Source organism: Alkalicoccobacillus gibsonii (assembly GCF_016798245.1).
GTDB classification, from domain to species: Bacteria; Bacillota; Bacilli; order Bacillales; family Bacillaceae_D; genus Alkalicoccobacillus; species Alkalicoccobacillus gibsonii.
On the sequence record NZ_JAEUZA010000001.1, the window covers coordinates 619,528 to 677,198 of the forward strand.

The following is a 57,671-nucleotide window of genomic DNA, read 5'->3' on the forward strand; positions in this document are numbered from 1 at the left end:
TCAAAACTTGATGTGGACTTAACAGTTGAAACGATATCAAGTTGGGTTCAAATGGATATGAAACAATTAACGAGCTGGCAAAAAACATATGCAGAATATTTGAACGTTCTAAAGAAAAGCTTAGCTCAAACAAATTGGACATTAGGTGAAATGTTTTCCGTTAGTCACAATGAGTTAGCTGAGCTTGTAGCTGATGAGAGCTATGCTAGTTTACTACATTCCGTCACCGTTTTTCACGATTGTGAATTCACGAAAAAAGGACTTGTTCTAGTTGATACGCCTGGTGTAAATTCAATCCACGGTCGACACACCAATGTAGCGTTTAATCAATTAAGACAATCAGATGCTATTTTTTATGTGACGTATTATAATCATGCTTTTTCAAAATCGGACCAACTCTTTTTAGAACAAATGGGTAAGATTAATGAATCCTTTCAAACAGATAAATTGTATTTCATTGTGAATGCAGCTGATTTAGCAAGTAGTGAACGTGAGTTAAATGGTGTAAAGCAGCACGTATCTTCTCAATTACAAACACTTGGGATCCAAGAGCCGAGACTTTATGCCGCATCAAGTAAGCAAGGCTTAAAAGCAAAGCTCGAACAAGCAGATTTGGAGACTGACTTTTCTCGATTTGAAGCGTATTTTTACCAGCAAATTGTTCAAGAATTACAATCCTTAAGCTATCGCTTACTTGAAGAGGAAGTAGATCGTTATCTTAAGAAAGTAAAAGAGAGCATCCAATTTGCTCGTTCTGAAAAATCACAACAAATTCAAATGAAACAAAAGCTGGCTACTGATATTGCACTCTGGAAACAAGAGATTGATGACTCTTCAGTGCAATCGATCCAAAATAAAATAAAGCAGGAAGCCATGCAATTATTTTTATATTTACGAGATCGTGTAGGGTATAGGCTGAGAGATGAATTCTCAGAATATATAAATGTTGCAACTATTCGAGGACGAAATCGTAAAGAAAAAAGACAGGTTCTGAAACAAATGATCACAGAATGGAGCCAAGAAGCTTCTTATTTTCTAGAACAAGAAACAAATGCGACTCATATGCGTCTTACTGTGGCGATGACAAAAGCGGCTTCTAAATGGTTAAAGGAATGGGAAGTACAATTGCAGCAAAAGCGACCAAGTTTTTATGTAGGGGAGTCGCTTGAGGACTTTGATCCATCCTTTAAAAAGCCCGAGTTCACTTTGCAAGTGAACCCAGAACAATACGTATCGATCTATACAACAGATAAAGCTTTTTTCGAGGGTCAGCAAATTCGAAATCTCAAAGAACAGCTATTAAAAGAGGCTTCTGCGGCTGCCTCTACACTGTTACTTGCTGAAGAAGAGATAACAGCAAATCAACTTGGTTTAATCCTTACACAAGAGGAAAACAATATTAAGAAGCTATTAAAAGAAGCATTAGATCGAGAATTAAGCCAACTAGATGCTTTAACGAATGAAAAGGAAATTGTTTCGCTTGAAGCGGAGTATCAAGAGGTTCAATCAAAAGCAGTCGGATCTCTAGGGTTGTAGTTATTCGACCATAACAAAAAAACGGTGAATTTCCTTTAAGGAGATCCACCGTTTTTCATTTTATTATTGATTACTCATCTGTTTCATCATCAGATGGGGTATCTGGTTCAGGCTCAGACGGGGTTTCATCTTCACCGCCTCCGGTGTCATCATTTCCTCCACCGTCTTGGTTCCCATTCCCGTTTCCGGAATCGCCACCACCATTGTTGCCATTTCCGTTATCGTTACCGTTACCATTACCATTGTCGTTTCCGTTTCCATTGCCATTGCCATTGCCATTGCCATTCCCGTTTCCACCGGATCCATCTTCATTATCTCCAGGAGTATTTTCAGGTGCATCTTCTCCGTTATCACCGTTGTTCTCATCTGGATTACCTTCATTGTTTTCGTCCGGTGTATCCTCAGGCTGATCTTCTTCCTCAGGTGGTTCTTCTTCAACCGGCTCTTCTTCCTCTTCCTCATCTTCTTCCGTGCCAGCCACTGTTACACTTGTTGTTGCTGGGCTACTACGTAAGCTTGAGTCTTCAGTTGATACAGCTGTTACTGAAATTTGATACGTTGTACCAGGTTCAACAGCTGAGAAGATCGCTTGTTGATTAGAACCCACTTCAATCGATTGACCACTTCCTCCGTCGGCTGTTACTTGAACATCAAACGTTACATCAACATCCGAATCTGGGTAGTTCCAAGTAGCAATGATTTGATCAGCTGCTTCTTCGTAAGAGGCTTGAAGGCCAGTTGGGCTTGGAATCTCTTCAATTTCTTCTTCTTCCTCTTCTTCATATGTTTCTGATTCCTGAGTCGGCTCAGCACCACGAACGAATAGTTCAGTGACAATCTCACTTTGAGGTGTGCCAGAGCTAGGTAGCTTTTCCGTTCCTCGCTCTACGCGGCGCTCAATAACCGAATCAGGTTTAACGAAGTCAGGGTTTTCAATTCCTGTTGAAACGTCTTGCATGACTGCTTTAAAGATATTTTGCGCAATTTGGTTTTCGTTATTATCACGATTAATGTAATATCCCTTGCTATTATCTCGGAAACCTGTCCAAACAGCGGCAGTATAATTCGTGGAATATCCTGCAAACCAGGAGTCAGGTGAGCCGCTACTCGGGATATTATATTTATCTCTTTGATCTTTCGTAAAGTTTGTTGTTCCTGTTTTACCAGCAACCGGAACACCAGGGACGTTTGCAATTTGACCAGTTCCTGAAGAAACAACAGTTTTTAACATATCGGTAATCATGTAGGCTGTGTAATCTTCCATTGCTTTTACTGATTCAGGTTCAAGGTTAATCTCACGGTCATCAGCAAAAACAATTTTGCGAATGGTATGTGGTTCAGTAAATGTACCACCGTTACCAAATGCAGCGTATGCACCAGCCATGTCTTTTGTTGAGACTCCAGTATTAAATCCACCTAAAGCATAAGCTTCAGTAAAAGAGTCGTCATTGTCTAGAGTAAGTAATTGTTTTGCAAAAGGTTCAGCGCGATCAAGGCCAACTTCTTGTAGGGCTTTCACGGCTGGGACGTTCTGTGAACTTGAAAGTGCTTGTCGCATTGACATCGCGCCACGATAAGTTCCACCGTAATTTCCAAATTCTTTCCCATCTGAATACGTGTGAGGTTCATCCACTAATATATGAGCAGTTGACCATTGCAGATATTCAATTGCAGGACCATAATCCAAAATAGGCTTAATTGTTGAGCCAGGCTGACGAGTAATATCCGTCGCGTAGTTAAAATCATTCCGGTTATCAGATTGTTGTCGTCCACTACCAATGGCTTTAATTTGGCCAGTTTTTGTATCAATCAATGTAACCCCAGCCTGAAAGTCTGGGTTGTCCGGATAGTTCGTAATGTATTCATCGCTTTCAAGTACATTTTCAACATGCTTTTGAGCAGATTGGTCAAGGCTTGTGTATACTTTTAATCCTGAATTGTAAATATCATTTACAGTAAACTCATCATTCTCTTCAAGCTCTTTTAAAATTTCACTATAGTACGCGGCATATGGAGAAGTCGTTTCCGCTTCTTGATAGTTAATTTGATCTTCAATCGGTGTATTTCTTGCTTCTTCTGCTTCTTCAGCTGTAATCTTTCCTTGTTCTTCCATTAATCCGATAATTAAATTCCGTCTCGATTCTGCATTATCAGGATTTTGAATTGGATCGTAATAAGATGGGCGACGAGGAATTCCAGCAAGTAGGGCAGAGTCAGCAATCGTTAATTCTTCAAGAGGTTTATCAAAATAAGATTCTGCTGCAATCTTTACTCCGTAGCCAGCACGGCCTAGATAAACCTGATTTAAATACATCGTTAAAATTTGTTCTTTTGAATACTGTTGTTCAAGTTTAATAGCCAAATATTGTTCTTGTACTTTACGAGTTAATGCTTTTTCTTGGTTTAGAAATAAGTTCTTAACCAATTGTTGAGTGATCGTACTTGCACCCTCAGCACCAAAGCCTTCTGTAATATTCGCACGGACAGCACCAGCAAGGCGACGTAAATCAATCCCAAAGTGATCGTAGAAACGCATGTCCTCAACTGAAATGATCGCGTCCTTAAGGGAGTCAGGTAATTCATCATAAGATGCGTTGATTCGACGTTCCCCGGTATCAAGGAGTGAGACAAGCTCATCGTCCTGGTCATAAATTTGAATGGGTTGTGCAAGCATTAATTTTTCTTCATCTAGGTCAGGTGCGCCTGCGATGATGACGCCAGCCGTAACACCGCCAGCAATAATTGCAACAGCTAGTAAGACAACAAGTGTCATAAATATTTTCTTAAATAAGCCTCGTTTTGGTTTACCGCTAGACTTCTTTTTATTATTAGCAGACTCTTGCATTCGAGCCTGCCTGCGACCCTGTCTTGTATTTTGATCAGACATAAATGGTTCTTCCTTTCATTTGTTAAGTATTTAAAAGTAAACCTCTCGTACGATACGCAGATAATCAAGACGGGGAGCTATGCCGAGAGGGACCTTCGTGCCTAACGACTCAATCTCCTGCTTGGGAATCGATTTACGATTTATTTGATCTTCATATCGAGTAATTAAATGTATCGCATCCACTAAGTACACTTCATCAGTGTGTGAAAAACGTAATAAAACAAAACAAATACCTTTTTGTGCGAGAACTTGCTTCATATGAGTAATTTGATGCAGGTGAAAATTCTGAAGAGGGAAGGACGTTTTATTTTTCGTTTCCTTTGCTTCAAAATCAATGTAATGCCCGTTATATACGCCATTGTAATCGGTTGTAGACGCTTGTTTAAAGTAAGCCTCCTTAATGACTGCAGCACTTCGTTTAGGATAATGTACATCGACGATTTGAACAGGGGTAGGTTTCTTATGAATAACAGCGATACCAGATTCTACATAAAAGGCATTTGACTGATTAATATCATCTTCTAGTGTCATGCCGCGGTTACTGTATGTATTAATTCGATTAGCATTCTTAGGTTTCGTTAATTTCGTTTGACTAGTTACAAATTTCTTTCCATTTGGGTAACGGATTGCCATGCCGTAATCACCCTTCCCAAGCATCTATAGTATGTTTTCACCTAAAAGCGTAGAACCTATGCCAAAAAGGCTCAAACCGTATCATACCACATTCAAAAGCGAAGTGTGTGTAATGAAAACATAAGTTCGTGAAAAATTAAGAAATGGAGAGAATACACATTGAATGATCAACCACAGCGACAATCTTCAATTCTTGAAACGATTCATAAACAACTGAAGATCTTTAACATGGATAATCTTACACGGACAAGCTATTATGAACGCTACTATGATCAGAACCCTGAGATTAGATGGGCGCTCCTTGCGGGTATTGTTTCAAGGAACGCAGGCTGGAACATGACGGATTTAGCAAACGAATGGTTCCGTACTCTTTTAAATGAAGAAGATCGTCATAAGCTGTTTGCTATCTACGAGGCAAGCAATTGGACGATTTTTCAAGATGCTTGTCCACAGTTAATGATCTACGAACAATCAAAAAGGCAGGGCAGACCACTTTTTTATTTATTAAAGGAATTTGGAGTATCGAGCTTTATCATTAATGAATGGAAAACGTTTTGGGAAAAGCATAGCGAAGAGAGATTGTGTACAGCATTGATTATTAATGAACAATTTGTTCTTGAAGAAGCGGTGCTGCAAAAGCCTTTATTCAAGCAAGTCATTTCAAAAAAACCTTTCTTCCATTTGGAACAGCATACACATCTTAGTTATGTGTTATTACCAAGTATAGATGGGTGTCTATATACATTGTACGTTCGACCCTTTCAGAAGGTTTCAAATCGCATCAATCTAGGAAAACAATTAGCCTTTATATTGTTTCATCCAGATACGTATCCATCCATTCGTTCATTTATGATTCACCATCCGCATACAGGCTCAAGACACGATTATGATAAGCTAATGAGCTGGTCTCCTCGTGTAGAAAGTTTTCCATTGCGCCTTGTATATCCAGTGGTTACTCATCAATTAATGAAAAGAAAAGACTGGTCAGCTAAGCATACAAATGTTGCGAGTTACTTTAAACCTGTAAAGCCATGGAAGCCAGTTACTAGAGACCAATGGGTTCAGCATAAATGGATGATGATTTATCTAGCAAAGACGCTTAAAAAGTGGATGATCTAAAAAATGAAAAGAAACAAGCCACATTCGATAGATGAAGTGGCTTGTTTTACAACTACTCAGCCGGTTTATTTGGTCCGCCAAGCTTTTTGTCTGTTATAGAGGCGCGGTTTGCAGTGTTTTTCTCTTGCTTGTCCGTTGGTCTAGTCGTATTTTGTTTTGATTTCACGATTACATCTCTCCTTTCATTAACATATCGTTAGTATGGCAAGCGACATGTAAAACATGTAGAAAAAGTCGAATGAAACATGAGATCTACTATGTTTGCCGAATGAAAACTAGTTTTGTCAGTCAGGAAGGTTTAAGGAAGGGAGAGAGAGAATGAAGAGGACAAGTGCCGATGATCGGCTAGATCGTGAATTTAAAAGGAGGAAGGCAGATGGACGGATACATTAAAACGAAGGATATTTCAGAGAGATTAGGTGTGAACCCTACAACTGTGCAACGGTGGACAAAGTTTTTTAACATTCCGTGTGAACAGAATGAACTCGGCCACTATTTTTATACTGAGGAACAAGTCTCTGTACTAAGTGGGATTAATCAAGAATTAAAAGCAGGAAAAAAAATGAAAGACATTCAGATTGATGTTAGTCAGTTGAAATCTGATTCAGAATCTCATCGCCCGGTCAAACGTGCTGTCCCGTCTGCTGAATACGAAGAAAAATTGCAGGAAATGATGACGCATATTCAAGACATTGAGCAGAAGCTGACACAAAAAGCGGATGAGGTTGTTAGTTATCAACTATTAAAGCATCGCTCAGAAATTGATGAAATGTCAGCCATGCTCAAGCGACTTGAGAACCGCCTCATTCGTATGGAAGCGAAGCAATCGAATGAGGAAGACACACTACCTATGGCATCCGGGGGGACAAGCAGAAAAGGATGGAAAACGTTCCTTCATTTCTTTTCCTTTTAGAAAACGAGTTCCTTTGCTACACTTGTAGCTGGAGGGATCATATTGGACGATCATACATTAAAACATTTAACTGAACTTAACCAACGCTTACTTGAAATGAATCAATTTGCAGAGGCTCTTTATCTTAATGAAGTGAGAACGGAGTCCTATTCGGTTGACTTTTTTGGAATGGTTAAACCTTTTGCTGATGAAGTGACAGAAAAAACAGAGCAATGGTTACCCCTTGCAATAAAACGGGTGCAAGAAAAAGAACCAAAAGATCTTCATGAAAACCAGCTGACACAAACGGTTGATAACTTTGAAGTGGTTGCCATTAAATCGTTTTATCCGGAAACAAGCCGAAAAAAACAAATTGAAACGTTTAAAGCTGTAGAATACGTATTAAAACAAGTACAAGAACTACTATAAAAAAAGACGCGCACATTCCAAGTGATGGAGTGTACGCGTTTTTTATCATCATTATCCATTATCTCGAACACAGTAAAACATCATAAGTGCAAGTGTAGCAAAAGAGAGTATTGCGAGTACAGTTACAAATGTGCCCATTGTTTCAGCTTCAGCAGCTGCTTCTGATACAGCGTTAACCGCTTTCATTGGTATGAGTGTAAGTAGAAGTGCAACACATGCCATCCAGATCGTTTTCATCCGCACACCTTATCCCTCCATTTCTTTGTCTCTTCATAGTATATAAAAAGAATGATCTGTAAAGCAATGAGAATTCAAGCTAATTTAATAAGTTATACAAACTATCAGACTGTTACTTATCAAACCCTTATTAGTGTGTTAAAATAGTCATATTTAAATGAATCGCGTGAAAAATTAGACCAGTCACTGTCAGTAACTTTACGGGCAAGCGAAGAAAGGATTTATAACATGAGTTCCGTTCATCTAGAAGATATCATGATTGCGCATCAACGTATTAAAGATGTTGTGACGCATACACCCTTACAGTTAGATCAGGTTCTATCAGAACGGTATAACTGTAATGTGTACCTTAAGCGAGAAGATTTACAAGTTGTGCGATCTTTTAAAATTAGAGGCGCTTTCTATCAAATTTCCAGCTTGTCACATGACGAATTAAGCAAGGGAGTTGTTTGTGCAAGCGCAGGAAATCATGCACAGGGTGTCGCTTATTCCTGCCAGGCTCTAAAGATTAAAGGAACGATCTTTATGCCAACCACCACGCCAAGACAAAAGGTCGATCAAGTAAACTTTTTTGGCAAAGAATATGTTGATGTTGTTTTAGTAGGAGATACATTTGATGACTCTTACAATGAAGCGATGGTTTATTGCGAGGAACATGACATGTCTTTTATCCATCCATTTAACCAAGAGAAAATCATTGCTGGACAAGGGACAGTGGGGATGGAGATTTTAAATGATACTGAATGTCCAATTGACTACATCTTCTCATCCATTGGTGGTGGAGGATTAATCAGTGGGGTAAGTACATATATAAAAAGCGTTAGTCCAAGCACGAAGATGATTGGTTGTGAACCGCTTGGTGCAGCCTCAATGAAAGAATCCTTAAAACAAGGACAAGTAGTTGAGCTTGAGCACATTGATAAATTTGTCGACGGTGCCGCGGTAAAACGTGTGGGCGATTTGGCATTTGAAATTTGTAAAGAAACGCTAGATGACATTATTTTAGTGCCTGAAGGAAAAATCTGTACGACCATTCTTGAATTATACAACCAAAATGCAATTGTGGCAGAGCCTGCTGGTGCGATGCCTATTGCTGCTCTTGATTTTTACCGAGAACAGATTAAAGGGAAAACCGTTGTGTGTGTTGTTAGTGGTGGGAATAATGATATTGGAAGAATGGAAGAAATGCGAGAGCGATCATTGATATATGAAGGATTACAGCATTACTTCATGATTCAATTTCCACAAAGAGCAGGTGCCTTGCGAGAATTTATACAAGAGGTACTTGGGCCTGAGGATGATATTACACGCTTTGAATACACCAAAAAGAATAATCGTTCAAATGGACCGGTACTAATCGGTATAGAACTTGCTTATAACAAAGATTATGGTCGTTTAATTGATCGACTAAAAGAAAAGAATTTTGACTATCAAGAAATTAATAAGGATGAGAATTTGTTTCACCTTTTAATTTAAATAGGTTTATGAAAGAGGCTGAGACAACACTAAAAATCAACGAGAAAATGGTGAATGGTTCTACTATTGAATCATTCGCCATTTGTGTTTTCTGTTTTTTTTGTAAGACGAGCGGAAGGAGAACCCGACACTCCTGTGGGAAAGTACGCGGTGAAGACACTGAAGCGGTGATTTTCCGCGGAAGTGGCTGAGGCCGTACCCACGGAAAGGGAGGGATTCTCCTGCAGCGGTTATCATGCACGTTCATGTTTTGCTATCTACATTAAAGTTATGTCCCGGCCTCTTTATGGTAAGAGGCTTCATTTGGGGTTCAACTTGACACATGCTATACTGAGAGGAAACGGCAACAAAGGAGTTTGGTAGGATGCGTTTAGAAAACAAAAAGATCGTAGCAGTTGTAGATGAAGAGTTTGAAGACCTGGAATTATGGTACCCCATTTTACGTTTGCAAGAAGAGGGAGCTACTGTTGATTTAGTTGGAGAAAAAGCAGATCATACGTATACAGGAAAATATGGTGTCCCTGCTACAACTAAGTTCTCATATGATCAAGTGGAGGCAGCAAATTATGATGCGATCCTCGTGCCAGGTGGCTGGGCGCCAGATAAGTTAAGACGGTTTCCTAAATTACTTCAAATTGTCCGAGAAATGGATCAAGACCAAAAAGCCATTGGTCAAATCTGTCATGCAGGTTGGGTTCTAATTTCTGCCGGTATCTTGAAGGGTAGAAAGGTGACAAGCACACCTGGGATTAAGGATGATATGGAAAATGCAGGAGCCACATGGTTTGATGAGGCAGTTGTTATTGATGGCCATCTAATCTCAAGTCGTCGCCCGCCTGATTTACCGCCTTATGCGAAAGCATTTGCCGACTACGTAGCAAAAAATTAATAAATGAAAGTGGAGAATACGGATCATGGAGTTTCATTTTCTTGGTACCGGAGCGGGGGTTCCCTCGCTCCAACGAAATGTAAGTAGTTTAGCGATTCGTTTTTTGCAGGAAAAAGGCGTTCAATGGTTATTTGATTGTGGAGAAGCGACACAGCATCAAATGATGAAGTCAGCCATCTCACCTTCAAAAATTGATCGAGTCTTTATCACTCATTTGCATGGTGATCATATTTACGGACTGCCTGGTTTTCTTGGAACACGTTCCTTTCAAGGTGCTACAAGTCCTTTAACTGTATACGGTCCTGCTGGCCTTGAGTCATTTATTAAAACCGCTTTAACCGTATCAGGTACGTATCTCAGATATGATCTAGACATCATTGAAATATATGATGGCCAAACAATTGATGCGGGGTTTGCAACAGTTTCAGTTTGTGGATTGAAGCATACGATTGAAAGCTATGGTTTTCGAATTGAAGAGAAAGATAAAGCTGGTGAGTTGGACGTAGGTAAGCTGCAAGCGTTACAGGTTCCACCAGGTCCTATCTATCAAAAGATTAAACTTGGCCAAACGGTTATGCTTGAAGATGGTCGCTCGATTGATGGGACTGAATTTATTGGACCTACACGTAAAGGTCGGGTCGTTGTTATTGCAGGAGATACGCAACCAACGGATGCTATGGTGGAATTTGCAAACGATGCTGATGTGTTAGTACATGAAGCTACCTTTCGAAGTGGATTAGAGGAGAACGCACATGAATTTGGGCATTCCACGATTCAAGATGCGGCTAGTGTGGCAACTCGTTCGAATATACGTCAACTGATTTTAACGCATATTAGTTCCCGTTATTTAAACGAAGAAGAAGCATTTACTGAAGAAGCTATCACTAGTTTTAAACAAACATGGATTGCAACTGACTTATCCATATTCCATTTAGAACGAATCCACAGGTGATGAATGTAAGCTTGTAGGAGGAATAAGAATGATTGAACGTAGTATAGAAGAAATCACACGCTGCATTGAGAGCAAAGAAGATGTCATTGTATTCATTCAAACGCCTTTATGCGGAACATGTAAGTACGTGTCAAATATGCTTCAAATTCTTGAAGAATCATATGAACAGCTGACAATCAACCAACTTAATATTAATCAATATCCCGCTTTTGCACAAATGTGGCAGATTAAGAGCGTTCCTTGCTTGCTTGTATTTCAGAAGGGGCTTGGCGTAAAGAGGCAATATTCGTTCCCATCCATTGCGGATGTATACAACATGCTTAAGCCCTATATTTTAATACAAACAACTAATAATTAAAGGAGAGTGACAGCATGTCGATGCATTATGATGAATATATGAAACAAGTCGTTATACCAATGAGAAAAGAACTAACGGAAAATGGATTTAAAGAGCTTCTTACAGACGAAGATGTTGAATCGTATATGGAGAAAGCGGAAGGTACAACACTTGTTGTAATTAACTCAGTTTGTGGGTGTGCAGCAGGACTAGCGCGTCCATCTGCCGTCACATCCCTTTTACACGATCATACACCGGATCACTTGGTTACAGTATTTGCTGGACAAGATCGAGAGGCAACTGCAAAAATGCGCTCTTACCTAACAGATGTTCCACCTTCGTCGCCATCTATGGCTTTACTTAAAGGGAAAGAATTAGTTCACTTCATTCCTAGAGAACAGATTGAAGGACAGGAGCCTGAAACAATTATTCGTAATTTAGCCCTTGCTTATAATGAGCATTGTCAAGAGGCTTAATCATGAAGCAAGCTCCAACCTTTTCATTAAAACACGCGTTAACAAATGAGGAATACTCATTATCATCCTACTTGGGCAAGTCCGTCATGCTGACGTTTTGGACAAGCTGGTGTCCAGATTCAAGAGTGGATCTTGCTCTTAAGCAAAGACTTTATCAATCAATGGATCATTCTAAACTTGAGATGCTTATGATTAATGTAACAGGAAGAGAACGAATTGAACATGTAGGTGATTTTGTGAAGGAGCAGGGATACACATTTCCCGTTTTGCTTGATGATGGACGAATCGTTTATGATCAATTTGAATGTGCAGGTGTTCCAACAACAGTACTTATCGATGCAAGTGGCCAAATTATAGCTACTTTAGGAGAACAAGCGACATTTCAAGATGTAACAAATGGACTTGCTACCTTACTTAAATAAAAAACCATTAAAAAAGCGGCAAATGATTCAATTCATTGAATCATTTGCCGTTTGTGTTTTCTTAATCAATTGGATTAGCTCGAGCTCAAAGGCTTGTCCTTAAATAAGCGAGATTTATGGACGTACCCCATAAAAGATGACTGTACCAAGCTGCTTTAAGTTAGGGTAAGCACTTTGGCGATAAAGCTCAACAACATGCTCGCGGTTATAAGGAACGCGGTTTAAATGAAAGCGATGCCTACCTTCCTCTACATCTACAACAAGGTACGATGCAAGTGGATGACCGTCAAATGGAAGGCCAACACTACCTGTATTAACAACACTTTTTCCATGTAATGAACGAACATAAGGAATATGCGTATGTCCATAGATATAAATATCAGCTTCGTCTTTTTGCATGATCTCATTTTCAATAGCTTCAGTGTCATCGACATTTACCACATCGTATAAACTCGAAGGTGTAGCATGAAATGCATGAATGATCGAATCAAGTTCATCTAGAACTAGCTCTATAGGAAGGTTCTTTAAGTATGTGAGATCTTCTTCGGACAAACGCTGTAATGTCCAGTTTCGTTCTTCGTTTAATAGTTCTTTAACTTCCTCAGGGAAATCGCCATCGCGGAATCCATCTGTTAACCATTCATCGGCGTTTCCTTTGATCACTTCTGCATTGTTTAATCCTTGGATTAATTCAAGAACGCGTTTGGGCTCTGGTCCTCTAAAGCAGAGGTCACCCAGTATGTAGATCTTATCAATTTCTTGTTGATTCAATTCATTTAAAACGGCCTCAAGCGCGGTCGCGTTTCCATGAATATCTGATAAAAAAGCAAGTCTCATTGTATTACCTCCTTTTTTTTATAGTGTAACAGAGTTTCCAAAAAAAAGCGTGTACAAACCTGTAGCCTAAGGGGCTTCATTGTTCCATCTCAACAAAATATGTTAAAATCAGGCTGTATAGCGTGTAGAAGGAGGAAGCAATCATGAAAATTATTTCAATCGAACCAACACCTAGTCCAAATACGATGAAGTTAATTGTAAGTGAGCATTTGAAGGGTGGGTCAAAAAATACATACAACAAATCAAATTACGAGGATGCACCTGAGGTCATTAAAGAAATGTTTAAAATAGAAGGGGTAAAATCTGTCTATCATGTCGCTGATTTCCTTGCGATTGATCGTCACCCAAAAGTTGATTGGAAAACGATCTTACCTAAAGTGCGAGAAGTTTTCGGAGAAGAGGGAAAAGCTGATTCCGATCAACAAGCTTCACTTGATGGGTTTGGTGAAGTAACAGTCCAACTTCAATTGTTTAAAGGAATTCCGATGCAAATTAAATTAACGGATGGAGAACAAGAAGTAAGACAAGGACTACCTGATCGTTTTGCACAGGCAGTAGCTACTGCTCAAAAGCCTGAGGATAATGTAGTTATGGAGAGAAAATGGCAGGATCATGGTGTTCGCTACGGTGACTTACAAACCATTGCTACCGATGTTGCAGATGAAGTATCTGCTGCTTATTCAGATAAACGGTTAGATGCACTCGTTAAGCAAGCGACATCAACTGATGAAGCTGGGTCAACAGCCTTTTTAGACCGTTATAAAGTAACACTTGAGATGCTGGATGTAGAAGATTGGCGCGAACGCTATGCTGCGCTTGACCAAATGGATCCAAAGCCATCAGATCTACCAGTACTTGAAAAAGCTTTGCGAGATGAAAAAGCGTCGATTCGCAGATTAGCGGTTGTTTATATTGGAATGCTAGAAGAGGAAGAGATTTTGCCTTACTTAGTAGAAGCACTGAACGACCCATCGATTACAGTGAGACGGACAGCAGGAGACTGTGTATCTGATTTAGGTGACCCGGCTGCCACTCCGGCAATGATCGAGTCCCTTCAAGATAAAAGTAAGCTTGTTCGTTGGAGAGCAGCGATGTTTTTATACGAAGAAGGGGATGAAACAGCAATTGAGGCATTAAAAAAAGCTGAATCTGACCCTGAATTTGAAGTAGCTCTTCAAGCAAAAATGGCCTTGGAGCGAATCGAAGGCGGCGAAGAGGCAAAAGGCTCCGTATGGAAACAAATGACGGAAGCGCGTAATCAATAGGAGGAAGAAACATGTCTACAGAAGAGAAGCTATTAAAGGAATTTGAAGAGAAACAAATGACAGACCTGATCGAAATGATGGAAGATGCTAAATCTGGTCATTTAAAGGAAGTGGAGCTCGTTGAATCCATTGGACTGCTTTACGATCAGGAATTAAATCAACTGCTACTTACCTGGTTAAAAGAACAAGGAGTTGAATTGATTTACGTCACAGATGATGAAGAGGACGAAGAGTAATGCGTGAGGAACCCACACAGCGACTTTCAAAACAGTCCATTACGATTTGGCGAATTCAACGTAGCTTGGAAGGGATCATTCTCGTTCTTTTGCCAATTATTTATGGTGTGGTCTTGCAATATTTAGATTGGCCAGTTTGGATTTTGACGATACTTATTGCGGTTCTAGTTCTATATTGTATCGCCTTTATCTTTATCTGGCCTCCTATTCAATGGAGACGATTTCGTTATCAAGTCCTTGATCAAGAAATTGATATTGTACAAGGTGTGCTTATTGTCAGGCGTACGCTCATTCCGATGACTCGCATTCAGCATGTAGAAACGGAACAGGGCCCGATTTTGAGACGCTATAAGATGGCTTCTGTAGAAATTCAGACCGCAGCGACAACGCATCGTATTCCTGTACTGCCAATCGAAGAAGCTGATCAATTACGTGACCAAATTGCGCGGTTAGCGGCGGTGGCAATCGATGAATAACGTAAAGCGACTTCATCCTTCAGCGATGCTTATTTCTTTTCTCGCCGCAGCGAAAAGCTCGATCATACCGATCATTGGAACAGTTGTAATAGGATTTGCAAATTCAAACCCTTTTTTAAAGTATGTCTGGATCGCTATTATAGCCTTTTCATTACTGAGCTCTTTTTTAAGTTGGGTAACGTTCTATTATAAGTTAGAAAACGGAGAACTCTACATTCAAAAAGGAATTTTTGTAAAAAAGAAACGTTATATTCAACGGCAGCGCGTCCAAAGTATCGATGTGAAAGCAGGCGTTCTGCAACGAGTATTTGGAATGGTTGGCGTGGATATTGAAACAGCTGGAGGAACGTCTGAAGCAGAGGCTCACTTAAGCGCTATTACAAGAGAAGAAGCAGAAGTGATTCGAAAAGAATTGTTAGGTAAAGCGACAAGTCGCTTACATTCAAACGATGAGCTTGAAGGTTCTGAAGAAACGGAAGAGAAACAGACGGAAGTAGCAGGTCCCGAACTCACCTGGAAATTAGGGACGGAAAGGCTCATTGCGGCAGCTCTAACATCGAGTGGGGTCGGACTAATTTTCTCGGCAGTAGGTGCGTTATTCACTCAATTTTATCAATTCATTCCGAATGTATGGTTAGATGAATCGTTTGGATTTGTGACTAGTGCAGGGTTATCAACCATCTTAGCCATTACAGGTATTGTTTTTTTGGGTTTGCTTGTCTCTTGGGCCATATCCAGTGTAATTACGATTATAAAGTATGGTGGATTTCAGATTGAGCATTATGGTACAGAACTTGTTATTACAAGAGGACTACTTGAGAAGCGCCAATTGACGTTACAAGTCAATCGAATTACAAGTGTGCGACTTGTACGTAACCTCTTGCGCCAGCCACTTGGTTTTGTGTCTGTCTATGTTGAAAGTGCAGGCGGAGGATCTAAGGATGAACAAGCATCCACATTACTCATTCCATTACTCAAAGCCTCTGAGCTTCAAGAAATTCTGGCAGATATTTTACCAGACTATTCATTTGAACGTGTGTATCATCCGCTACCGATTCGAGCGCTATGGAAGATGATGATTCAAGCGTTCATTGTACCAGCAGTTGTCACTGGAATCGTTTCTTATTTTTTCTTTCCTTATGGATTATTTGGGCTGCTTTTGCTAGGAATCACCATACCATTTGCTTGGCTTACATATAAAGCAGGTGGATCAGGTGCAGGTGCTGATTATATGTGGCTAAGGTATCGCGAAATCAGTTTAATTGAAGTGATTGCACCAAGGTGGAAAGTGCAATCAGCTGAGAAACGAGTGTCCGTGATACAGAAACTTCAAGGCCTGTCTACATTTCAAGTTACTGTCCAATCAAGTTTGTCAGGAAAATCGTTTAATTTAGGTAACATGACCCATTCACAAGCAGATCAACTGCTTGATTGGTATTCTTATTCAACCAAAAAGGATGAGCACTAGGCTCATCCTTTTTGTGTAGACTTATTTTATTTTGAAAAAGCATTAGAATAGAACACAACAGAGCGTTTACCTGCATCTGTCGTAAATTCAAAGCGATCATAGATTTCATCTTCTTTATCTTTAAATAAAGTCCGTTCGAAATGATGTTGAACAAGCACATAGTGATCAGGAGCGGTAAATGTTAAAAAACTAACTCCTTTAAATGAAGTTGTGTCCTGACTACCAAGTAATTGGTGAAGAAGGGCATTGTGACAATGAACGAGGTCATCTTCGGACATATTAAAAGATGATAAGCTATGTTTAAATGCCTGCAAGGCAGCAGGTTCTAGTTCATGCTTCCAAATATAAAACGGATTAAACTGCTGCTCATCCATATAAAAAATGTCGCCTTCTTTAGCTGTGAAACGCTGACCTTCGTGACTGACAAAGATTCCATTCGATTCATATGTCCCTTTATACCAAGAGGAGTGATGATTCCATGTGAATTCGAATGTCGATCCGGATAATGGTAGGATCTCACCGTGGTCATTAATAAAATAAAAGGAAGACTCATTTGATTGTAGTGTGTATTTTGCCAAAGATTCTGAAGGAGCTTCGGTTGGCTTTTGACTTCGATCAGCCCGTTGCTTCATAGGTTTTAGTTTATTCATATACTGCTCAAGAGTAAGCAATAATTGTTCTTTTCCATTTGGATTTTTTTTGAGTTTTTGATACATTGTACGCAGCCCTGAAGCAATAGATTGAGAGAATGTCTCCTGTTCCATATCTGTTGGGGCTAGCTCAATTTTTTGACCAGGTACAACGGTCACTTGTGATTCTTTAAATTTCATTTTGTTCACATTAATTTGGCCTTCAGTAAACATACTTTCTGGTAAAGACAAAACTGAATCAATTCGAACTTCGCCCTTCCAAGGTCGTTTCGGTTCAGTAATGACATGAAGTAATTCGCCAATGTACGTTCCATCCAAACCTTCATCTACAATAACTGTTTTTCCTATTGCTTTGTGTGCCTGTATCCGATCCATGGCCACCCTCACCTTTTCAACACGTTAATACGTACGTTTTTTCCGTTTCTAAGTATAGTCTATTATGACAAGTGAAAGCCAAATTCGCAAGAGAGAACAAAAAAAACACGATAAAGCCTTAAAGGATAATCGTGTTTTTTTCTGTTAATTTTTATCTGCCCCATACCGCTTGGATTGCAGTCGAATTAGATGGTTCATGTGTTCAAGACGAACTTCCTCAAGAGACTGGGTATACGTAATTAAGGTTAACTCCATTTTAGAAAGCGAGACAAACACATTCTCTTTTTGTTCTAGCTGATGCTTTAATGAGAGACTTAGATACATATTGAGTAATTTTGGGATGTCCTCGCGGAGCATTCTTCTTACGGTGTGCCGTTCTTCGAAATCAAGAAAGTGAAAGTCATCTTGAAGCTTTTGCGTATGCTGAATGATTCGAATTAAGCGATTTTCAATCAGACCATCAATGGAAAATTGCTTGACAGTCTCTACGTACCGTTTCCCTTCTTCAACGAGTAAGCGGATGTCATCTGTGTAGGATGCACTTAATTGTTTTTCTTGATTAGACAGCAGTTCAAGAGATGTTTTCACTTGTTTGCCACCATGGACATAGGCATGATCCAGTCGGAATAATTGATAAAATATCCCTCTGAATTGCGGAGAGTCTTTTAAGCTACGAACATGAGATCTGCCATCCTTTAAGAAATAAATTTTGGCTTCTTTGATCGCTCCCACACCATTTTCTGCTTTAATATATTTCCGGTGAATCGTAATGGTTACTCGCTTATGAACAGGAGAGCTTGAGTATTTTGAGTCATTAATTTGCAGTTTAATAAACTTGTATTGAATTCGAAGTTTAATCGTCCATTCTTTTTGTTTACGACGTAAGTTTCTTTTTTGATTCCGTCCATCTGCTTTATCAACCAATTTTGAAAGAAAACGTTCCGTATCGGCAATGACTCGAGACGTCGTATCATCACTTAGCAGGTGGGCGTCTATTGTTTTTTTATGAGAAGGTGTAAAAAAACGCATAAACGCAGAGTCTTGTATCGATTTAAGCATAGTTACTCCTCCTTATGCCATGGCCAAGTGCGATAGGGTCATTACTTGCCAATCAGTTTTGTTTTCATTTCTGTATTAAGTTCTTCCATTTCCTCAATAAATTGTTTGCCAGTTGTCACAATTCGTTCATTTGATTGTTCTGTTAGCTCAATGGCATCAAAGACATCTTGATAGGCTTTACGAAAGGCTTCAAGAGCAATAGCAGGTTCCTCGAGTGTTTTAAGTGTTTGTTCAGTGTTCTGCTTTAACAAAGCGGCATTTGACAATAGCATGGACTCAGTTGCTTCATTTACATTACGAACAGCCTTGATTACTTTTTGCTGGTTATTTAGTGCCAATTGAATAGAGGCAGTAACAGTAATGATATTTTTTGTCATTGTGATCGCATTAAAGATCGCTTCTTCTAGTTTCTCGTTGTTTTCGATAATTAAATCAACAGATGCTAGTGACTGTTGAAGGACCATGACAGCTTGAGACATATTTTTTACGCGTGTCGTTATTTTAAGCTGACCTTTTTTCAATTCATTTGGATTGTCCTTCCACTCCTCAGAAGTCATTTCTTGATCTAATAATTCATGTAGCTCTTTACCATGCTGGATTTGAATATTAAGCTTCTCAATGCGTTCTCTGGCAATTCCTTTTAATTGCACGAGCATGACGTTATCTTCTTCAAGTTTATCTTTACCAGTTAACAGCCCCTCAATAATATGATCAACCTGAGACTCAACCGTTTGATATTTCTTTGCATATTGTTCAACTGGATTTCTTCTTAAGACTTTGTCGACCCATTTTTTAAATTGCCCATCTTTTAAGTAATCAGGCTCAAGCATAGATACCATCTCTCTGAGCTCGTGTAGCTGATTGGGAAGGGCGCTTGAGTCATCGCCCATCATTTCACGAACAGGACGCTTTAACGCTTCTAATGATTCACCCGCTTCGCGTTGTTCATCTTCTCCTAGTGACTGTAAGGATTGAAGTAAGCTATCAAGGTCTTCATCTTGTTTATATTTTTGTATGACTTCGCTTGGAACGGAGTTGGATTGGTTGTCATTCATTTATAAATCCCCCTAGTTTAAAGTAACTAATTAAATGGTTTATATGGTTTACGATTTGAAACGCAAAATGTTTCAAATACTGCCATCTCTTTGTTTTTATTATGAAGCAATAGTCCTTGCTTTACAATCATTCTGCAGACGGAGAATGCTTCCTTCATATTTAATTAAGGGATATCACTACACGTACGAGAATATATTTGATAAAATATTCTCTAACTTAATAGAGAAGAGTGGACGGATCGTTAAGAATAAAATTCTTGTAGAATATGAATGATTTTTATATAATATCGATAATTGTTCGTATTAACACATCTGTCCACTGCGTAAGAACAATTAATGCCGATGAATGAAAAACCGTTTTTGTATATAAATATGCAGTTTCATTATTGGTTTTTTGTTTATCAGAAAAGAAACAATTGAAAGAAACCTATAATAGTCGCATGAATGATAAGAGCTCCTATTAAAATGTGAGTTTGCCGAAATGTCAGAAAAATGATAGGATACTTGTATATTAACTCGAAGTTAAACGGGGAGAGTTGATGACATAACTTTTTGGAGAGAGGTGGGTGCCTATGCGGAATGCAGGATATCCGAAGAAACAAGGGCTTTATGATCCGCAATTTGAACACGACAATTGTGGCATTGGCTTTTTGGCGCACATGAAAGGGAAAAAGTCTCATCAGATCATTATGGATGCACTACATGTGCTCCGAAATCTTGAACATCGTGGTGGTCAGGGTGATGAGGTAAATACAGGAGATGGAGCAGGTATTTTACTTCAAATCCCCCATCGTTTTTTTGAAAGCATTAGTCAAACGATGGACATGCAACTTCCTGAAGCTGGCGATTACGGCGTGGGCATGTTATTTCTGCCTCAAGATAAAAAGAAAAGAGGCATTTGTGTATCACGTGTAAATGAGATCGCAAAAGAAGAATCTCTAGAGATCATCGGTTGGAGAAATGTACCCACTAATTATAAAATGCTTGGGAATGCGGCCAGATTATCGATGCCATCCATTCAACAAGTATTTATAAAGAAACCTAAACACATACAAACTGAGCTTGAATTTGAGCGGAAATTATATACGCTAAGAAAACGAGCTGAAAATGAACTGATCACACTCGTAACAAATGACGAATCGTTTTACTTTGCTAGTCTTTCTAGTAGAACAATTGTTTATAAAGGCATGTTGACAACTGAGCAAGTAGGGCAATTTTACCTAGATATTAATGATCCTTTGTTTGAGTCAGCGATCGCACTTGTGCATTCGCGCTTCAGTACAAATACATTTCCTAGCTGGGAACGAGCCCATCCAAACCGTTATATGATTCACAATGGAGAGATTAACACAGTTCGTGGAAATGTAAATTGGATGCATGCTCGTGAAGCGAAGTTCGCATCAAACTTATTCGGTGATTCGTTTGATAAATTAAAGCCGATTATTGATAAAAATGGTAGTGACTCATCTATGTTTGATAACGCACTTGAATTTTTGTCGTTATCTGGTCGAACGCTTGCTCATTCTGCCATGATGATGATTCCAGAACCTTGGCAAAATAATTCTGAGATGAGTGAGAAGAAAAAAGCATTCTATCAATATCACAGTACATTAATGGAGCCTTGGGATGGACCTACATCCATTGTATTTACGGATGGTCGCCAAATTGGGGCCTGTTTAGACCGTAATGGTCTTCGTCCATCTCGTTACTATGTAACCAAAGATGACATGATTATTCTTTCTTCCGAAGTGGGAGTTGTGGATGTTGCTCCTGAGAATGTTTTATATAAGGAACGTCTTCACCCTGGTCAAATGCTTCTCGTTGACACAGAGCTTGGAAAAATCATTCCAGATGAAGAAATTAAAGAGCAAATGATTAACGAACATCCATATGAAGAGTGGATTAGTGAGAACTATATTCAACTTGAAGATATGCTTGAGTCATCTGAGGTTCACCAAACTGACTTTGCAAAAGCTAGAGTTAGACAACAGGCTTTTGGTTATACGTATGAAGAACTTTCAAAGGTTATTCTGCCAATGGCAAGAGATGCAGTAGATCCAGTCAGTTCAATGGGATATGATTCACCACTGGCGGTTTTATCACAAAAGCCGCAATTGTTGTATAGTTACTTCAAACAATTGTTTGCCCAAGTAACAAATCCACCAATCGACGCGATTCGTGAAGAAATTGTCACTGCACTCGGAACGACAATAGGAGCAGAAGGTAATTTAATTGAACCGAACGCTCAAAGCGCTCGTCATATTCATTTGCCGATGCCGATTATTAACAACGAAGAATTAGCGAAGCTACGTGATAATAAGTTAGATGGCTTTAAGTCTAAAGTTCTACCTATCTTATTTGAAGCAAGTCTCTCGCCAGGCACATTAGAAAACGCAATGCAAGAATTGTTTGATCAAGCAGATCAGGCAATTCAAGAAGGTCACACGTTACTTATTTTAAGTGATCGAGGGCTAGATCGATCAAAAGCAGCGATTCCTGCATTATTAGCTGTTGCGGGTTTGCATCATGAATTAATTCGAAAAGGAACTCGTACAGAGGTAAGTATTTTACTTGAATCTGGTGAGCCAAGAGAAGTTCATCATCACGCTGTATTACTCGGGTATGGAGCAGAAGCAGTTAACCCTTACTTGGTGTTTGATTCAATTGACGAAATGATTCAAGATCAGTTAATGGATTCTGTCTCCTACGTAGAAGCGGTTAACCGTTATATTAAGACTGCCTCAAAAGCTGTAATGAAGGTTCTATCAAAAATGGGGATCTCTACGATTCAAAGTTATCGAGGGGCCCAAATCTTTGAAGCAGTAGGTATTTCTAATGAAGTAATCGATAAGTATTTCACTTGGACTACATCAAGAATTGGTGGGGTAACACTCGATTTAATTGCAGAGGAAGTATTAGTACGTCATAACTTGGCATTTACAACTTCTGAAGGAAAAGAAGATACGCTTGAGCCTGGTGATGATTTACAGTGGAGACGTAATGGAGAGCCACATCAATACAATCCGCATTCAATCCATATGCTTCAAAATGCATGTCGAAATGAGAAGTATGATTTATTTAAAAAATATTCTGCATCAATAAATGAGCAGACTGAGCAGCAAACAACGTTAAGAGGACTCTTTACATTTAAAAAGTCCGATCAGCCTATTCCAGTTCACGCAGTTGAACCGGTTGAAGATATTGTTAAACGATTTAGAACTGGCGCCATGTCATTTGGATCTATATCAGCTGAAGCTCATGAAACGCTTGCTATTGCGATGAACCGTTTAGGTGGTAAAAGTAATACGGGAGAAGGCGGAGAAGACCCGAATCGTTTTACACCTGACGAAAATGGAGATTTAAGAAGAAGTTCTATTAAACAAGTGGCATCAGGACGATTTGGTGTAACAAGTCATTATCTTGTGAATGCAGATGAAATTCAAATTAAAGTCGCACAAGGAGCAAAACCAGGCGAAGGTGGTCAATTACCTGGGAACAAAGTCTATCCATGGGTCGCTGAAGTTCGAGGGTCCACACCAGGTGTAGGATTAATTTCACCGCCGCCTCATCATGATATTTACTCGATTGAGGATCTAGCAGAGTTGATTCATGACTTAAAAAATGCAAATCCAAATGCAAAGGTAAGTGTTAAGCTTGTTGCAGGTACAGGAGTTGGTACAATTGCAGCTGGTGTTGCAAAAGGTCGAGCAGATGGGATTATCATTAGTGGATACGACGGAGGAACAGGGGCCGCAGCTAGAACAAGCTTAAAGCATACTGGATTACCTTGGGAAATGGGACTTGCGGAAACGCATCAAACACTTGTACTAAACAACTTACGAGATCGAGTGACGATTGAAACAGATGGTAAGTTGATGACGGGGAAAGATGTTGTTGTTGCCGCGCTACTCGGAGCAGAAGAATATGCATTTTCAACGGCTCCATTAGTTGTTCTTGGCTGTATTGTCATGCGTGTCTGTCACTTGGATACTTGTCCAGTCGGAATCGCTACACAAAACCCTGAATTACGTAAAAAATACATGGGTCATCCTGAGCATGTAGAAACGTTTATGCGTTACATTGCTGAAGAAATGCGCGAAATCATGGCTGAACTAGGGATTACTAAATTAGATGACTTAATTGGTCGTGCTGATTTACTAAAAGTGAGAGAGAATGTTCAAAACAAAAAGGTGAAGAATCTTGATCTTTCCACGCTTCTGTACCAGCCGGATCCAGCCAACCATAAGAAAAATTTCAAGACAAAAGAACAAGATCATCAGCTCGAGCTATCTCTTGATATGCGTGAGCTTCTTGAGCCAAGTTTGCCAGCCATAAATGAAGGGAAGTCTGTTCGATTATCTGCCGATGTGCGAAATGTAGATCGAGTTGTTGGAACTATACTTGGATCTAAGATTACGGAGAAGTATGGGAAAGCAGGACTCCCTACTGATACAATTCAAATTGATTTGAAGGGATCTGCCGGACAAAGCCTTGGGGCGTTTCTTCCTTCTGGCGTAACCATTTCACTCGAGGGCGATGCCAATGATTATACGGGTAAAGGTCTTTCTGGTGGTAAGCTAGCGATATTCCCACCAAAGGAAAGTACGTATATTGCTGAGAACAGTATCATTGTAGGAAATACCTCCTTTTATGGGGCTACTTCTGGAGAGGCTTATATAAGAGGAATAGCAGGCGAACGTTTTGCAGTTCGTAACTCTGGAGCTAAGGTAGTTATTGAAGGCGTAGGAGATCACGGACTTGAATACATGACTGGTGGAGTAGTAGTAAACATCGGATCATATGGACGAAACTTCGCAGCTGGTATGTCTGGTGGCGTCGCATATGTGTTAAATGAAAAAGGAACATTCCATTCTCGTTGTAATCAAGAAATGGTACTACTTGAAGACGTTGTTGAAGAAGCAGATCAACAAGAGCTAAAACAGTTGCTTGAAGAGCATGTACGCTTGACAGGCAGTTACCAAGCAAAACGAATCCTAGAAAATTGGGAAGAGTTTGTGGCGCTATTCGTTAAAGTCATTCCAAAGGATTATAAGCGTATGCTCGAAGCCATTGATCGTGTGAAACAAGACGGTGTTCCTGAAAATGAAGCCATCATGGTAGCATTTGAAGAAAACAAAAGCGATAAGTCTAGAGTAGGTGGAAAATAAGCAAAGGGGCGCGTATGCGTCCCATTTTGTTAAACATGTGATACTTAATGGGATTTGGAGTTGAGAGTGATGGGGAAGCCAACAGGTTTTATAGAATACAAGAGAGAGAATCCAACCAAAAAAGATCCGTTTCAACGCACTAAAAATTGGAAAGAGTTCACTATTTTAACGCCTGATCCCGTTCTTCAAGAACAGGCATCAAGATGTATGGACTGTGGAATTCCATTTTGCCAAGCGGGTACGTCAATGGTTGGCTCAGGTGAGATCGGTTGTCCGGTATACAACTTAATACCAGAGTGGAATGATCTTGTATATCGTGGGAAATGGAAAGAAGCTCTTACACGCTTGCATAAAACAAATAATTTTCCTGAATTTACAGGAAGAGTTTGTCCTGCTCCATGTGAGGGTTCCTGTACGGTTGCAATTAGCGATGAAGCTGTTACAATTAAAAATATCGAGTTTAGTATTGTTGAAAAAGGGTTCAACGAAGGATGGATTATTCCAGAACCTCCTGCTAAACGAACTGGTAAACGAGTTGCTGTTGTTGGGTCAGGTCCAGCTGGACTTGCGGCTGCAGCGCAATTAAATAAAGCAGGTCACTTAGTGACTGTTTTTGAGCGTGAGGATCGAATTGGAGGCTTATTAACATACGGTATTCCGGATGTGAAGCTAGCGAACCATATAGTAGAGCGTCGCGTAGATATTCTTCGTAAAGAAGGTATTGAATTTAAAACAAATATTGAAATTGGAAAAGATCTTACTACAAAGGAAATGGAACAGCAGTTTGATGCAACAATCCTTTGTACTGGTGCAACAAAACCAAGAAATGTTGGAATTGAAGGTCGCGATTTAAAAGGAATTGAATATGCAATGGACTTTTTAACAAGTAATACTAAAAGTCTATTAAACTCGAATCTTGAAGATGGCAATTATATTTCTGCTAAAGACAAGCATGTCATTGTAATTGGTGGTGGTGATACAGGGGCAGATTGTATCACAACGTCTGTACGACATGGTGCTAAATCAATCACACAATTCGACATCAATAAGATGAAGTCTGACGTACGAACAGACGATAATCAATGGCCGATGTTCCCAATTATTCATCAAAGCGAAGATGCCCATAAAGAAGCAAAAGCAGTATATGGTGAAGATCCGCGGGCTTACCAAGTGAACACAACAAAATTTGAAGGTGACGAAACAGGTCATGTTAAAGCGTTGCATACGATTTCTGTTACTACAACGATTGATGAAAACGGTGTGAAAACCCGTCATCCAATTGAAGGAACAGAAAAGGTATGGAAAGCGGATCTCATTTTGTTGGCAGTTGGTTTTACAGGGCCTGAAGAAGAAATTATTCAATCTATGAAACTTAAAACAACAAAAAAATCAAATATTGATGCAGAGTATGGTAAATATGAAACAAGTAAAAAAGGAGTCTTTGCTGCTGGAGACAATCGTCGTGGGCAAAGTCTTGTTGTATGGGCTATTCATGAAGGTAGAGAAGCAGCTAGAGAATGCGATCGATACTTAATGGGTTCGTCTACTCTTCCATAAACGTAATCACGTCATTGACATGAATGGGAAGGAGGAACGATTGTGCTGGGATGGATGAAGCATTTTTTTCTAGTAGCGTCTGCTCTAATGACTTTCGGACTGTCAGATTATGAACAAACGTCTCACACACTTCCTCTTTTTTCATCTGATAAAAGTGATACGGGTCCTCAAGCGGTAAAGTCATTTGTCTACAAAATTAACGAGCATGACTATAGCTTGTTTCACTCGGTTTTTCCAACAGATGTACATGACTATATCCACCGGGATGAGGAACATGCGAAGCAACTAGCTAAACAATTTACTGATCAGGCTAAACAGCAAAGTTATTTAAAGTTTGGTTCCACGATAGAGGATCGTATTAGTCCTATGTTTGAAGGAACTGTGTTACGGTCGTTTGAAGAAGCCTTGTCGCAACGTATGGCAACTTTATCAGTTGAGGAGCAAGAACAACTTCAAGTAACAAATCATCCTGCTTCAGGGCGGGGGGAGAAGATCGTTCATGTTTTCTCATTAAAAACGGGTGAAGACCTCATTCGCTTTCACGTGCGGAGAGATCAGCCACCAAAGCAGGGGCATTGGTTTAATTTTCACTATCATGTAGCGTCTGATAACTATGAGCATCATTATCCACTTGCTTCAATCTATTGGGGGAAAGATGTCCCTCCACTATGGAAAGCATAAAAGAAATAACCGTTTCTCAAAGGATCAAATTATGATCGTGGGGAACGGTTTATTCTGTTCATGGATTAGACAAAAAAAACAATGTTTTTTCCCTATCCATTTTGGTACGATAGAATAGAGACGTGTGATGGAGGGGTTTATGTGGAAGCGAAAGCAACAAAAGAAGAAAAGCATGCCAAACGTCCAAAGCCTATATGGTTAAAATGGTTCATTCGAATCGTATTAGGTTATGTACTGCTGCTTGCAACGATCTTATCAATTACAATCATTGTATTACTCGGAACATTTATTCTTGTTATTATAGATACGTTTTCGAGTACATCTAATTTAAGTGAATTTACGGAATCAAATTTAGTCCCTCTGACAAATGCTCTTTGGAATCTCTTTACTTGGCTTATTCCAGGACTTTAATGTCATAGATGAATGTAGAGGAGAGAGAGTATGTCACTCGAGCGTGCGGTTTACAAGACAGGGAAATATGTGTGTGAACGATTAGAAACGGACGAGTCTAATCGAAGAGCTTTAATAAAAGTGCGAGCCGTTTTAAAGCACCCTACACAAGGGGATTTGCACAATCCGAAACAAGTAGATGTTCCTTTGTTTCATGAACGTAAGGCACTAGCAGAGTTTGAGAAAATGTGGGTACCACTATCCACCTTACGTCCTTTTGATGAAGAATGCCCGTCCTATCTTGATTCATTAGAGCATGCTTGGAATACGCAATATGAACAGTTAGAAGAAGACGGTTCAGATTGGGCAAAGAAGAGTCAACAAAATTTAATCGAATTAAGAAACGAGTATCGCTTTTCATAAAAGCGACTCGTTTTTTTAAGTGGGGAAGTAGAATGAATGAAACGGCAAAGCAAGGACTATTTATACATTATGTTTTAGTTATGATTGCCACTTTATTATGGGGCGTAAATATTGTCTGTTTAAAAATTCTCGTGACATCATTTACGCCGGTTACGATGACAGCCTTGAGGATAGGAACAGCTGGGTTTGTCTTGTTATTGGGACTTCTTTTCTTAAAAAAGGCGAAGAAATTAAGCCGAATTGAATGGGTTTATGTTATAGCTGGTGGGGGATTAGGTGTTTTTGCACACCATTTGTTTTTAGCTTTTGGACTTCAAAGTATTCAAGCGTCAACTGCAGTTTTACTTTTAGGACTTGTGCCAGTTGCAACGGCTATATGCAGCATTCTTTTTCTGAAAGAGTCGTTTACGAAATGGACGTTTCTTGGGATTGGATTAGCCTTTTTAGGAGTATTATTTGTCCAAGGAGGAGTTGGTCAGTTTGGAACTGGGTCAGTGTATATTCTCATTGCTGTTCTCGTTCAAGCTATCAGTTTTCTCTTTATTCGAAAGGCTTCTAAAACCTTAAACGCTTTGCAGGTCACTACACTTACCTTATTAATTGGAGCCCTTATTCTTTTTATATGTAGCTTTGTCATTGAACCGAGCGGGTTTGAGCGCTTTACAATGGGTACACCAACCTTATACGCAATCTTTGGCTTCTCTGCCATTTGTTCTACTGCTGCAGGTCAATTGCTATTTAATACATCTATCAGTCGAATTGGTGCTAGTAAAAGCGCAATCTTTTTGAATTTTGTTCCGTTTTTCGGTGTAGTTTGTTCAGCAATCATATTAGATGAAACCATCTTATGGTACCAGTGGTGTGGATTTGTTTTGATCGTGGCAGGGGTGTTATTTGGTACAGGGTACATTGAGCAACGAAAGAAGACAAACGCACATAGACAAATGAAAAGTCGCTAACGTTTCATTTAAAGAAGGACGAAGGAACTGATTACAGTTCCTTCGTCCTTTTTTCATACAATTAACTTACGATTGTTGCACTCCAGATAGGCTCAAGTGTTTCACGCAACGATTGCTCTTGTTCTGCTGTAAGAGGCAGCAGAGGTAGCCGTACAGAGCCCGTTTTAATATGATACATTTCAAGCGCTGCTTTAACTGGTACCGGATTTGGAGCAGCAAATAAAGCTTTCATCCCAGGTAGAAGCTGACGGTGCATTCTTGCAGCAGCTTGAACTTTACCACCTTCAAACAATGTAGCCATTTGCTGCATTTCTTTACCGAAAATATGAGAAGCCACTGATACTACACCTGCACCACCTATTGCGAGTACTGGAAGCGTTAAACTATCATCCCCGCTATAAACAGTAAAGCCAGCTGGTGCCTGATCAATCAATAATGCCATAGCATCTAAATCTTCACTTGCTTCCTTCATTGATACAATGTTAGGAATTTGTGCGAGCCTTAAAGTTGTTTCAACATCAATCGTGATAGCTGAACGGCCAGGTACGTTATAAAGCATAACGGGAAGTTTAGTGGAGTCAGCGATGGTTTTAAAATGCTGGTACAGTCCTTCTTGACTTGGACGATTGTAATAAGGTGCTACAAGCATTACAGCGTCAACACCGATAGAAGCTGCCTCGTTGGTTAATTCAATCGATGCCTGTGTATTATTTGATCCCGTACCTGCAATAACTGGAACTCGTCCGTTCACTACTTGGACAGCTGTTTTAAAGACAAGTTTTTTTTCTTCTGTTGTTAGAGTTGGAGATTCTCCAGTGGTTCCACCAACAACGAGAGCATCTGAACCATTTTCAATTAGATGTTCGATTAATCGCTCAGTCGCTTCGACGTCAACTTGTCCAAACTCGTTGAACGGTGTTATCATTGCTGTTATTACTTTTCCAAAATTCATATTGATCACCCTCGATTCTGTGTTGTGTTGACTATACTAGTGGGCAGAATCTAAAATCACAAAAAAACAACAATGACAGGGACTCATTGCTGCATGGTGATACGTAAACCCATACCAATTTTACGATAGCCCCCCATATAGTCACAAGACTATATGACAGTTCTGTATCTATTAAATACAGACCCAGCGCAGGGTCATGAGTGACCTAACACTTCGGCAAATTCCCCTTTCATTTTGTTTCAACAGAGCCCATTCTCTTCCACAAAATTACTGATAGTCTTTGCACCTCTACCCTCACTTCAAGATTGAAGTAAAGATTTATTTTATTAAGTTCACCATACCAAATAGAAGACCTGAATGCAAACATTTTCATCGAATGGAGGTGGGGCCATTTGATGGAAGTCTATGTTGAATATCATTTAAAAGTAGATCTAACTCCTGACTACATCGTATCGTACGTTCTGACGTCATACCATACTTTTCAGCTAATAAAAACATTTGTCGACGTTTCCATTCAATTTCTTGATACTTCATATATTCACCTCAACTAACGTAAAGAATAATAGCAAAATTGAATAAAAATTACCTCAAAACAAGTATACCCAATTTTCCCAACAGTGGAAGGGATTCTACGAAGAATGTCAGAAGTCCCTAGAAAAAGTTAGAATTCGACACGTTTATCTGTCTGATATTTGAACTTACCTACCAAGAGCGATAAAATAGAAAAAGTGAGACAAGGAGGATGTTATGATACAATTGATTGCGACTGATATGGATGGAACGTTATTAAATGACCAAAAAAAGGTGTCACCAGAGAATATAAGGGCTATAAAGGCGGCACAAAACGAGGGAATCGAAGTAATCGTTGCTACTGGTAGAAGTAAGGAAGAAGCACAAGAGCCATTAGATGAGGCGGGTTTAACTTGCCCTATTATTAGTATAAATGGCGCTGAAACGTGGGATGCGGCGGGAAGTGTAGCTGATGTAAAACCACTACCTTATGAGGAAGCAATGAAAGCGATGAAGCTTCTCCGTGAACACGCAATCTATTTTGAATTATATTTACAGTCGGGCACATATAGTGAGAGTAAAGAACAAGCAATGGATGTCATCGTACAACTTATGGAAACAATTAAAGGAGCTGTAGGTACTCAAATTGAGATGCAGCGGATGGCTAACAAACGAATACAAAATGGATCGATATCCTTTGTTGATCAATTTGAAACCGTTCTGACAGATTCTTCTGATGCCATATTAAAATTATTAGCTTTTTCAACGAACCTTGTCATATTAGATCAAGTAGAAGAAGAATTAAAGGAAAACCCATATTTAGCGGTGACAGCCTCGGCAAGGGGGAACCTAGAAATAAATGCAATTGATGCTCAAAAAGGAATCGCCTTACAAGCTTATGCAAAGCATGCGGGTATTCCGATGGAGTCAGTCATGGCACTAGGCGATAATTTAAATGATCTTTCAATGATGAAAGTAGCAGGATACCCTGTAGCTATGGGTAATGCTGCATACGAAGTAAAGAAGTTATGTACGTATCAAACGGAGACAAATGATGAACATGGCGTGGCTAATGCCATTTATACGTACACAAATTTAAAAAAAGCATAGTCGGATTTAAAACAGGCATTTCCCAACAAGGAGTGCCTGTTTTTTTGTTGGAGTACGATACATGAACACGCGTAATGGTTTACAAGTGAAATGATACGGGTATCTATTGAATGTGCGCATGATAATACATAGATACATCTTGTATGTGGTGCATTCTTATGGTACAATAAAGAGTAACGGTTTGAAATCTTCCATAACATTAGGCGTCTTACATTCAGCTGGCGCGGTCTTCGGAGCCGCAAGGATGAAAGAGAGGCAGGGCTTTCATTGTTTGGAAGGGAAAACTGGATCTTAATAGTGACGGTGTTTCTAAACTCATGTAGAATTCACAGTCAAGTATAGCTTAAAAAGCATAACCCAACTTTTAAAGATGAAAAGGGATCAAGGGTGTGACTTGATCCAATATCGAAATATATGTATAGTAGATTCGGTTTTGATTGAAGAGAAACACGAACATTTTATTCTTCAACGCACTGATTAAATGAAGAATTCAAATCTGCCCGGCCATAGATAGCCGGGCCTCTTTATGTCTTCTAACATAATTTCACGTACCGTAATTAAAGTGATTTAGGTTTAAAAATAGCTAAAACGGTTACACATAGAGAAACATGTGTAAAGGAGAGAAAGATGATGACAGAACATGTACCTAGTATTGAAGAGTATCAAAAGAAAATAGCATTAATGAAGCGAGATCAACGCGAATATAAGGCGGAAGCATTCATTGAAATTTATGAAGAATATATTGAAAGACTCGAGAAAGAAATCGGCATTTACCAGACATGACTTAGCATTAAAAAATGAGAGCGCTTGTTTAAATAGCGAACACCTCCAAGCGAGGGATGTTCGCTATTTTTAATCTTAGGTGGGTCTTTTATTGCTATATTAATTACTTTCACGTAGGATAGTATTGAAAACGCTAACATATTTTATTAGAAATATAAAAAAGAGGTGAACTGAATGAAAAAAGCATGCATTTTTCAAGGAGGCTGGGAAGGTCATGAACCGGCCGAAGTTGCTAAAATTTTAAAAGGAATTTTGGAGGAAGAAGGATTCACGGTAACAGTTACTGATTCACTAACGATTTTAGAGGAAGAAGAGCTTAAACAATTTGATTTAATTGTTCCAAATTGGACCCAGGGTGAAATTAAACAAGAACAGCTTAAACCCCTAATGGAAGCAGTAGAAGCAGGGACAGGGCTTGCTGGTCTACATGGTGGAATGGGAGACTCCTTTAGAAAGGAAACAGATTATCAATTTATGGTTGGAGGTCAATGGGTGGCGCACCCGGGCAATGATGGGGTGAAATACACTGTTCATATCCATGACTCAAACCATGAACTAACGGAAGGATTAGACGATTTCGAAGTAGTAAGTGAACAATATTATATGCACGTCGATCCGGCTGTTAAAGTTCATGCCTCGACTCAGTTTCCTATAGCAGATGGGCCGTATGCAGTGAATGGTCCTGTTTCCATGCCTGTTGTTTGGTCGAAAAAATGGGGAAAAGGAAACGTTTATTATTGTTCATTAGGTCACGTCGCTGAGGTTGTAAGACAACCAGAGATTATAAGCTTAATGCGCAAAGGAATGACCTGGGCAGCAAGATCTTAAGTATCATCTATTAACTTATATACGAGAGGAGAACAATTGAATGGACATTAGAATCGGCATGATTGGGTATCAATTTATGGGGAAAGCGCATAGCCATGCATATCGTGATATTCCTTTTTTCTTCGAGTCGAAAGCTAAACCTGTACTTAAGGCTTTGTGTGGTCGTAATATTGAAGCAGTTAAAGAAGCTGCTGATCGAATGGGCTGGGAGTCAGTTGAATCCGATTGGCGTGAGTTAATTAAAAGGGATGATATCGATGTGATTGATATTGTGACACCGAATCACACCCATGCAGAGATTGCTATTGCGGCGGCAGAAGCAGGTAAACATATTATCACCGAAAAGCCACTTGCTTTGACGGTAGAGGAAGCAAAACAAATGAAGGATGCCGTTGAAAAACATAATGTCATTCATATGATTTGTCACAACTATCGTTTTGTACCCGCCATTCAATATACAAAAAAACTGATTGACGAAGGTAAGCTAGGTAAGATTTTTCATTTTCGTGCCAACTATTTACAAGACTTTATCATAGATCCTGGTTTCCCACTTATTTGGCGTTTGAAGAAAGAAGTATCAGGATCAGGTGCTTTAGGCGACATAGCGGCACACAGCATCGACCTAGGTAGATATTTAGTTGGTGAGATGGATGAAGTCGTTGCGATGTCGCAGACCTTCATAAAGGAACGCCCGTTAGGTGAGATGTCAGGGGGATTAAGTGCCTCGGCAAGTAGCGAAGAGATGGGGGAAGTGACTGTTGATGATGCGGTAGCTTTTATGGTTCGGTTTAACTCAGGGACATTTGGAACCTTTGAAGCGAGCCGGTTTGCCACTGGGAACCGTAATCGAAACACCATTGAGATAAACGGAGAAAAAGGTGCCATTCGATGGGATATGGAACAGATGAACAATTTAGAAATCTATTTAACAGATGATCAAGAAGGCATGCAAGGATTCAGAAACGTGAATTGTACAGAAGAAGTGCATCCGTATGCTGGTGCTTATTGGCCAGCAGGTCATATCATTGGTTATGAACATACATTTATTCATTTGCTCTATGAGTTTTGTGAAGCGATCGTAAATAACAGGCAGGCCAAACCAGATTTTCATGATGGGTATCAAAACCAACTTATTTTGCAAGCAATCGAGCAATCAGCGGAGACGAAAAAGTGGATAGACATTCCAAAAGCATAAAATGATAAAAGAGAGGTGACCTTTTTGACGGCGTCAATTAAAGAAACAACATATCTAGGCATCCCATCAATAAAATTGGAAACAAGTCAGATGGAACTTACGGTTGTGCCAGATTGGGGATCAAACGCGATCTCAATGAAATGGAAAAAGGAAACTGATTCGGTTGAATTGTTAAGAGGACCAAACTCAATCCATGAATATGAGCAAGCACCTGTTCAGTTTGGTGTACCTATTTTGTTCCCACCAAACCGAATTAGCGACGGAGAGTTTACATTCAATGGACAAACCTATTCACTTGATTTGTCGGAGCCAGATAAAAACAATCATATTCATGGATTTGTGTATCAAAAACCTTGGAAGGTCACACATACAGAAGTAGAAGGTGATCGCGCCAAGCTAGTTACGTCGATTGAATCAAAAGATCACCCGGATATACTAGCGCAGTTTCCACATTCATTTCGAATTGAGATGGTGTTTCTTTTAGAAGGCGCATCTCTAAAGAAACATGCGGTGATTGCAAACTTAAGTGATCAAGCGTTTCCTTGGGGAATTGGTTACCATACAACCTTTTTGTTTCCAGAAGAAACAAGTCATTTTTCATTAGCTGCAGAGAAACAATGGGAGCTTGATGAACGATTATTACCTACTGAAAAACTGATTCAAACAAGACACACAGCTATTAAAGAGGGGATGTCATTACAACAAGTTGAATTAGATGATGCTTTTTTAGCTGAAGAAAAAGAGCTAGAAACCAACCAGGCGGTTATGACACTTGAAGACGAACGGTTACAGATTCGCTACAAAGCGGATGAATCATTTAAACACTGGGTGGTATATAATGCAGATGGAGCAAGCGGATATATTTGTCCAGAGCCGTATACATGGATAACAAACGCTCCAAAACTATCTTTGGATAAAGAACTAACTGGAGTGCAAACGCTAGATTCAAACCAAACAATCGTGGTAAAAACAGAAATTGACGTTACGAGTCTGTGAATAAAAAAGACCCACTTAACACTTACGTTGAGTGGGAACTTTTATGTACAGTATCATCTTGAAAAAATCGATCAACAGAAAATGAGGTGGCTCCGAGTGCTGTTGCATCAGTGTGCAACGTGGAGAATTTAATTGGAGTGTGCTGTTGATCTGTTACTAGTCTACTCGAAATCGTTTTTTGCATTTCTTCATATAAAAAATCCGAAGCCATCGCTAGTCGGTTACCAATTATAATTTGATCAGGACTAAAAATGTGGATTAGAGAGACAATTCCTTTTCCGAGATATGTGGCTACGTTCCGAAAGGCATCAAGTGTTGCGACATCCCCGTTTTTTGCTAAAATAATTAATTCTTCAAGCGTTTGTTCTGATCCTGTATAAGAAAGTAAAGCTTGTTCTGATGCAAATAATTCCCAGCAACCATGATTTCCACAGCGGCAAATAGGACCATTTATATCCATTGTCATATGTCCAACTTCGCCGGCAAATCCATGGGTACCTTTATATAACTCTCCATTGAGTAATAAACCAGCACCTATACCTATTCCAGCACTGATATAAAGGGTGGTATCTATTTTTGTAGTCTGCTCGGTTAAACGCTGACCTAGCGCTCCATAATTCGCTTCGTTGTCAATCCATATTGGTACATTGCACTTGCTCAGTTCCTTCTTTAAATCAACATGTCTCCATTTTAAGTTTGGGGCATGAATAATCTCACCATGTATGGAAACAATTGCTGGAACTCCAACACCTATTCCAATGAGACCATAAGCTGATTCTGGAATATGACGAGTTAAGTAGTGAATCATGGATAAAACCTCGTTAACCACATATAAGAATGAGGTTTCTTTTAGTGGTTGCCTCTCTGTTGCGAGTTGATTACCACTTAGATCCGTTAACGTTCCAAGTATATGCTGTACCCCTATATCAATTCCGATAGAATAGCCAGCAAATTTGTTAATTTGAAGTAAAACAGGCTTTCTTCCTCCACTGGATTTACCTGTTCCGATTTCAGTTAAAAGTTCCTCTTCTATAAGTTCAGCAACTAGAGTTGATATGGTTCCTTTATTTAATCCCGTCATCTGAGAAATACGAGCTCTAGAAACAGGTTCATGTTTTCTTATGTAATGAAGAACAAGTTGTTTGTTCTCTTTTTTAATGGTTGTTTGGTTAAGTGGTGTGGCCATTTATGTCTCCTTTAAAATGAACGTTATTAACTTAGTTTATTCAATAGACAAAGTGAAAGCAAGCTGTTATACTCACCATATAATGAAAACGCTAACAAATAAAACAAAGATAAGGAAGTGTTGACCGATGGCAGTATTCAAAGATGTGCAGTCCATTCAATATGAGGGTCCAAGTTCAAGGAATCCACTTGCATTTAAATATTATAATCCAAGTGAACAGGTAAATGGTCAAACGATGGAAGAAATTCTTCGATTTTCTGTAGCTTATTGGCACACATTTACGGCTGGTGGAGAAGATCCTTTTGGTGCAGCAGTAATGGAAAGACCATGGCTTCACCTAAGAGGAATGGATCTTGCAAAAGCTCGAGTAGAAGCTGCTTTCGAGTTATTTGAGAAACTAAATGTTCCTTACTTTTGTTTTCATGATGTTGATATTGCACCACCAGGTTCATCGTTAAGAGAAACGAACCAAAATCTTGATGTGATCACAGCAATGATTAAAGATTATTCAAAAACGAGTAAAACGAAATTACTATGGAATACAGCAAACTTGTTTAACCATCCAAGATATGTACATGGAGCAGCAACGTCTAACCTTGCTGATTCCTATGCTTATGCTGCAGCTCAAGTAAAAAAAGGATTAGAAATGGGTAAAGAGCTTGGTTCAGAAAACTATGTGTTTTGGGGAGGACGAGAGGGCTACGAATCACTCCTAAATACGGACTTGAAGCTAGAACAAGACAATATGGCTCGATTCTTCCATATGGCACTTGATTATGCAAAAGAAATTGGGTATACAGGTCAGTTTTTAATTGAACCAAAACCAAAAGAGCCAACTAAGCATCAATACGATTTTGATGTTGCGACAAGTCTCGCATTCTTGCAAACGTATGGATTGAATGAGCATTTTAAATTTAATATCGAGGCAAATCATGCCACACTTGCTGGTCATACATTCGAACACGAGCTGCGTACAGCCAGAATTCACGGAATGCTCGGTTCTGTTGATGCAAACCAAGGAGATCCATTACTAGGATGGGATACGGATGAATTCCCGACAGACCTATACTCAAGCACACTTGCCATGTACGAAATTTTAAAAAATGGTGGGTTAGGTACTGGCGGATTAAACTTCGATGCAAAGGTTCGCCGAACTTCATTTGAGCCAATTGATTTATTTGAAGCTCATGTTGCAGGAATGGACAGTTTTGCTGTTGGGCTAAAAGTTGCGGCAAAACTTATTGAAGACAGAGTGCTAGACGAGTTTGTTGAAAACCGTTATTCGAGTTTTAAAGAAGGAATTGGTCTTGATATTGTTGAAGGTAGAAGTAGCTTGCGATCACTTGAGGAGCATGCGCTGAGCTTAACAGAAATCAGACCACGCTCTGGTAAGCAAGAAAAGCTTAAAGGCATTATTAATCAGTATTTACTTGAAACAATGCATTCAATTGCCCAAAAGTAATGACAGAGAAAACGGAGGTGGAAGTATAACATGTCACATGTGATAGGGATTGATTTAGGAACAAGTGCTGTTAAGCTTCTACTTGTTTCTAAAGCAGGGGATGTGGAGCTAGAAGTAAGTAAACCTTATCCACTTATCCAGGAGAAATCAGGCTATAGCGAGCAGGATCCGGCGCAATGGGTAGTCCAAACAATTGAGGGATTAACAGAAGTAATGGATCAATTTAAAGGCGAGCCTGATCAAATTGAAGGAATCAGTTTCTCAGGGCAAATGCACGGGTTGGTACTGCTTGGTGAATCGAATGAGATACTAAGACCTGCCATTCTATGGAACGACACGAGAACAACAAAAGAGTGCTTGGAAATTGAGCAGCTTGTTGGTGCAAAGAAGCTATTAGAAATTACGAGGAATCCAACGCTTGAAGGCTTTACTCTACCTAAACTTCTCTGGGTGAAAAACAATGAACCTGAGCTTTTTTCTAAAGCAAAGACGTTTTTATTGCCAAAAGATTATCTCAGGTTTGCTCTTACTGGGAAGCTTCATAGTGAATATTCGGATGCTGGCGGCACACTGTTACTTGATATTAAAAATCAATGTTGGAGTACAGAGATTTGTGAAAAAGTTGGGATTGACTCAAATATATGTCCTCCGCTGGTTGAATCCCATGCATTAGTTGGGCACCTTACTAAAGAAGTTGAGCGTCAAACAGGTTTGTCAATAAACACAAAAGTATTTGCTGGTGGAGCTGATAATGCTTGTGGTGCTTTAGGGGCTGGGATTGTATCAGAAGAAGATACATTAGTAAGTATCGGAACATCTGGTGTTGTTCTTGCGTATGAGAAAACAAAAGATGTTAATGTAGATGGTAAAGTACATTTTTTCCACCACGCGATGCCACATGCTTTTTATAAAATGGGGGTTACATTGTCAGCTGGTTATAGCTTAAGCTGGTTCAAGCAGACATTCGCTACCGATGTTCCTTTTGATCAGATTGTAAATGAGGCAGGCGCACGTAAGCCAGGTGCAAACGGGTTACTCTTTACACCTTATTTAACAGGGGAACGAACGCCACACGGTGACTCTTCCATTCGAGCAAGTTTTATCGGGGTAAGCTCTACTCATTCTCGAGCTGATTTTGTTCGAGCTGTTCTTGAAGGAATTACTTTCTCATTAAGAGACTCTCTTGATTTGTTTAGAGAACAAGGTACACCCGTTCACCGAATTGTATCAATTGGTGGAGGGGCTAAGAGTAAGGTTTGGTTACAAATGCAGGCAGATATCTTTAATGCACCCGTTGTAAAACAGGCGAACGACCAAGGTCCTGGAATGGGAGCAGCTATGCTTGCAGCTTATGGAGTAGGTTGGTTCAAAGGGTTAGATGAGTGTGCTGCTTTATTTATAAAAGAAGAAACGGTATATGAACCAGAGCAGACTCAAGTGCAACAATACGAGGAGTTGTATCAGCTTTATCGGCAAGTGTATGAACAGACGAAACAGCTAAATCAATCACTTGCCGCCTACAGATAACAATTATGAAAAAGAAGAAGCTGTCCATACTATTAGTAGGACAGCTTCTTCTTATTAAACAAAAATAAAAACCCCCTCAAAAGAGGGGGAGGTTAATTATGCTTTTTCAACGTTAGCTGCTTGCTCGCCACGGTTACCTTCTACGATATCAAAACGAACTGCTTGACCTTCTTCAAGAGTCTTGAAGCCTTCGCTTTGGATAGCTGAGAAATGTACGAATACATCGTCACCATCTTCGCGCTCGATGAAACCAAAACCTTTTTCTGCGTTAAACCATTTTACTGTACCTTCTAACATGTGTGTTTCCTCCTTGTAAATGAATTACTATTTACGTTAACCATCAAGCTTCAAGAGGAAACAACATAAGGTATTCCATCTATCCACGTTAATAAAACAATAAGTAGCATAGATAAAGAATAGCATAAGCTTCAGCAATATGCAAGTTATTATCTACAAACGTGATTTGAATTCAAGGCAATTTATTTACTCACTTGAAGAATCATCTTTTGTTTTTTCAGGCTTACGTTCTTCCTTTTCTTCATGAGAAATCTCTTCTAGAGGTAATTCATCAATAGGCATTGAAGACTGGTCGTGGTGACTTTGTTCATCCTTGTTATTCTTAAATTTGTCTTGATCAATCTTTTCTTTCTTAGATGTTCTGTCATTTTTATCAGTCATCTTAATCCCTCCTTATTCAATCAATAACCGAAAAATAATTATTAAAACATATCGTTGACTTTTATCAGTTTAGTGCTAAACTGATAGTAAGAAAGGGGGGACGTTCCAATGGAGCAACCAAATGGAGAGCGTCTTAGCTTACTTTTATGGTTTCGATTGGCTTGCTTCTATCATCAAAGCAACCGACTATCGAATGACAACGTTGGTCAGTTTGACCTGACAATTAGTCAGTTTGATCTGCTTGTTCAAACACAAGCCAATCAACCCATTTCACAAATGGATCTGGCTGAAAAGCTTCTTGTCACAAAAGGTAGTATTACACAAATGCTTGCTAAGCTTGAACAACGTAACTTGATTAAAAGAGAACAGGAGTGGCGAATTAAACGAATCTCACTAACTGATGCAGGAGAAGCTTTAATGAAAGAAGCACGTCCTGATCAATCAGCCTTTCAATCGTCGCTTTTTAATCCATTAACAGCAGATGAACAGAAACAACTAAATACATTATTGAAGAAACTTCAAAAAGGGATTGAATCCCAAACTAACTAGGAGGAATACACATGAATATTTTGCCATTAAAAGGAATCCATCACGTATCAGCCATTACTGCTAATGCTCAAGAGAATCTTCATTTTTACACAGAAATTTTAGGAATGAGATTAGTAAAGAAAACTGTAAATCAAGATGATACATCCGTTTATCACTTGTTTTATGCCGACGAACGCGGAAATCCAGGTACAGACCTAACGTTTTTTGAGATTCCACATGCTGGAACAACCTATGAAGGGACAAACAGTATTAGTATGACATCTTTACGTGTTGCGACAGATCAAGCACTTGACTATTGGGTAGAGCGTCTAGAACAGTTTGATGTGAAACACGAAGGAATTAGTGAAGAATCAGGACGAAAAACATTAGCTTTTCGTGACTTTGAAGGACAACGCCTGCAATTTGTTTCAGATGAGCATAATGAAGGGGTAGCTGGAGGAAAGCCATGGGATAAGAGTCCAGTACCAGCTGAAAAGGGAGTTGTTGGACTTGGGCCAGTCCGTTTAACAGTAAGTCGTCCGGATGTGACAGCAAGAATCTTAGTTGACGTTATGGGCTTCCGTGAAGTCCGTTCATACGAAGAAAAAGGAATTACACCTGCTATTCGCGTTTTTGAAACTGGAGAAGGCGGTACTGGAGCAGAGATACATTTGTTAGAACGAAATGACCTTCAACGTGAAAGACCTGGTAGAGGTAGTGTTCATCATGTAGCTTTCCGTGTGGAAAATCAAGATGAACTAAATAAATGGGTTGAGCACATTAGTGCGTCAGGTTTACCAAACTCAGGCTTTGTAGAAAGATACTATTTCCGTAGCTTATATTTCCGTGAAGCAAATGGTATTTTATTCGAGCTTGCAACAGATGGTCCAGGGTTTGAAGGAGACGAACCATTTGAAACATTAGGTGAGAACCTTGCTTTGCCTCCTTATCTTGAAAATCAGCGTGAGAAAATTGAAGCAACCATTAAACCACTTGATACAAAAAAAGCTTAATTAGAGAGGAGTTTAATCTAATGCATCATGAACATATTTATAAAGAGGGAAACGATCCTAGTTTACCAACACTGATTTTGCTACATGGTACGGGTGGAGATGAAAAGGATTTAGTACCTATTGCAAAAATGATTGCACCAGAAGCGTCTTTTTTAAGTATTCGTGGAAATGTCTCTGAAAATGGGATGAATCGATTCTTTAAACGACTTGCTGAAGGCGTATTTGATAAAGAAGATTTGGCTAAACGAACAAATGAACTTCATTCATTTATTATAGAAGCTGCTAAGACGTATGAATTTGATGCTAAGCGTACAGTTGCAATTGGATATTCAAACGGTGCGAATATTGCAGCAAATGCGATTTATACCATTCCAGACGCGCTAAGTGGAGCCATCCTGCTTCATGCCATGCAACCTCAAGAGGCTGTTCAAGTGAATTCGCCAATCCATGCATCTGTGTTTGTTAGCTCAGGAAAAAGAGATCAAATGATACCGTCAATTGAATCTGAGAAGCTAATTTCTACTTTAAGACAAGCAGGAGCGAATGTAACAGAGTTCTGGACTGAAGGTGGACATGAATTAAGACGTGAAGAGATAGATGAAGCAAAAAAATGGTTTGATTATTTTGCCGAGTCGGAAAACGCAAGATAAAGAGGATTATAACTAAAGTAATAGGAAGAAGAGCAAATGACTTCTGCATTGAGTCATTTGCTCTTCATATTTAATGAGACAATCTGTGTAAGAACGTGCGAAATTCCTGAAAATAGTTGACTTTCTTTAAAAGGATTTATAGTATTAAAGGGCTTCAAAGACTTATTTCCTGCTAGAAAAGAGGGTCTACTATGCGAGAAAACAACGAAAATGAAGAGCATTTGTCCAAGCGAAAAAATTGGATTTTGTTTAGTGTCATTGGAATTATAACGTTAGCTGTTATTTATTTAGCTATTTTTCAAGATGTATGGTACAGAGTGGTTGTTCTGACTGTATTAATGACTGGTGGTATTCTTATTTACCGACAGCTCGCAGCCATTCAAGCGTTACTGCAGCAAAAAGGGACAGGGGCCCAAACCTCAGTAACAGCTGAAGAAACGCCGCTGTCAGATCCAGAGTTGTTAGAAAAAGAAACAGAATTACAGCAGCTGGACCTGGACCGAACTCAAATGTTTGAAGAATTATTAAGCCGTTCTGCCATTGAAGAGCATGAAAAATCTGAGTACAGAGAAAAGATGGCCTATAAAACGTCTGAAACTTCACGTATAAGAGAAGAGCTTGGTCATGCTCCTAGTAAGCTACAATTAGTGTACGAAGGAACAAAAAAGTACTTCGTTAAAGATAACCCTATGAAAGAGATTGCGGCATCACTTGATTCAGAAATAATTGAAAATGGTACATTGTCTGAGTTGAATGATGAGATTCAGCGAATGATTCCGAGGCTTTCTAAAGAGAGCTTACAATCACTCGAGAAATCAAGTTATATGGACGAATCTTATAAGCTGACCCGTTCTGGCTACAAAGAGTTAGTACAGGCTGCTGAACAAATAAAATCATAAAGAAAGGCGAGCCATAATGGGGGCTCGCCTTTCTTCATTGATCGCATACAAAATAGAAAAGAGACCATTCAAGATGTGTTCTTATTCTCCTATCAACGCCTGACGAATACCTTGGAACACATCCGTATTATCAAGCTGACCATTAAAGAGAGAGGCCTTTGGTCCGTATGCATAGATTGGAACATCTATGGCCGTATGGTCGTTACTTGTCCAAGCCATTCCTGCCTTTTCACTGATGAGAGTGTTTATTGCAAGCTTTGGCTCCTTGTGATTCTTTATTTGATCTAACTCCTCTGTAGTGAAGCTCATTGAGGTTTGTTCTGTTAATACTTCCTCTAAATTTGAGTACTGCCGATCGACTAAAGAAAGCATATCTTCGCCAGTCATCTTTACATGTTGAAGATTCCCTGGGTTGAATTCATCATTTGGTTGGATGGATAAGCCACCAGTATCGTGGTCACCGGCCATAACGATTAACGTTTCTTGATCTTCCTCAGCAAATTCAAGAGCGACTTTTACAGCTTCTTCAAAGGCTTGTGAATCCTTCATCGCGTAAGCAGCATCATTATCATGACCCGCCCAGTCGATTTGACTTCCTTCAACCATTAAGAAGAACCCTTCTTCGGATTGAGACAAATGATCAATTGCGAATGATGTCATCTCGGCAAGCGATGGTTCTGTCGGAAGAGGACCAAAATCAGGCTCAAGGTCCTCATCAGCAAAAAGTCCGAGATACTTTTTAGAGGGGTCTGTCTCTGCAGAAAAGAGATTTCGTTTTGTTTCCATGTATGTATATCCATTTTGCTCAGCTTCTTGTATTAAATCAATGCCATCTTCCCTGATACCGCCTTGTTCAGGTGCCAAAAATTGATCTCGTCCTCCACCTAAAAGAACATCCAGATGCTCGTGTTGAACAAGCTGTTTCGCAATGCCTTCATAATCATTTCGACCATCAACACTTGTTGCAAAGGCAGCAGGAGTCGCATGAGTAATCGTTGATGTTGCAACCAATCCATTTTTCTTTCCAGCTTGTCCGGCTAAATCAACAATCGTTTGAAGTTTCTCGCCATCAGGTGATAAGCCAATAACACCATTGTTAGTTTTTACTCCTGTGGCAAAAGCTGTTCCAGCAGCAGCTGAATCGGTAATCATCGAATCAGCAGAGTGAGTGGAGATCATTCCAGAAAGCATTTGATACTCATCCCATACCGGTAACCCATCTTCTTTATACAGTCGATAGCTATCTGCATAAGCGGTGGAAAACCCATCAGGAATTAAAAAGATCGCATTTTTTACAACATCATGTTCACTCGTTCCGGTTTCACCCGAATCTGAACCGTACGCATGATAGAGGGGAAAGATTGAAGCCGTTACTAGCGTTGTAGCAACAAGTGTCATACTGATTTTCTTTTTCAATGAAAGAATCCTCCTTTTTGAATGGGGTACAAGGTCATTCTAACAGGAGGTTGTATCGTGCATATTTGGTTGGTGTTAACATGAAGTGAACGAATGTAAAGGTTGGCTACTCGTCTTTACAAAAAAAGTCGAAAGCTTAACCAGCTTTGTTTTAATGATGAAACGGTTCCGATCACTGCAAATCCGTAGCAAATACCCATTAAAATACCCAGTACAGTGCTTTGGCGATAGGTCATACATTTTGATAAATATAATCCAGCCGAAAGCCACCACGAAGGAAGGAACGGTAGCTTTACATAAGCGATTCGATTTAATAATTGTCCTAGTAAACAAAGAAGAGGGGCAAAGAACTCAATGTCAATAACGGCAGTTTGAACGAACGTAGTGATCACCCTGCTCGCTCCTTTTTTATGTTTTTTTGTAGTATGCTCAAAAAGAAATAACTTATCCGAAAAAAGAAAAAATCCTATGATATACTACAAAAAAAAAGAAAAAGGCTTGGAGGGTGCGCGATGTCTAGTGGTGTCATAAACTTGAATGATGTAAGCTTGCGGCGTCAATCAAAATTAATTCTTGAGCAAATCAATTGGCGCGTACATAAAGGGGAACATTGGGCGATCTTAGGAGCGAATGGATCAGGAAAGACTTCTTTATTAAAGTTAATAACAGGCTATGAATGGGCAACAACAGGATCAATTGAGGTGCTAGGCGAGAGGTTTGGTCATACTGCTGTGTATGAACTACGAAAGCGAATCGGTTGGCTGAGCGCATCGCTTGATGAGAAATATCGGAACTATGAAGGACTTTCGTGTGTTGATGTGATTATAAGTGGAAAGTACGCATCTGTGGGCATACATGAAACGGTTAGTGAAAAGGAGATTGAAGATGCGTTCACGTTAGCCCATGAAATGGGACTTAAAGAAGTCGCCCGCTCACAACTTCGAACGCTTTCTCAAGGGGAACGAAAAAAAACATTTTTTGCTCGGGCGTTGATGTCCTCCCCTGAAATTGTCATAGTTGATGAGCCAACAAGTGGGTTAGATTTGGCCGCAAGAGAGCATTTCCTCTCTAAACTAGAGACAATTCACACCAAATCAAATAGTCCATCTCTTTTATATGTGACTCATTACCCTGAGGAAATTATACCTGCAGTCACACATGTGCTGCTTTTAAAGGATGGAAAGATTGTAGCAGCGGACAAAAAAGAAAACGTGCTTACAGATGAACTATTGTCATATGCTTTTGGCATGCCGATTTATGTGAATTGGAGAGACGAACGCCCTTGGATTCAAATTGGAACCTATTCAAAACAGGAATTAAATCGATGAGGGGATCGCACGTAACCTTACGTCCTCTTACCCAAGGAGATGCAGAGGATTTACTCGCCATTCATATTCAGAATAAACATTTTTTTGAGCAATTTTCAATGGAACGACCGAACAACTACTATACGTTAGCATTCCAGGAACATGTGATTTCTCAATTTAATGAGCTTGCTTATCAAGGGATTGAATATCATTTTGCCATTTGCTCAAATCAATCAAACCAACTTGTAGGAGTAGTGGATCTTTTCCAATTGATTAGAGGGCCATTGCAACGAGCGATGATCGGTTATTTTATTAGCCAGAACGAAAATGGAAAAGGCTATGCAACAGATGCTTGCACGTTACTTACTGAATTTGCTTTTACAAACCTAAAGTTACATCGCCTTGAAGCTGCTGTTATGCCAGTAAATCAGGCATCCATCCGTGTACTCGAGAAGTCGGGTTATATTAAAGAAGGAACGGCTATAAAGAGTGTAAGGATCCATGGGAAGTGGGAGGATCATTACACGTTTGCTTGCATTAATCCGACTAATTAAGGAGTGTGAGAACATGTCAAATCCATCACAAACGGTTCTAATTTTTCTATTTAACGAGGTAGAGGTGTTAGATTTTGCTGGCCCCTTTGAAGTATTATCGTTAGCTCAAAAAAACAATCAACCTTTTTTTAATGTACGTACGATTTCGGAAACTGGAGAAGCCATTCGTGCTCGTAACGGTTTAACCGTTCTTCCGGATTATAGCTTTGACACATGGAAGGGAGATGCCGATCTTGTCATTATACCAGGGGGATACGGCGCAAGAGAGATAGAAATACATAATCAAAAAGTTTTAACATGGATTCAAGAGGTCTATGAACGTACGAACATTCTTGCATCTGTATGTACGGGAGCCTTTCTTCTTTCAGAGGCGGGTCTTTTGAACGGGAAGGCGGCCACAACACATTGGGCAAGTCTTGATCGTTTAGAAGTGGACTATCCTGAAGTACGATTTAAACGTGATGTGAAATTCGTAGATGAAGGAGGTATCGTAACCTCTGCTGGAATTTCTGCAGGTATTAACATGGCTTTTCATCTCGTGAAAAAGATAATTGGAGTAGAATCGGCAAGAGAAACAGCAAAACGAATGGAATATGACATTCTTCTTTAAATGAGAAAAGGCGAACCTCCAATGAATGGAGATCGCCTTTTCTTTATTCATTTATTCTGCGTAGCTTTCTTCAAGTTGAGTGATTAGGTCACCAACATAGTTTACAGCTGTTCGAATGGTATCTGGATTACTCATATCCACGCCTGCATCAGCAAATAGATCAAGAGCAGACTTCGTTCCACCAGCTTTTAACATGTCCAACCAACGGTCAATTGCAGGCTGTCCTTCTTCTTCAAACTGTTTGTAAGCAGCGGTAGAAGCAGTTAAACCGGCAGAATACGTATATGGATACAGTCCCATATAATAGTGAGGTTGTCTCATCCATGTGCGTCCAGCGCCTTCGTCTAATTGAACGGAATCTCCCCAGAAGCCTTCAAGTACTTGATTTTTTGTTAGACGAAGAGTGGTAGCAGTTAACGGTTCACCTGCTCCAGCTAATTCATAGACTCGTCTTTGGAACTCACCCTCAAGTAGATGTGTAACAAAATTATGATAATACGTTCCTAAGAATTGAAGGATAACCCAACGCTTCATCTGAGGATCGTTTGTTTCATTTAATAAGTGATTTCCAAGGATCAGTTCATTCATTGTAGATGGTCCCTCAATATTGTAAAGAGATGGACGAACTGAAGATAATGGCTGATGCTGATTTGCTAAATAGAAGTGACCAGCATGGCCTAATTCATGAGCAAGCATAAAGGCTCCACGCATGTTCCCAGTCCAGGTCATTAAAATATAAGGGTGTGCACCATATGGGCTTGAACAAAATGCACCCGTTCGTTTTCCAATATTACTAGAGCGATCAACCCAACGTTCGTTTAATGCCTTTTCTAACATCTGTGAATATTCGGGTCCCATGACCTTTAATGCTTCTTGTATGAGATCTGATACTTGTTGGAATGAAGTTTCCGGTTGGAAATCAGGATCGAGCGGTGCTTTTAAGTCACAGAATTTTAATTCATCCAAACCAAGGACGCGCTTTTTAAGTCGTGCAAATCGCTGCATATGAGGAGCCAGCTCTTTATAAATAATATCAAGCTGATTTGTATACATCTCTGTACTTACTTTTTGGTCGTGAAGTAACATCTCCGTTGCAGATTCATATGATCTAAGTTTGGCGAGCGTTACGTGTTTACCGACTTCTGTAGCATATGTTTGTGCGTACGTATTTTCATAGCTTGCTAATGTTTGGTCAAATGTAAGATATGCGTTTCTACGCTCATCAGTATCAGGTGATAATTCATATTGATCTTCAAACAAGGCAAAAGAAAGAGATTTCTCCTCCCCGTCTTTCCCTTTAAAAGAAGGAAAGGTCATATCGGCTGACTTACTAGCAGAATAAATGGCGTAAGGTGAGGAAAGCGTTGGCTGAAGTGCTTGTAACGCTTTTTCCGTTTCAGCATTCAAAGCATATGGTTTTTTAGAGAGAATCGTATCAAGTAGCACACGAAACTTCGATAATCCAGGTTGTTCCTCTCTAAAATGTGTAAGTGTAGGCTCTGGAATTGCCATGATTTCAGATTCAATAAATGATAAAGAAGCAGAGATGTCGGCTAAAATGTCTGTTGCCACTGCATAATCCGCTTGTGCTGATGCATTTGTGCCATCAACAGATAGTTTTAAATTTGCGTATGTAGAGATAAGAATAATTTGCTCCATTATGGATTCTCTAGCTTCTAAACAATTTAGAAGATTTTCAGAGCGCTCTGCCAGCTTACCAGCAAAGCTAGTTACACCTGCGACTGATGGTGCTAATGAATGAAGTGCTTTCTCCCATAATTCTCTTGTTTCAAAAAGATCAGTTAAGTCCCATGTTTCAGAATAATCAATCTGCGAACGATGTTTTAATGTACTCACCGCTTCATTCCTCCTTTTATTCGTATATCGAATTAAATGTAGTATACACTAATTTCCCGCATAAGTTTAGCGAAAAGTTCTAGTGATGACTATAGTAAAACAAACAAACATTCGCTACAATAGAGTGAGAAGATGATTAGGGGTGCATGTATGTTTAAGGAAAGTTTACAGCAAATTGTACGTGACCTTAAAGAAAATCCTTCTTTTAGGGAACAAATTGTGCACTGGCACGAACTAGAAGCAGTAGACGCTAAAACAAAAGCGTTTCCTCAGGATATGAACGAAAAGCTTGTTCAAGCTCTGCAACGTAGAGGAATTGGAGAGTTATATACTCACCAGGAGGCTGCATATACAGCTACAAGAAAAGGTGAAAACATTGTAGCTGTCACGCCTACGGCTTCGGGTAAGACCTTATGTTATAATTTACCTGTATTACAAAAGATCTCTGAAAAACATGAGAGCAGAGCTCTATATATTTTTCCAACAAAAGCATTAGCTCAAGATCAGATGAGTGAAATAAATGAACTAATTGAAGAGATGGATGTGCCTATTCGCTGTTTTACATATGATGGTGATACGGCCCCGTCTATTAGACAGGCAGTAAGAAAAGCAGGACATGTTGTTATAACAAATCCGGATATGCTTCATTCGGCTATTTTACCTCATCATACAAAGTGGGTTTCTTTTTTTGAGAACTTAGAATATGTGATTATTGATGAATTACACACGTACCGAGGTGTTTTTGGTAGTCATGTAGCGAATGTAATTAGACGACTAAAGCGAATAGCTGCGTATTACGGGGCAGATCCAACGTTCATCTGCACATCTGCAACGATTGCTAATCCAAAAGAGCTAGCTTCGGAGTTAACAGGAAAGCAAATGCGCTTAATTGATAATAATGGAGCGCCTAGAGGCAAGAAGCATTTTATCTTTTATAATCCTCCAATTGTAAATGAACCTCTAAATATTCGCCGGAGTGCAACGGTTGAGGTGAATGAGCTAGCCAAACGTTTTTTAACAAATGGTATTCAAACCATCGTATTTGCTCGCAGCAGGGTGCGAGTTGAAGTAATCTTGAGCCACTTACAAGAATTAATAAAAAAACGCTTTGGTCCAGATACGATTCGAGGATATCGTGGTGGTTATTTACCAAAGCAGCGTAGAGAGATTGAAAAAGGCTTACGTAATGGTGAGATTCTTGGAGTAGTAAGTACAAATGCATTAGAGCTTGGTGTAGATATTGGACAATTACAGGTTTGCTTAATGACAGGCTACCCTGGTTCTATTGCATCTGCTTGGCAGCAGGCAGGAAGAGCTGGAAGAAGACAAAACGAATCAGTCATTATCATGGTGGCAGGTTCCACACCAATTGATCAGTACATTATCGGTCATCCAGAAGCGTTCTTTGAGCGATCTCCTGAATCAGCCCGATTAAACCCGAATAATTTAATGATTTTAATTGATCATTTAAAATGTGCGGCTTATGAGCTTCCATTTAAACAAGGCGAAACGTTTGATGGCGTTGAAATAGAAGAAATTTTAGATTATCTTGCAGAACATCACGTCTTACATGAACGTGCCGATAAGTGGTATTGGATGAATGATGCGTTTCCGGCACACGGTATAAGTCTTCGTTCTGCCTCCCAAGAAAATGTAGTGATCATCGATCAAAGTGATGTCACGAACCATACAGTGATTGGTGAAATGGACCGGTTTAGTGCGATGACCTTGCTGCATGATGAAGCCATCTATCTTCATCAAGGTGTACAGTACCAGGTTGAATATCTTGATTGGGACGAGAGAAAAGCTTTTGTTAGAGAGGTTTCTGTTGAATACTACACAGATGCCAATCTTGCAGTGAAGTTAACGGTTTTAGAAGAGGACGATCAAAAGTCACGTGATACAACAAGTCTCTCGCTTGGAGATGTCATGGTTAACGCCAAAGCGACCATTTTCAAAAAAATTCGTATGAGTACATTTGAAAATATCGGCTCAGGACCCATTCACCTTTCTGAAGAAGAGCTTCATTCACAAGGGATGTGGATTAGCTTTGCGCCATCGTTAGTAAATCAATATGGCGAGGCTGCTCTTGAAGCTGCCCTTATGGGACTTGCTCATGTATTGGGAGCGGTGTGCCCTGTATTTGCTATGTGTGACCGAGCTGATATTCATGTGGTTCCGCAAATTAAAGCGGATCATTCTGAACAGCCCACTGTGTTTATCTACGATCGGTATCCAGGAGGCATTGGTCTCTCAAAAGAAATCTACCAAAAAATTGATTCTGTTCTACAGCATGTAGATGAGCTTATCTCATCTTGTATGTGCCAATCAGGCTGTCCTTCATGTGTAGGTGCAGAAAACCAAGTTCCCCCACTAAACACGAAACAATTAGTTAAGCAGTTACTTAAGGAATGGTTGACAGATCCTTATTAAATCCACTACTTACCATACAGGAGAGATTAATATGAATAACAATCTTCAAATCAATGTTTTTGAAACGAGTGATGTTCATGGTCACATTATGCCTCACAGGTACCGTACAGAGGACGATCTCCCACTTGGTTTAGCTAAAATTAATACGTTACTTAAAAAAGAGCGCGAGCAGAACTCACATCTATTTGTCATAGACAATGGGGATCTCATTCAGGGAACACCACTTACAACATATGTTTCTAAAAGGGATAACAGCAAACAGCATCCTCTTATTCGTGCGGCTAATATAGTAGGGTATGATGCAGCGATCATGGGTAACCATGAGTTTAATTTTGGAATCCAAACATTAAATCAAGCAGTAAAAGATTCTTCTTTTCCTTGGCTTGCTGCCAATATCTTAAATAGTGAAACAGGGGAGTGTTATTTCGGCACACCTTATCTAGTAAAAGAGTTTGAGGGAGCTAAGGTTGCTTTGCTTGGGCTGACGACTCAGTATATCCCGAATTGGGAGGACCCAAATCACATTGAAGGACTTATCTTTAAGGACTGTGTTGATACCGCTAAAAAATGGGTTCCATATATCCGAGAACACGAACAGCCTGATGTGTTAATAGTTTCTTATCACGGAGGATTCGAACGAAATCCAGTAAATGGAGAACCCGAGGAAAAAGAAACTGGAGAAAATCAAGGCTATGCTCTTTGTCATGAAGTTGATGGAATTGATTTATTATTAACAGGTCATCAGCACCGTTTACTGACAGGTACGTGCGGCGATGTAGCTATCTTGCAACCAGGAAGTTTTGGTTCAACGGTAGGAAAAGCAACGATTCAATTAGAAAAGCAAGAGAATTGCTGGACGATTAGCAGCGTACATACTGAGTTAGTAGAATTGTCAGATACAGAAGCTGACTCTGAAGTAGTTGAAGCCACAAAAGAAATTGAGCAAGAAGTTCAAGATTGGCTAGATGAACCCATTGGATTTGTAGAGGGTAGCTTGCAAATTGATGATGCCTTTCATGTTCGATTAAAAGAGCATCCTTTTATTGAATTTATCAATAAGGTTCAAATGGAAGCTTCTCAAACAGCGATTTCAAGTACAGCACTTTTTGATAATACATCTAAAGGATTTCCTGATACCATTACCATTCGAGATGTCATGTCTAATTATATCTACCCAAATACATTAAAGGTCCTTGAGGTTTCAGGATATGATCTAAAAGCGGCACTTGAACGTAGTGCAAGGTATTTTATGCTAACGGAAGGGGAGCCTGAGATTAACCCTGATTTCTTATATCCAAAACCACAGCATTATAACTACGATATGTGGGAAGGGATCAACTATACGATTGATCTTAGGAACCCCGAGGGTGAACGAGTGGTTCAATTAGAGGACGCGAGCGGCAAACCGATTAAAGGTGATCAAACGTATGAAGTGGTCATGAGCAACTATCGTGCAAGCGGTGGTGGAGAATACAGCATGTTCAAAGACAAGCCAGTTGTACGGGAAATGCAGGATGATATGACTGACTTAATTATACAATATGTCCAGAGGTACAAGACCATTTCATCAAATGTGAATCATAACTGGAAAGTTAATTGGAAGTAAATAAAAAAGCAGATCCGCTAGTTGGATCTGCTTTTTCTATTAAACGAGCTTTGCTCTGATTTTACCTGAGATAAAATCAACGAGGGTGATCATCACGATAATGCCTAGCAGGATAACCCCTACACGCTCCCAGTCACGTACTTGTAAGGCAAATATAAGAGGCGTACCAATTCCCCCGGCACCGATAATCCCAAGGATGGAGGCTGCTCGAATATTTACTTCAAATCGATACATAACGAAATTTAAATAACTTGGTAAAATCTGCGGTACAACCGCGAACCACAATGTTTTAATTGGGTTTGCACCAGTTGCAATTAATGCTTCTGTTGTACTTAAATTTACACTTTCTACATCATCAGAAAATAGCTTCCCGAGCATCCCAATTGAACCAATTCCAAGAGCTAATACCCCGGAGAAAGAACCTGGTCCTACTGCTTTAATGAAGATTAATGCGAAGATAATATCCGGGAACACACGAATGAAGCTAAGGACAAATTTACCAAACTGTGAAATTACACGAGATTTTACAATATTCCGAGCGGCTAAAAAGGCAAGTGGAATGCAAAAGACAGCCGCAATAAATGTTCCAAGAATCGCAATCGCTAATGTTTCAAGGAGTTTACGTAATAGATCCTCACCAGCAGGATCATATACATAGTCCCAATCAGGACTAAACAACCCTTCAAAAATCGCACGAACAAGTTGGCTCGACGTTTCTTTAACTTCAATCGTAGGTAAACCGGCAAATGCCCAAATGTAGATGAGCATGAGAATAATGATAACAACAAAACGTGTAAAGATCTTTTTCTTTTGTGGGTTCATGATAATTTCTCCCTTAGAGACGTACTGATAAAGTCAATAATCAGTACAACAATCAAGGTATATAGAATAATAGTGGACACTCTAGCGTAATCAAAGAATCCGAGTGCTTGGTCATAATACAAACCAATTCCACCTGCTCCTACTAGACCAAGTACAGCAGCTGCTCGTACATTTACCTCAAACGAATAGAGACTAAACGATAAAAATTGAGCGGTTACTTGAGGGATAACGCCGAACATCACTAATTTAATCTGATTCGCACCTACTGCACGCATGGCTTCAAGTGGCCCCTCGTCAATTCCTTCAATAGACTCATAGATCAGCTTACCGATAATCCCAAGTGAAAATCCAATTAACGCAAGGACACCGGAAAAAGCACCAATACCAAAAATCGCAACAAAGATTGCAGCTAGTAATAAATCGGGAATGGTACGAATCAAATTAAGTAACCAACGTGCAGGTACATTAATAAACGGTGTTTTTAAGACATTTCTTGCTGCAAGGAGAGCAAGTGGCATCGCAAGGATTGCACCAAATGTCGTTCCAAGAACGGCCATCCGAATGGTTTCAAGAATTGGTTCGGTTATACGAGTAAAGTAAGCCCAATCTGGAGGGATCATTTCCTTTACAAGGTCCCACATATTTGGAGCACCTTTTTGAAGATCAGAGAATGAAAACCCAACTACATGTCCGCTATACCATAGGATCGCTAGTATTAGTATGGCAGAGAAAGCTTGCTTGGTTTTTTTCTGCCGATAAGGTGAAGTAGATTTTGTTTTTGAAGAGGATGTACTCATGCATTTACACCTAGCATTTCTTTGTCGTCAATTGGACGACCGTAAATCTCGGCAAATGCTTCGTCTGTCGCTTCTTCTACTGGACCATCAAAAACAATTTCACCAGCTCTTAAACCGATAATACGTGTTGCATACGCTCTAGCTAAATCAATAAAGTGTAAATTAACAATTGTCGTAATTCCTAAGTCTTCATTAATACGTTTTAAGTCATCCATCACTTGCTTTGTTGTTAATGGATCAAGTGAAGCGACAGGCTCATCCGCTAAAATAATTTTTGCTTCTTGGGCCAACGCTCGCGCAATGGATACACGCTGCTGTTGACCTCCAGATAGTTCATCTGCTCTTGAGAAGGCTTTATCAGGTATATTCACACGCTCTAATGCTTTCATAGCAAGATCTTTGTCTTCTTTAGGAAAAAGACCAAAAATCATTTTTAATGTAGAGTGATAGCCAACACGCCCTGATAAAACATTACGAAAAACAGAAGATCTTCTTACTAGGTTAAAGTTTTGAAAGATCATGCCGATATCACGTCTAATTCGATATAAGCCCTTACCTTTAGCTTTAGTAATAGACTCTCCATCGATTAAGATTTCACCTTCAGAAATTTCATGTAATCGGTTAATAGAGCGGAGCATCGTCGATTTCCCTGCACCTGATAAACCAACAATCACAACGAACTCGCCCTTTTCAATAGTTACATTCATATTATTAAGGCCTTTTGTTCCATTTGGGTATACTTTTGAAACATTTTTAAATTCGATCATTGATAAATCCTACCTTCTATTAGGAATCGTAAAAGGCCGGTGATTCCGCATGGTACGGAACCACCAGCCACTAACATACAGTTACTTCTACTTGACGACTCAGTACAAACTACTCTGTTTTAACTTTTTCGTTATACTCGCGAACGGTTTCAAAGTTGCTATCATCCGACTCTACATAGCCTTCGTGTGTGTAAACGTCTTTGATGATTTCTCGACCTTCATCATCTTTACCAATTGCAATAAACGCTTGTTGGATTTTTTCTTTCCATTCTTCATCCATGCCAGGGAGAACAGCGATTGTGTCGTTTGGAATTGGTTCTGTAAATTCAAGGATTTCAGTGTCTTCAAAAACAGTAGGGTAGTCACCTTTAACAACGTTACGCGCATCTTGGAACGTTGCAGCTGCATCAACATCACCATTTAGTAGAGAAACGATCGCTAGGTCATGTCCTTTTAATGTAACAGGCTCAACGTCTGTAAGTGGGTCAAGTCCAGCATCAATCAATACAGCTGCTGGCCATACATAACCGGCAGAAGACGTTACACTTTGGTAACCCATCTTTTTACCTTTTAGATCTTCAATACTTTTAATACCAGAATCCTTTTTCACGATAATTTGAGACTTGTAGAAGTCTACTAATTCATCTGTAGGAGAACCATCTTCATCATTTACTCCATAACGTTGAGACTGAAGGATAACTTCTGCAGCTCCACGCTCTTCTGCTAACACATATGCAGTTGGAGGAAGAAACCCTACATCAACTTGCTCAGAAGCCATCGCTTCTACAATCGTGTTGTAGTCAGTTGAAACACTTACTGTAACTGGAATATTAAGCTCTGCCTCAAGAAGATCTTCAAGCGGTTTAGCTTTTGCTTCAAGAGAATCAGCATTTTGAGAAGGAACAAATTGAACTTTTAGTTCTTCAGGAACATAGCCTGTTGATTCTTCAGTACCTTCTTCATTACCACCAATTGCTGTTTCTTCGTTGTCAGAATCACCACTACCACAGCCTGCAAGAAGTGCAGCTGCTAGAGTAAATGTTAATCCAGTACCAAACAAATGTTTTTTCATTAAAATAGACCCCCTAATAATATGTATAAGATTAGCAAACAAACATCATTATAACAGAGCATTATTAAAAACATGTAAAAGTTTCGTAAATGATAGAGTGATGATTAGATTATAGACTCAGGATCCTACTTCCCTCCTATAGAACTATATCCTCCTGAAAAAAGTATAGATTCAAATAGTCATTTCTCTTATTAAAGGTCTAACAACTCGTACCAGTTTATTATACAATGTCTAAATTATAAGACAATAACTTTTGTAATAAAATTTATCAATCTCTATCATTATTGAAAAATGTGTGAAAGAGAAAATGTAGATAAGCAAACAAACATTCGCTATAATGGAGGGACATAAACGATTAGCGAGGTTTTACAATGAATATTCGTTCAAAGCTTAGTCGGTTAAAAGGTCATACAGGGATTGAAGAGAAAAGTGATTCATCTCTTAAAGAGAAAAGCAGGGGAGAAAAAGAGTCTTCCCCTTCGAGTGAGATAGACCATCAATGGCAGGCATTCGGTGCTAGGATAAAGAGGCTTGATGAACAATATGTAATCGCTAGAGAAATCGTTTATCCTTTAACGGATCTGCATGGTAAGTACACGTTTGATCAACTCTTTGAGGCTTGTTCACTATGGAAACAAGGAAACATTAATCATCCACTTTCAGCAGTGGATGTAGAACCAGATCAATTGATTTTTTTTGATACGGAAACAACAGGACTATACACCGGGGCAGGGCATCATATTTTTTTACTTGGCTATGCTCAAGTAAAGTCAGACGGGGTATACGTAAAACAATATTTATTACCTGGTCCAGAATCCGAAGCTGCCCTATATTATTATTTTTTAAGTGAGGTTGATAACTTAAGTCATCTTGTTACGTATAATGGAAAAGCCTTTGATTGGCCCCAGGTAAAAACTCGCCATACGTTTGTTCGAGACCAGGTGCCAAAGTTGCCTGCTTTTGGACATTTTGATTTGCTACATGCTGCTAGACGATTATGGAGTCAAGAATTGCCATCTTGCAAGCTACCGATAGTCGAAGAACATAAATTGAATTTTGCTCGTAAACATGACACACCAAGTTACCTTGTACCCATGCTATATTTTGACTTTGTAAAAGAACAAGATCCAACTTTGATGGAAGGTGTGTTAAAGCACCACGAGTGGGATCTTTTATCTTTAATTACTCTATATTGTAAGCTTTCTTTTAAACTAACTGATCATCCTGAC

General features: G+C 39.5%; 57 protein-coding genes and 1 riboswitch (2 of these 58 only partly in view). Of the genes, 37 read left to right on the plus strand and 20 right to left on the minus strand.

Going from position 1 to position 57,671, the window contains the following annotated elements; all coding sequences use genetic code 11:
• On the plus strand, positions 1–1,536 hold the 3' portion of the coding sequence (locus JNO66_RS03405) for a dynamin family protein (protein WP_203086792.1). Its footprint begins 2,037 nt before the window's first position; only the last 1,536 of its 3,573 coding nucleotides appear in the window; its start codon lies off the left edge, out of view; the stop codon is at positions 1,534–1,536.
• A gap of 70 nt (positions 1,537–1,606) precedes the next feature.
• Here the strand turns inward: JNO66_RS03405 and JNO66_RS03410 are convergent, their stop codons facing one another.
• Together JNO66_RS03410 and recU are read right to left on the minus strand one after the other, a co-directional pair.
• Complete coding sequence (locus JNO66_RS03410) at positions 1,607–4,423, minus strand: PBP1A family penicillin-binding protein (protein ID WP_203086793.1); 2,817 nt, start codon at positions 4,421–4,423, stop codon at positions 1,607–1,609.
• A 30-nt stretch (positions 4,424–4,453) separates the two neighbouring features.
• On the minus strand, positions 4,454–5,056 hold the full coding sequence (gene recU, locus JNO66_RS03415; protein ID WP_203086794.1) for a Holliday junction resolvase RecU: 603 nt from the start codon (positions 5,054–5,056) through the stop codon (positions 4,454–4,456).
• 159 nt (positions 5,057–5,215) lie between these two features.
• Here recU and JNO66_RS03420 point away from each other — a divergent pair, with 159 nt between their 5' ends.
• Entirely contained in the window at positions 5,216–6,175 is a 960-nt protein-coding gene (locus JNO66_RS03420) for a DUF2515 family protein (RefSeq protein WP_203086795.1), read from the plus strand.
• A 52-nt stretch (positions 6,176–6,227) separates the two neighbouring features.
• Here the strand turns inward: JNO66_RS03420 and JNO66_RS03425 are convergent, their stop codons facing one another.
• Complete coding sequence (locus JNO66_RS03425) at positions 6,228–6,341, minus strand: spore protein (RefSeq protein ID WP_210340756.1); 114 nt, start codon at positions 6,339–6,341, stop codon at positions 6,228–6,230.
• A 210-nt stretch (positions 6,342–6,551) separates the two neighbouring features.
• Between JNO66_RS03425 and racA the strand changes: the two genes are divergently transcribed.
• Both racA and JNO66_RS03435 read left to right on the plus strand, forming a co-directional pair.
• Positions 6,552–7,088 (plus strand): chromosome-anchoring protein RacA, encoded by a 537-nt coding sequence (gene racA, locus JNO66_RS03430; RefSeq protein ID WP_203086796.1) that lies wholly within the window; start codon positions 6,552–6,554, stop codon positions 7,086–7,088.
• 42 nt (positions 7,089–7,130) lie between these two features.
• Positions 7,131–7,496 (plus strand): YppE family protein, encoded by a 366-nt coding sequence (locus tag JNO66_RS03435; RefSeq protein WP_246483154.1) that lies wholly within the window; start codon positions 7,131–7,133, stop codon positions 7,494–7,496.
• A 51-nt stretch (positions 7,497–7,547) separates the two neighbouring features.
• Here JNO66_RS03435 and JNO66_RS03440 read toward each other — a convergent pair whose 3' ends face one another.
• The gene (locus JNO66_RS03440; RefSeq protein ID WP_373367149.1) at positions 7,548–7,739 is read right to left on the minus strand and encodes a hypothetical protein; all 192 of its coding nucleotides are present in this window, start codon (positions 7,737–7,739) and stop codon (positions 7,548–7,550) included.
• 222 nt (positions 7,740–7,961) lie between these two features.
• Here JNO66_RS03440 and ilvA point away from each other — a divergent pair, with 222 nt between their 5' ends.
• The 6 genes from ilvA to JNO66_RS03470 all read left to right on the plus strand — a co-directional run bounded on the left by ilvA (position 7,962) and on the right by JNO66_RS03470 (position 12,285).
• Positions 7,962–9,209 (plus strand): threonine ammonia-lyase IlvA, encoded by a 1,248-nt coding sequence (ilvA, locus tag JNO66_RS03445; protein WP_203086797.1) that lies wholly within the window; start codon positions 7,962–7,964, stop codon positions 9,207–9,209.
• 364 nt (positions 9,210–9,573) lie between these two features.
• Positions 9,574–10,098, plus strand: a complete 525-nt coding sequence (locus JNO66_RS03450; protein WP_203086798.1) for a type 1 glutamine amidotransferase domain-containing protein — start codon at positions 9,574–9,576, stop codon at positions 10,096–10,098.
• Positions 10,099–10,123: 25 nt separating this feature from the next.
• Complete coding sequence (gene rnz, locus JNO66_RS03455; protein WP_203086799.1) at positions 10,124–11,050, plus strand: ribonuclease Z; 927 nt, start codon at positions 10,124–10,126, stop codon at positions 11,048–11,050.
• 28 nt (positions 11,051–11,078) lie between these two features.
• Entirely contained in the window at positions 11,079–11,408 is a 330-nt protein-coding gene (locus JNO66_RS03460; protein WP_203086800.1) for a thioredoxin family protein, read from the plus strand.
• Positions 11,409–11,422: 14 nt separating this feature from the next.
• Positions 11,423–11,863 carry a BrxA/BrxB family bacilliredoxin gene (locus JNO66_RS03465; RefSeq protein ID WP_203086801.1) on the plus strand — a complete coding sequence of 147 codons (441 nt, stop codon included), beginning with the start codon at positions 11,423–11,425 and terminating at the stop codon, positions 11,861–11,863.
• Positions 11,864–11,865: 2 nt separating this feature from the next.
• Positions 11,866–12,285: a TlpA disulfide reductase family protein gene (locus JNO66_RS03470; RefSeq protein ID WP_203086802.1), complete on the plus strand. Its 420-nt coding sequence runs from the start codon at positions 11,866–11,868 to the stop codon at positions 12,283–12,285.
• Positions 12,286–12,399: 114 nt separating this feature from the next.
• Here the strand turns inward: JNO66_RS03470 and JNO66_RS03475 are convergent, their stop codons facing one another.
• Positions 12,400–13,122, minus strand: a complete 723-nt coding sequence (locus JNO66_RS03475) for a metallophosphoesterase family protein (RefSeq protein WP_203086803.1) — start codon at positions 13,120–13,122, stop codon at positions 12,400–12,402.
• A 143-nt stretch (positions 13,123–13,265) separates the two neighbouring features.
• On the opposite strand from JNO66_RS03475, the gene JNO66_RS03480 reads away from it, so the two are divergent.
• From JNO66_RS03480 to JNO66_RS03495, 4 genes are read left to right on the plus strand one after another with little or no spacing between them, the layout of a single operon-like run.
• Positions 13,266–14,387 (plus strand): conserved virulence factor C family protein, encoded by a 1,122-nt coding sequence (locus tag JNO66_RS03480; protein ID WP_203086804.1) that lies wholly within the window; start codon positions 13,266–13,268, stop codon positions 14,385–14,387.
• Positions 14,388–14,398: 11 nt separating this feature from the next.
• A complete protein-coding gene (locus tag JNO66_RS03485; protein WP_203086805.1) occupies positions 14,399–14,623 on the plus strand; it encodes a hypothetical protein in 225 nt (74 codons plus the stop codon).
• Positions 14,623–15,099: a PH domain-containing protein gene (locus JNO66_RS03490; RefSeq protein ID WP_203086806.1), complete on the plus strand. Its 477-nt coding sequence runs from the start codon at positions 14,623–14,625 to the stop codon at positions 15,097–15,099. Before JNO66_RS03485 ends, JNO66_RS03490 begins: the two co-directional genes overlap by 1 nt.
• Complete coding sequence (locus JNO66_RS03495) at positions 15,092–16,567, plus strand: PH domain-containing protein (protein ID WP_203086807.1); 1,476 nt, start codon at positions 15,092–15,094, stop codon at positions 16,565–16,567. The genes JNO66_RS03490 and JNO66_RS03495 overlap by 8 nt, the downstream gene beginning before the upstream one ends.
• 26 nt (positions 16,568–16,593) lie before the next feature.
• Here JNO66_RS03495 and JNO66_RS03500 read toward each other — a convergent pair whose 3' ends face one another.
• From JNO66_RS03500 to JNO66_RS03510, 3 genes are all read right to left on the minus strand, one after another.
• Positions 16,594–17,592, minus strand: a complete 999-nt coding sequence (locus tag JNO66_RS03500) for a DUF2777 family protein (protein WP_203086808.1) — start codon at positions 17,590–17,592, stop codon at positions 16,594–16,596.
• 144 nt (positions 17,593–17,736) lie between these two features.
• Positions 17,737–18,651, minus strand: coding sequence for a hypothetical protein (locus tag JNO66_RS03505; RefSeq protein WP_203086809.1), 915 nt, complete (start codon positions 18,649–18,651; stop codon positions 17,737–17,739).
• A 41-nt stretch (positions 18,652–18,692) separates the two neighbouring features.
• The gene (locus JNO66_RS03510) at positions 18,693–19,706 is read right to left on the minus strand and encodes a toxic anion resistance protein (protein ID WP_203086810.1); all 1,014 of its coding nucleotides are present in this window, start codon (positions 19,704–19,706) and stop codon (positions 18,693–18,695) included.
• 572 nt (positions 19,707–20,278) lie between these two features.
• Between JNO66_RS03510 and gltB the strand changes: the two genes are divergently transcribed.
• From gltB to JNO66_RS03540, 6 genes are all read left to right on the plus strand, one after another.
• Positions 20,279–24,874, plus strand: coding sequence for a glutamate synthase large subunit (gltB, locus tag JNO66_RS03515; RefSeq protein WP_203086811.1), 4,596 nt, complete (start codon positions 20,279–20,281; stop codon positions 24,872–24,874).
• Positions 24,875–24,943: 69 nt separating this feature from the next.
• The gene (locus JNO66_RS03520; RefSeq protein ID WP_203086812.1) at positions 24,944–26,431 is read left to right on the plus strand and encodes a glutamate synthase subunit beta; all 1,488 of its coding nucleotides are present in this window, start codon (positions 24,944–24,946) and stop codon (positions 26,429–26,431) included.
• A gap of 42 nt (positions 26,432–26,473) precedes the next feature.
• On the plus strand, positions 26,474–27,112 hold the full coding sequence (locus JNO66_RS03525) for a YpjP family protein (protein WP_203086813.1): 639 nt from the start codon (positions 26,474–26,476) through the stop codon (positions 27,110–27,112).
• Between the two features lie 141 nt (positions 27,113–27,253).
• Positions 27,254–27,523: a hypothetical protein gene (locus JNO66_RS03530; protein ID WP_203086814.1), complete on the plus strand. Its 270-nt coding sequence runs from the start codon at positions 27,254–27,256 to the stop codon at positions 27,521–27,523.
• A 30-nt stretch (positions 27,524–27,553) separates the two neighbouring features.
• On the plus strand, positions 27,554–27,925 hold the full coding sequence (locus JNO66_RS03535) for a kinase-associated lipoprotein B (protein WP_203086815.1): 372 nt from the start codon (positions 27,554–27,556) through the stop codon (positions 27,923–27,925).
• 32 nt (positions 27,926–27,957) lie between these two features.
• Positions 27,958–28,884, plus strand: coding sequence for a DMT family transporter (locus JNO66_RS03540; RefSeq protein WP_203086816.1), 927 nt, complete (start codon positions 27,958–27,960; stop codon positions 28,882–28,884).
• A 61-nt stretch (positions 28,885–28,945) separates the two neighbouring features.
• On the opposite strand, the gene dapA is transcribed toward JNO66_RS03540, so the two are convergent.
• Positions 28,946–29,836: a 4-hydroxy-tetrahydrodipicolinate synthase gene (gene dapA / locus JNO66_RS03545; protein ID WP_203086817.1), complete on the minus strand. Its 891-nt coding sequence runs from the start codon at positions 29,834–29,836 to the stop codon at positions 28,946–28,948.
• Between the two features lie 118 nt (positions 29,837–29,954).
• Positions 29,955–30,135: riboswitch (Lysine riboswitch) on the minus strand.
• Positions 30,136–30,205: 70 nt separating this feature from the next.
• Positions 30,206–30,370, minus strand: coding sequence for an aspartyl-phosphate phosphatase Spo0E family protein (locus JNO66_RS03550; protein WP_203086818.1), 165 nt, complete (start codon positions 30,368–30,370; stop codon positions 30,206–30,208).
• A gap of 213 nt (positions 30,371–30,583) precedes the next feature.
• On the opposite strand from JNO66_RS03550, the gene JNO66_RS03555 reads away from it, so the two are divergent.
• The 5 genes from JNO66_RS03555 to JNO66_RS03575 all read left to right on the plus strand — a co-directional run bounded on the left by JNO66_RS03555 (position 30,584) and on the right by JNO66_RS03575 (position 35,258).
• Positions 30,584–31,456, plus strand: a complete 873-nt coding sequence (locus JNO66_RS03555) for an HAD family hydrolase (protein ID WP_203086819.1) — start codon at positions 30,584–30,586, stop codon at positions 31,454–31,456.
• 630 nt (positions 31,457–32,086) lie between these two features.
• Positions 32,087–32,239, plus strand: a complete 153-nt coding sequence (locus tag JNO66_RS03560; RefSeq protein WP_210340757.1) for a hypothetical protein — start codon at positions 32,087–32,089, stop codon at positions 32,237–32,239.
• A gap of 174 nt (positions 32,240–32,413) precedes the next feature.
• Positions 32,414–33,067, plus strand: a complete 654-nt coding sequence (locus tag JNO66_RS03565) for a ThuA domain-containing protein (protein ID WP_203086821.1) — start codon at positions 32,414–32,416, stop codon at positions 33,065–33,067.
• Between the two features lie 40 nt (positions 33,068–33,107).
• The gene (locus tag JNO66_RS03570) at positions 33,108–34,262 is read left to right on the plus strand and encodes a Gfo/Idh/MocA family protein (RefSeq protein ID WP_246483155.1); all 1,155 of its coding nucleotides are present in this window, start codon (positions 33,108–33,110) and stop codon (positions 34,260–34,262) included.
• A 24-nt stretch (positions 34,263–34,286) separates the two neighbouring features.
• Complete coding sequence (locus JNO66_RS03575) at positions 34,287–35,258, plus strand: aldose 1-epimerase (RefSeq protein WP_203086822.1); 972 nt, start codon at positions 34,287–34,289, stop codon at positions 35,256–35,258.
• 22 nt (positions 35,259–35,280) lie between these two features.
• Here the strand turns inward: JNO66_RS03575 and JNO66_RS03580 are convergent, their stop codons facing one another.
• Positions 35,281–36,444 carry an ROK family transcriptional regulator gene (locus JNO66_RS03580; RefSeq protein ID WP_203086823.1) on the minus strand — a complete coding sequence of 388 codons (1,164 nt, stop codon included), beginning with the start codon at positions 36,442–36,444 and terminating at the stop codon, positions 35,281–35,283.
• Positions 36,445–36,571: 127 nt separating this feature from the next.
• Here JNO66_RS03580 and xylA point away from each other — a divergent pair, with 127 nt between their 5' ends.
• Together xylA and xylB are read left to right on the plus strand one after the other, a co-directional pair.
• The gene (gene xylA / locus JNO66_RS03585) at positions 36,572–37,906 is read left to right on the plus strand and encodes a xylose isomerase (protein ID WP_203086824.1); all 1,335 of its coding nucleotides are present in this window, start codon (positions 36,572–36,574) and stop codon (positions 37,904–37,906) included.
• Positions 37,907–37,936: 30 nt separating this feature from the next.
• Entirely contained in the window at positions 37,937–39,433 is a 1,497-nt protein-coding gene (xylB, locus tag JNO66_RS03590; RefSeq protein ID WP_203086825.1) for a xylulokinase, read from the plus strand.
• 96 nt (positions 39,434–39,529) lie between these two features.
• On the opposite strand, the gene JNO66_RS03595 is transcribed toward xylB, so the two are convergent.
• Together JNO66_RS03595 and JNO66_RS03600 are read right to left on the minus strand one after the other, a co-directional pair.
• On the minus strand, positions 39,530–39,730 hold the full coding sequence (locus JNO66_RS03595; RefSeq protein WP_203086826.1) for a cold-shock protein: 201 nt from the start codon (positions 39,728–39,730) through the stop codon (positions 39,530–39,532).
• 186 nt (positions 39,731–39,916) lie between these two features.
• Complete coding sequence (locus tag JNO66_RS03600) at positions 39,917–40,111, minus strand: hypothetical protein (protein ID WP_203086827.1); 195 nt, start codon at positions 40,109–40,111, stop codon at positions 39,917–39,919.
• Positions 40,112–40,219: 108 nt separating this feature from the next.
• Between JNO66_RS03600 and JNO66_RS03605 the strand changes: the two genes are divergently transcribed.
• The 4 genes from JNO66_RS03605 to JNO66_RS03620 all read left to right on the plus strand — a co-directional run bounded on the left by JNO66_RS03605 (position 40,220) and on the right by JNO66_RS03620 (position 43,201).
• Positions 40,220–40,660, plus strand: a complete 441-nt coding sequence (locus JNO66_RS03605) for a MarR family winged helix-turn-helix transcriptional regulator (protein ID WP_203086828.1) — start codon at positions 40,220–40,222, stop codon at positions 40,658–40,660.
• 11 nt (positions 40,661–40,671) lie between these two features.
• Positions 40,672–41,652 carry a ring-cleaving dioxygenase gene (locus JNO66_RS03610; RefSeq protein ID WP_203086829.1) on the plus strand — a complete coding sequence of 327 codons (981 nt, stop codon included), beginning with the start codon at positions 40,672–40,674 and terminating at the stop codon, positions 41,650–41,652.
• 20 nt (positions 41,653–41,672) lie between these two features.
• Positions 41,673–42,302: an alpha/beta hydrolase gene (locus JNO66_RS03615; protein ID WP_203086830.1), complete on the plus strand. Its 630-nt coding sequence runs from the start codon at positions 41,673–41,675 to the stop codon at positions 42,300–42,302.
• Between the two features lie 191 nt (positions 42,303–42,493).
• Positions 42,494–43,201, plus strand: coding sequence for a molybdopterin-binding domain-containing protein (locus JNO66_RS03620; RefSeq protein WP_203086831.1), 708 nt, complete (start codon positions 42,494–42,496; stop codon positions 43,199–43,201).
• 81 nt (positions 43,202–43,282) lie between these two features.
• Here the strand turns inward: JNO66_RS03620 and JNO66_RS03625 are convergent, their stop codons facing one another.
• Together JNO66_RS03625 and JNO66_RS03630 are read right to left on the minus strand one after the other, a co-directional pair.
• Positions 43,283–44,617 carry an alkaline phosphatase gene (locus JNO66_RS03625; RefSeq protein ID WP_203086832.1) on the minus strand — a complete coding sequence of 445 codons (1,335 nt, stop codon included), beginning with the start codon at positions 44,615–44,617 and terminating at the stop codon, positions 43,283–43,285.
• A 116-nt stretch (positions 44,618–44,733) separates the two neighbouring features.
• Entirely contained in the window at positions 44,734–45,009 is a 276-nt protein-coding gene (locus JNO66_RS03630; RefSeq protein ID WP_203086833.1) for a hypothetical protein, read from the minus strand.
• 120 nt (positions 45,010–45,129) lie between these two features.
• On the opposite strand from JNO66_RS03630, the gene JNO66_RS03635 reads away from it, so the two are divergent.
• From JNO66_RS03635 to JNO66_RS03645, 3 genes are read left to right on the plus strand one after another with little or no spacing between them, the layout of a single operon-like run.
• A complete protein-coding gene (locus JNO66_RS03635) occupies positions 45,130–45,945 on the plus strand; it encodes an ABC transporter ATP-binding protein (protein WP_203086834.1) in 816 nt (271 codons plus the stop codon).
• Positions 45,942–46,478: a GNAT family N-acetyltransferase gene (locus tag JNO66_RS03640; protein WP_203086835.1), complete on the plus strand. Its 537-nt coding sequence runs from the start codon at positions 45,942–45,944 to the stop codon at positions 46,476–46,478. Before JNO66_RS03635 ends, JNO66_RS03640 begins: the two co-directional genes overlap by 4 nt.
• Positions 46,479–46,491: 13 nt before the next feature.
• On the plus strand, positions 46,492–47,088 hold the full coding sequence (locus tag JNO66_RS03645) for a DJ-1/PfpI family protein (protein WP_203086836.1): 597 nt from the start codon (positions 46,492–46,494) through the stop codon (positions 47,086–47,088).
• 51 nt (positions 47,089–47,139) lie between these two features.
• Here the strand turns inward: JNO66_RS03645 and pepF are convergent, their stop codons facing one another.
• A complete protein-coding gene (gene pepF / locus JNO66_RS03650) occupies positions 47,140–48,945 on the minus strand; it encodes an oligoendopeptidase F (RefSeq protein ID WP_203086837.1) in 1,806 nt (601 codons plus the stop codon).
• 150 nt (positions 48,946–49,095) lie between these two features.
• Here pepF and JNO66_RS03655 point away from each other — a divergent pair, with 150 nt between their 5' ends.
• Complete coding sequence (locus JNO66_RS03655; RefSeq protein WP_203086838.1) at positions 49,096–51,378, plus strand: DEAD/DEAH box helicase; 2,283 nt, start codon at positions 49,096–49,098, stop codon at positions 51,376–51,378.
• 25 nt (positions 51,379–51,403) lie between these two features.
• On the plus strand, positions 51,404–52,984 hold the full coding sequence (locus JNO66_RS03660) for a bifunctional metallophosphatase/5'-nucleotidase (RefSeq protein WP_373367155.1): 1,581 nt from the start codon (positions 51,404–51,406) through the stop codon (positions 52,982–52,984).
• A gap of 39 nt (positions 52,985–53,023) precedes the next feature.
• Here the strand turns inward: JNO66_RS03660 and phnE (JNO66_RS03665) are convergent, their stop codons facing one another.
• The 4 genes from phnE (JNO66_RS03665) to JNO66_RS03680 form a co-directional block, all read right to left on the minus strand.
• Positions 53,024–53,806: a phosphonate ABC transporter, permease protein PhnE gene (phnE, locus tag JNO66_RS03665; protein ID WP_203086840.1), complete on the minus strand. Its 783-nt coding sequence runs from the start codon at positions 53,804–53,806 to the stop codon at positions 53,024–53,026.
• On the minus strand, positions 53,803–54,603 hold the full coding sequence (gene phnE / locus JNO66_RS03670) for a phosphonate ABC transporter, permease protein PhnE (protein ID WP_203086841.1): 801 nt from the start codon (positions 54,601–54,603) through the stop codon (positions 53,803–53,805). The genes phnE (JNO66_RS03665) and phnE (JNO66_RS03670) overlap by 4 nt, the downstream gene beginning before the upstream one ends.
• The gene (phnC, locus tag JNO66_RS03675) at positions 54,600–55,370 is read right to left on the minus strand and encodes a phosphonate ABC transporter ATP-binding protein (protein WP_203086842.1); all 771 of its coding nucleotides are present in this window, start codon (positions 55,368–55,370) and stop codon (positions 54,600–54,602) included. The genes phnE (JNO66_RS03670) and phnC overlap by 4 nt, the downstream gene beginning before the upstream one ends.
• Before the next feature lie 109 nt (positions 55,371–55,479).
• On the minus strand, positions 55,480–56,442 hold the full coding sequence (locus tag JNO66_RS03680; protein WP_203086843.1) for a phosphate/phosphite/phosphonate ABC transporter substrate-binding protein: 963 nt from the start codon (positions 56,440–56,442) through the stop codon (positions 55,480–55,482).
• A gap of 371 nt (positions 56,443–56,813) precedes the next feature.
• Here JNO66_RS03680 and JNO66_RS03685 point away from each other — a divergent pair, with 371 nt between their 5' ends.
• On the plus strand, positions 56,814–57,671 hold the 5' portion of the coding sequence (locus tag JNO66_RS03685; RefSeq protein WP_203086844.1) for a ribonuclease H-like domain-containing protein. Its footprint extends 405 nt past the window's final position; 858 of the gene's 1,263 nt are visible here — the first part of the coding sequence; its start codon is at positions 56,814–56,816; the stop codon falls past the right edge of the window.

What these genes read in the sequence shown, in the direction of transcription:
- JNO66_RS03410 (WP_203086793.1), bottom strand. Translation starts at nt 4,423, where the DNA reads ATGTCTGATCAAAATACAAGACAGGGTCGCAGGCAGGCTCGAATGCAA.
- recU (WP_203086794.1), bottom strand. Translation starts at nt 5,056, where the DNA reads ATGGCAATCCGTTACCCAAATGGAAAGAAATTTGTAACTAGTCAAACG.
- racA (WP_203086796.1), top strand. Translation starts at nt 6,552, where the DNA reads ATGGACGGATACATTAAAACGAAGGATATTTCAGAGAGATTAGGTGTG.
- ilvA (WP_203086797.1), top strand. Translation starts at nt 7,962, where the DNA reads ATGAGTTCCGTTCATCTAGAAGATATCATGATTGCGCATCAACGTATT.
- JNO66_RS03450 (WP_203086798.1), top strand. Translation starts at nt 9,574, where the DNA reads ATGCGTTTAGAAAACAAAAAGATCGTAGCAGTTGTAGATGAAGAGTTT.
- rnz (WP_203086799.1), top strand. Translation starts at nt 10,124, where the DNA reads ATGGAGTTTCATTTTCTTGGTACCGGAGCGGGGGTTCCCTCGCTCCAA.
- JNO66_RS03460 (WP_203086800.1), top strand. Translation starts at nt 11,079, where the DNA reads ATGATTGAACGTAGTATAGAAGAAATCACACGCTGCATTGAGAGCAAA.
- JNO66_RS03465 (WP_203086801.1), top strand. Translation starts at nt 11,423, where the DNA reads ATGTCGATGCATTATGATGAATATATGAAACAAGTCGTTATACCAATG.
- JNO66_RS03470 (WP_203086802.1), top strand. Translation starts at nt 11,866, where the DNA reads ATGAAGCAAGCTCCAACCTTTTCATTAAAACACGCGTTAACAAATGAG.
- JNO66_RS03475 (WP_203086803.1), bottom strand. Translation starts at nt 13,122, where the DNA reads ATGAGACTTGCTTTTTTATCAGATATTCATGGAAACGCGACCGCGCTT.
- JNO66_RS03480 (WP_203086804.1), top strand. Translation starts at nt 13,266, where the DNA reads ATGAAAATTATTTCAATCGAACCAACACCTAGTCCAAATACGATGAAG.
- JNO66_RS03485 (WP_203086805.1), top strand. Translation starts at nt 14,399, where the DNA reads ATGTCTACAGAAGAGAAGCTATTAAAGGAATTTGAAGAGAAACAAATG.
- JNO66_RS03490 (WP_203086806.1), top strand. Translation starts at nt 14,623, where the DNA reads ATGCGTGAGGAACCCACACAGCGACTTTCAAAACAGTCCATTACGATT.
- JNO66_RS03495 (WP_203086807.1), top strand. Translation starts at nt 15,092, where the DNA reads ATGAATAACGTAAAGCGACTTCATCCTTCAGCGATGCTTATTTCTTTT.
- JNO66_RS03500 (WP_203086808.1), bottom strand. Translation starts at nt 17,592, where the DNA reads ATGGATCGGATACAGGCACACAAAGCAATAGGAAAAACAGTTATTGTA.
- JNO66_RS03505 (WP_203086809.1), bottom strand. Translation starts at nt 18,651, where the DNA reads ATGCTTAAATCGATACAAGACTCTGCGTTTATGCGTTTTTTTACACCT.
- JNO66_RS03510 (WP_203086810.1), bottom strand. Translation starts at nt 19,706, where the DNA reads ATGAATGACAACCAATCCAACTCCGTTCCAAGCGAAGTCATACAAAAA.
- gltB (WP_203086811.1), top strand. Translation starts at nt 20,279, where the DNA reads ATGCGGAATGCAGGATATCCGAAGAAACAAGGGCTTTATGATCCGCAA.
- JNO66_RS03520 (WP_203086812.1), top strand. Translation starts at nt 24,944, where the DNA reads ATGGGGAAGCCAACAGGTTTTATAGAATACAAGAGAGAGAATCCAACC.
- JNO66_RS03535 (WP_203086815.1), top strand. Translation starts at nt 27,554, where the DNA reads ATGTCACTCGAGCGTGCGGTTTACAAGACAGGGAAATATGTGTGTGAA.
- JNO66_RS03540 (WP_203086816.1), top strand. Translation starts at nt 27,958, where the DNA reads ATGAATGAAACGGCAAAGCAAGGACTATTTATACATTATGTTTTAGTT.
- dapA (WP_203086817.1), bottom strand. Translation starts at nt 29,836, where the DNA reads ATGAATTTTGGAAAAGTAATAACAGCAATGATAACACCGTTCAACGAG.
- JNO66_RS03550 (WP_203086818.1), bottom strand. Translation starts at nt 30,370, where the DNA reads ATGAAGTATCAAGAAATTGAATGGAAACGTCGACAAATGTTTTTATTA.
- JNO66_RS03555 (WP_203086819.1), top strand. Translation starts at nt 30,584, where the DNA reads ATGATACAATTGATTGCGACTGATATGGATGGAACGTTATTAAATGAC.
- JNO66_RS03560 (WP_210340757.1), top strand. Translation starts at nt 32,087, where the DNA reads ATGACAGAACATGTACCTAGTATTGAAGAGTATCAAAAGAAAATAGCA.
- JNO66_RS03565 (WP_203086821.1), top strand. Translation starts at nt 32,414, where the DNA reads ATGAAAAAAGCATGCATTTTTCAAGGAGGCTGGGAAGGTCATGAACCG.
- JNO66_RS03570 (WP_246483155.1), top strand. Translation starts at nt 33,108, where the DNA reads ATGGACATTAGAATCGGCATGATTGGGTATCAATTTATGGGGAAAGCG.
- JNO66_RS03580 (WP_203086823.1), bottom strand. Translation starts at nt 36,444, where the DNA reads ATGGCCACACCACTTAACCAAACAACCATTAAAAAAGAGAACAAACAA.
- xylA (WP_203086824.1), top strand. Translation starts at nt 36,572, where the DNA reads ATGGCAGTATTCAAAGATGTGCAGTCCATTCAATATGAGGGTCCAAGT.
- xylB (WP_203086825.1), top strand. Translation starts at nt 37,937, where the DNA reads ATGTCACATGTGATAGGGATTGATTTAGGAACAAGTGCTGTTAAGCTT.
- JNO66_RS03595 (WP_203086826.1), bottom strand. Translation starts at nt 39,730, where the DNA reads ATGTTAGAAGGTACAGTAAAATGGTTTAACGCAGAAAAAGGTTTTGGT.
- JNO66_RS03600 (WP_203086827.1), bottom strand. Translation starts at nt 40,111, where the DNA reads ATGACTGATAAAAATGACAGAACATCTAAGAAAGAAAAGATTGATCAA.
- JNO66_RS03605 (WP_203086828.1), top strand. Translation starts at nt 40,220, where the DNA reads ATGGAGCAACCAAATGGAGAGCGTCTTAGCTTACTTTTATGGTTTCGA.
- JNO66_RS03610 (WP_203086829.1), top strand. Translation starts at nt 40,672, where the DNA reads ATGAATATTTTGCCATTAAAAGGAATCCATCACGTATCAGCCATTACT.
- JNO66_RS03615 (WP_203086830.1), top strand. Translation starts at nt 41,673, where the DNA reads ATGCATCATGAACATATTTATAAAGAGGGAAACGATCCTAGTTTACCA.
- JNO66_RS03620 (WP_203086831.1), top strand. Translation starts at nt 42,494, where the DNA reads ATGCGAGAAAACAACGAAAATGAAGAGCATTTGTCCAAGCGAAAAAAT.
- JNO66_RS03635 (WP_203086834.1), top strand. Translation starts at nt 45,130, where the DNA reads ATGTCTAGTGGTGTCATAAACTTGAATGATGTAAGCTTGCGGCGTCAA.
- JNO66_RS03640 (WP_203086835.1), top strand. Translation starts at nt 45,942, where the DNA reads ATGAGGGGATCGCACGTAACCTTACGTCCTCTTACCCAAGGAGATGCA.
- JNO66_RS03645 (WP_203086836.1), top strand. Translation starts at nt 46,492, where the DNA reads ATGTCAAATCCATCACAAACGGTTCTAATTTTTCTATTTAACGAGGTA.
- JNO66_RS03655 (WP_203086838.1), top strand. Translation starts at nt 49,096, where the DNA reads ATGTTTAAGGAAAGTTTACAGCAAATTGTACGTGACCTTAAAGAAAAT.
- phnE (WP_203086840.1), bottom strand. Translation starts at nt 53,806, where the DNA reads ATGAACCCACAAAAGAAAAAGATCTTTACACGTTTTGTTGTTATCATT.
- phnE (WP_203086841.1), bottom strand. Translation starts at nt 54,603, where the DNA reads ATGAGTACATCCTCTTCAAAAACAAAATCTACTTCACCTTATCGGCAG.
- phnC (WP_203086842.1), bottom strand. Translation starts at nt 55,370, where the DNA reads ATGATCGAATTTAAAAATGTTTCAAAAGTATACCCAAATGGAACAAAA.
- JNO66_RS03680 (WP_203086843.1), bottom strand. Translation starts at nt 56,442, where the DNA reads ATGAAAAAACATTTGTTTGGTACTGGATTAACATTTACTCTAGCAGCT.